34 protein-coding genes and 1 pseudogene (1 of these 35 running past the window's edge) are annotated in these 57,671 nt (G+C 42.7%); 22 read left to right on the top strand and 13 right to left on the bottom strand.

The window, feature by feature from the left end:
* Window positions 1-2,515, bottom strand: the 5' portion of a protein-coding gene (locus AC1DP6_RS15935; RefSeq protein ID WP_477055711.1) for a hybrid sensor histidine kinase/response regulator transcription factor. The gene continues 1,550 nt to the left of window position 1, outside the view; only the first 2,515 of its 4,065 coding nucleotides appear in the window; its start codon is at window positions 2,513-2,515; its stop codon lies off the left edge, out of view.
* Between the two features lie 192 nt (window positions 2,516-2,707).
* On the opposite strand from AC1DP6_RS15935, the gene AC1DP6_RS15930 reads away from it, so the two are divergent.
* From AC1DP6_RS15930 to AC1DP6_RS15895, 8 genes are all read left to right on the top strand, one after another.
* Window positions 2,708-5,860, top strand: a complete 3,153-nt coding sequence (locus AC1DP6_RS15930; RefSeq protein WP_477055710.1) for a SusC/RagA family TonB-linked outer membrane protein — start codon at window positions 2,708-2,710, stop codon at window positions 5,858-5,860.
* Window positions 5,861-5,870: 10 nt separating this feature from the next.
* Window positions 5,871-7,532, top strand: coding sequence for a RagB/SusD family nutrient uptake outer membrane protein (locus tag AC1DP6_RS15925; RefSeq protein ID WP_477055709.1), 1,662 nt, complete (start codon window positions 5,871-5,873; stop codon window positions 7,530-7,532).
* A 30-nt stretch (window positions 7,533-7,562) separates the two neighbouring features.
* Window positions 7,563-10,436 (top strand): SusC/RagA family TonB-linked outer membrane protein, encoded by a 2,874-nt coding sequence (locus AC1DP6_RS15920; RefSeq protein WP_477055708.1) that lies wholly within the window; start codon window positions 7,563-7,565, stop codon window positions 10,434-10,436.
* A 21-nt stretch (window positions 10,437-10,457) separates the two neighbouring features.
* Window positions 10,458-12,137, top strand: a complete 1,680-nt coding sequence (locus AC1DP6_RS15915) for a RagB/SusD family nutrient uptake outer membrane protein (RefSeq protein ID WP_477055707.1) — start codon at window positions 10,458-10,460, stop codon at window positions 12,135-12,137.
* A gap of 206 nt (window positions 12,138-12,343) precedes the next feature.
* On the top strand, window positions 12,344-12,478 hold the full coding sequence (locus AC1DP6_RS15910) for a hypothetical protein (RefSeq protein WP_477055706.1): 135 nt from the start codon (window positions 12,344-12,346) through the stop codon (window positions 12,476-12,478).
* Between the two features lie 101 nt (window positions 12,479-12,579).
* The gene (locus AC1DP6_RS15905) at window positions 12,580-14,583 is read left to right on the top strand and encodes a hypothetical protein (protein ID WP_477055705.1); all 2,004 of its coding nucleotides are present in this window, start codon (window positions 12,580-12,582) and stop codon (window positions 14,581-14,583) included.
* Between the two features lie 113 nt (window positions 14,584-14,696).
* Complete coding sequence (locus AC1DP6_RS15900; RefSeq protein ID WP_477055704.1) at window positions 14,697-15,749, top strand: hypothetical protein; 1,053 nt, start codon at window positions 14,697-14,699, stop codon at window positions 15,747-15,749.
* A 69-nt stretch (window positions 15,750-15,818) separates the two neighbouring features.
* Window positions 15,819-18,890 carry a glycoside hydrolase family 2 protein gene (locus AC1DP6_RS15895; protein WP_477055703.1) on the top strand — a complete coding sequence of 1,024 codons (3,072 nt, stop codon included), beginning with the start codon at window positions 15,819-15,821 and terminating at the stop codon, window positions 18,888-18,890.
* A 662-nt stretch (window positions 18,891-19,552) separates the two neighbouring features.
* Here AC1DP6_RS15895 and AC1DP6_RS15890 read toward each other — a convergent pair.
* The 4 genes from AC1DP6_RS15890 to AC1DP6_RS15875 all read right to left on the bottom strand — a co-directional run bounded on the left by AC1DP6_RS15890 (window position 19,553) and on the right by AC1DP6_RS15875 (window position 23,328).
* Window positions 19,553-20,800, bottom strand: coding sequence for an FAD-dependent oxidoreductase (locus AC1DP6_RS15890; RefSeq protein ID WP_477055702.1), 1,248 nt, complete (start codon window positions 20,798-20,800; stop codon window positions 19,553-19,555).
* Between the two features lie 3 nt (window positions 20,801-20,803).
* Window positions 20,804-21,235, bottom strand: a complete 432-nt coding sequence (locus AC1DP6_RS15885; protein WP_477055701.1) for a DUF2141 domain-containing protein — start codon at window positions 21,233-21,235, stop codon at window positions 20,804-20,806.
* 81 nt (window positions 21,236-21,316) lie between these two features.
* Window positions 21,317-22,231: a helix-turn-helix domain-containing protein gene (locus AC1DP6_RS15880; RefSeq protein WP_477055700.1), complete on the bottom strand. Its 915-nt coding sequence runs from the start codon at window positions 22,229-22,231 to the stop codon at window positions 21,317-21,319.
* Window positions 22,232-22,500: 269 nt separating this feature from the next.
* Complete coding sequence (locus AC1DP6_RS15875) at window positions 22,501-23,328, bottom strand: DUF6597 domain-containing transcriptional factor (protein WP_477055699.1); 828 nt, start codon at window positions 23,326-23,328, stop codon at window positions 22,501-22,503.
* Between the two features lie 88 nt (window positions 23,329-23,416).
* Between AC1DP6_RS15875 and AC1DP6_RS15870 the strand changes: the two genes are divergently transcribed.
* From AC1DP6_RS15870 to AC1DP6_RS15860, 3 genes are read left to right on the top strand one after another with little or no spacing between them, the layout of a single operon-like run.
* The gene (locus AC1DP6_RS15870) at window positions 23,417-24,022 is read left to right on the top strand and encodes a GNAT family N-acetyltransferase (RefSeq protein WP_477055698.1); all 606 of its coding nucleotides are present in this window, start codon (window positions 23,417-23,419) and stop codon (window positions 24,020-24,022) included.
* Window positions 24,023-24,034: 12 nt separating this feature from the next.
* Entirely contained in the window at window positions 24,035-24,622 is a 588-nt protein-coding gene (locus AC1DP6_RS15865; protein ID WP_477055697.1) for a dihydrofolate reductase family protein, read from the top strand.
* Between the two features lie 60 nt (window positions 24,623-24,682).
* Complete coding sequence (locus AC1DP6_RS15860; RefSeq protein WP_477055696.1) at window positions 24,683-25,675, top strand: hypothetical protein; 993 nt, start codon at window positions 24,683-24,685, stop codon at window positions 25,673-25,675.
* Window positions 25,676-26,121: 446 nt separating this feature from the next.
* Here AC1DP6_RS15860 and AC1DP6_RS15855 read toward each other — a convergent pair whose 3' ends face one another.
* The 3 genes from AC1DP6_RS15855 to AC1DP6_RS15845 form a co-directional block, all read right to left on the bottom strand.
* Window positions 26,122-28,440 (bottom strand): glycosyl hydrolase family 95 catalytic domain-containing protein, encoded by a 2,319-nt coding sequence (locus AC1DP6_RS15855; RefSeq protein WP_477055695.1) that lies wholly within the window; start codon window positions 28,438-28,440, stop codon window positions 26,122-26,124.
* 145 nt (window positions 28,441-28,585) lie between these two features.
* Window positions 28,586-30,139 carry a discoidin domain-containing protein gene (locus AC1DP6_RS15850; RefSeq protein WP_477055694.1) on the bottom strand — a complete coding sequence of 518 codons (1,554 nt, stop codon included), beginning with the start codon at window positions 30,137-30,139 and terminating at the stop codon, window positions 28,586-28,588.
* Window positions 30,140-30,723: 584 nt separating this feature from the next.
* The gene (locus AC1DP6_RS15845; RefSeq protein WP_477055693.1) at window positions 30,724-32,751 is read right to left on the bottom strand and encodes a glycosyl hydrolase family 95 catalytic domain-containing protein; all 2,028 of its coding nucleotides are present in this window, start codon (window positions 32,749-32,751) and stop codon (window positions 30,724-30,726) included.
* 1,474 nt (window positions 32,752-34,225) lie between these two features.
* Between AC1DP6_RS15845 and AC1DP6_RS15840 the strand changes: the two genes are divergently transcribed.
* Together AC1DP6_RS15840 and AC1DP6_RS15835 are read left to right on the top strand one after the other, a co-directional pair.
* Window positions 34,226-35,653, top strand: a complete 1,428-nt coding sequence (locus AC1DP6_RS15840) for a 3-keto-disaccharide hydrolase (protein WP_477055692.1) — start codon at window positions 34,226-34,228, stop codon at window positions 35,651-35,653.
* 10 nt (window positions 35,654-35,663) lie between these two features.
* A complete protein-coding gene (locus AC1DP6_RS15835) occupies window positions 35,664-37,709 on the top strand; it encodes a plastocyanin/azurin family copper-binding protein (RefSeq protein WP_477055691.1) in 2,046 nt (681 codons plus the stop codon).
* Window positions 37,710-37,835: 126 nt separating this feature from the next.
* Here AC1DP6_RS15835 and AC1DP6_RS15830 read toward each other — a convergent pair whose 3' ends face one another.
* The 5 genes from AC1DP6_RS15830 to AC1DP6_RS15810 form a co-directional block, all read right to left on the bottom strand.
* Window positions 37,836-38,423, bottom strand: coding sequence for a Crp/Fnr family transcriptional regulator (locus AC1DP6_RS15830; protein ID WP_477055690.1), 588 nt, complete (start codon window positions 38,421-38,423; stop codon window positions 37,836-37,838).
* Entirely contained in the window at window positions 38,424-39,452 is a 1,029-nt protein-coding gene (locus AC1DP6_RS15825; protein ID WP_477055689.1) for an SDR family oxidoreductase, read from the bottom strand. It lies immediately after the preceding gene.
* A gap of 10 nt (window positions 39,453-39,462) precedes the next feature.
* Window positions 39,463-39,918, bottom strand: coding sequence for a DUF2269 family protein (locus AC1DP6_RS15820; protein ID WP_477055688.1), 456 nt, complete (start codon window positions 39,916-39,918; stop codon window positions 39,463-39,465).
* A gap of 299 nt (window positions 39,919-40,217) precedes the next feature.
* The gene (locus AC1DP6_RS15815; protein ID WP_477055687.1) at window positions 40,218-41,003 is read right to left on the bottom strand and encodes a GLPGLI family protein; all 786 of its coding nucleotides are present in this window, start codon (window positions 41,001-41,003) and stop codon (window positions 40,218-40,220) included.
* Window positions 41,000-43,735, bottom strand: a complete 2,736-nt coding sequence (locus tag AC1DP6_RS15810) for an outer membrane beta-barrel protein (protein WP_477055686.1) — start codon at window positions 43,733-43,735, stop codon at window positions 41,000-41,002. The genes AC1DP6_RS15815 and AC1DP6_RS15810 overlap by 4 nt, the downstream gene beginning before the upstream one ends.
* Window positions 43,736-44,351: 616 nt before the next feature.
* Here AC1DP6_RS15810 and AC1DP6_RS15805 point away from each other — a divergent pair.
* From AC1DP6_RS15805 to AC1DP6_RS15765, 9 genes and pseudogenes are all read left to right on the top strand, one after another.
* Window positions 44,352-47,861 (top strand): carbohydrate-binding protein, encoded by a 3,510-nt coding sequence (locus tag AC1DP6_RS15805; protein ID WP_477055685.1) that lies wholly within the window; start codon window positions 44,352-44,354, stop codon window positions 47,859-47,861.
* Window positions 47,862-47,924: 63 nt separating this feature from the next.
* Window positions 47,925-48,917: a nucleoside hydrolase gene (locus tag AC1DP6_RS15800; protein ID WP_477055684.1), complete on the top strand. Its 993-nt coding sequence runs from the start codon at window positions 47,925-47,927 to the stop codon at window positions 48,915-48,917.
* A gap of 792 nt (window positions 48,918-49,709) precedes the next feature.
* Window positions 49,710-50,213 (top strand): shikimate kinase, encoded by a 504-nt coding sequence (locus AC1DP6_RS15795; RefSeq protein WP_477055683.1) that lies wholly within the window; start codon window positions 49,710-49,712, stop codon window positions 50,211-50,213.
* A 341-nt stretch (window positions 50,214-50,554) separates the two neighbouring features.
* On the top strand, window positions 50,555-53,680 hold the full coding sequence (locus AC1DP6_RS15790; RefSeq protein ID WP_477055682.1) for a metallophosphoesterase: 3,126 nt from the start codon (window positions 50,555-50,557) through the stop codon (window positions 53,678-53,680).
* A gap of 80 nt (window positions 53,681-53,760) precedes the next feature.
* Window positions 53,761-55,983, top strand: a complete 2,223-nt coding sequence (locus AC1DP6_RS15785; RefSeq protein ID WP_477055681.1) for a hypothetical protein — start codon at window positions 53,761-53,763, stop codon at window positions 55,981-55,983.
* Between the two features lie 67 nt (window positions 55,984-56,050).
* Window positions 56,051-56,213 (top strand): annotated as a pseudogene (locus AC1DP6_RS15780) (IS256 family transposase); the annotation flags it as partial.
* 11 nt (window positions 56,214-56,224) lie between these two features.
* Entirely contained in the window at window positions 56,225-56,551 is a 327-nt protein-coding gene (locus AC1DP6_RS15775; protein ID WP_477055680.1) for a hypothetical protein, read from the top strand.
* Window positions 56,552-56,784: 233 nt separating this feature from the next.
* On the top strand, window positions 56,785-57,093 hold the full coding sequence (locus AC1DP6_RS15770) for a DUF1493 family protein (RefSeq protein ID WP_477055679.1): 309 nt from the start codon (window positions 56,785-56,787) through the stop codon (window positions 57,091-57,093).
* A gap of 164 nt (window positions 57,094-57,257) precedes the next feature.
* On the top strand, window positions 57,258-57,554 hold the full coding sequence (locus AC1DP6_RS15765; RefSeq protein WP_477055678.1) for a hypothetical protein: 297 nt from the start codon (window positions 57,258-57,260) through the stop codon (window positions 57,552-57,554).
* Window positions 57,555-57,671 lie beyond the last annotated feature (117 nt).

Raw genomic sequence — 57,671 nt, 5'->3', positions numbered from 1 at the left:
TCAATATCAGGTGAGTGCGTATTTCGTGTGAGATGTTGGTAAAGAAATTCAGTTTTACCTGGTGTAACTGATCTTTCCTGCGTAGGAATGCCCGCATGTAAAAGTAGCGGACAATAAAAAAAGCGATGATGGCGAGCAGGATGATATAAAGGCACCAGGCCCATACCGTTTTCCAGAAGGGGGGAAGTACCCGTATCTGCAGTTGCGCGGGCTGACTCCATACACCATCGTTATTAGCACCTTTAACGGACAATGTATAGGTACCCGGTGGCAGATTGGTATACGTGACTGCGGGGACACTGCTTTCACGCCACGTTTTATCAAAACCTTCCAGTTTATAGGCATATTTATGTTTGCGGGGTTTGATAAAATTCAGCAGCGCAAATTCAATGGTAAACACATCCTGGTGGTGGGAAAAAATCAGTTGGGATGTGAGACTGATTGATTGTTGTAACAGGTGGTCCGGTCCGTTGACCAACACTGAATGATCAGACAGTTTAAGGTCCGTAAATATGATGTCAGAAGGATTGTTGTTGAAGCAGATTTGTTCCGGGAAGAAGCTGGTGAATCCATTCACCCCGCCAAAAAACATTTCCCCGTTGGAGGCTTTATAAAAGGCGCCTTCGTTAAAGGTATTATCAGGCAGTCCATCGCTGACGGTAAAGGTTCTGAATTTATGTTCCCTGGTGTCAAACCTAGCCAACCCATTGTTGGTGCTAATCCATAGATTATTCTGATTGTCTTCCAGTATGCCGGCAACATTGTTATTCGGTAATCCCTGTTGTTCGGTATATAGTGTTACTGCCTGTGTTACCGGATGATAAGCAGCTAACCCTGCATGATTAAGCCCCATCCATATAACACCGTCGGCGCTTTGCTGAATACAGTTGATGTCGGCATTTTCCAGCACTGTATTAGTTACGCCCGGAGCTGGCACAAAGGCCTGGCTGCCAGGAGAAAATAAGTAAAGGCCTTTCTGTGTTGCCGCCCATATCTGTTTGTTGAACGACTGGAAAAGGCGGACGGTAGATCCGGTGGAAATATTTCCAACCGGGATATTAATGGGGTTGGTCAGGGTGGTGCCATTTTTCCGGAATAACGTAAGCCCTTTCAGGGTGCTCCATACCCAAAGTCTTGCCTCCTCATCTTCCAGTACAGACGATACTTCTGCACGTAGAGAGGATGCCTCATTATTACGGGCACAGAGGTACTGCCTGAACTGCCTGCGTATAGGATCAAAAACATTCAATCCGCCGCCATGGGTACCTGTCCAGATAAGACCCTGTTTGTCAGTATAAACAGTTTTTACGAGATTGGAACCCAGGGTGCTGGTATCCGCAGGGTTGTTCTGGTAAATGCAGAAGTGCCTGGTATCGGGGTTGTAACAGTTTAGCCCTCCGCCATCAGTTCCTATCCATAGCTGATGCTGGTTATCCATTGTGAAAGTGCTGATAATATTACTGTTCAGGCCATTGGCATCGCCCTGCCAGCACCGGAAGTAGGGAAGGTGCTGATGTGCTATGTTGGCGGCGCCGTAATAAGTACCTACCCAGATACTGCCCCGCTTATCTTCAAAGATGCTGTAAACGGAATTCTGACTGAGGCTTTCTTTCTTGCCGGGATCATGCTGGCAGGCCAGGAACTGCCGGCTGCCGGGTGTCAGTATGTTCAGTCCATCCTGTGTACCGATCCACAATTTGCCATCCTTGTCAAAGTGCAGTTGCCGGATATTATTATGAAGCAGCCCTTCTCTACCGGTGTGGGTAAAGCTGGTAAACGTGGTGTTGGATGGATCAAAATGCAACAGCCCACCATTTTGCGTGCCGATCCAGATATGATGTTCTCTGTCCTCCGTGATAGCCGTAATATAAAGATGCTGGAGTTGGTGAATCCGTAGTTGTTTGTTTTTGTCGAGATACACCAGTCCTTTAGATGTGCCTATCCAGTATCCTCCGTTGTTGTCTGCGTACATACAGGTGACGTTATTGTTGCCTACGGCTGGCATCGTAAAGGCTTTCAATGTCTTTTCATGGGGTGGTAGCATGAAGAGGCCTCTCCCTGTTCCCACMCAGATGGTACCATCCCGGCCTTCATAAAGGGAATAGATAAATATGCGGCTACTATCGCCTGTAAGGCCAGCTAAAGGCACCCTTTCAAAGCAGTCTTTTTTGGGGATATACCGATTGAGCCGATTGCTGGTACCTACCCAAAGGTTTTTACGGGAATCACTGAGCAAGACGGTGATACGGTTGTCGGAGAGGCTGGTACTATCGGTGCTGTTGTAAGCATAGGATTTAATGTGGTAGCCATCATACCTGTTTAACTGGTTAATAGTACCCAGCCAGATGAATCCCTGGCTATCCTGGGTAATGGCCGTCACAGATATGTCTGACAGTCCACTCTCAACGCTAAGATGACTGAATGAAAATGCCTGGCTATTTCCTTCAAAATAAGCCAATAAACATAGTAAGAGGATAAACGAGGCTGTGGTTAGCCTGTTAAAAAATGTACTCATTGTTCACCGCGAAATTAGAGAAGACTATAATAGTCTAACCGAAAGTTAGGGAATTCTATTACATCGGGAGAATTTTTCTTATTGATAAATAATGAGTTATGACATCGTTTATGATATTCTCCCAAATCATTTAAGATTTTCCTCCTGGTTGCTTAGCCCGTAACTAATATTTACAGGAAAGTAATCCACAATATGATAAAACTATACAACCAAAATTTACATGTTGCTGTTTGGTGGCGACTGGGGCTTGCCAGTTGTCTGAAAAAAACATTTTTATTATTATCGACTATGGCCCTTTCATCCATTGTTGTTATAGCCCAACAGGATGTTATTATACGGGGAGAAGTGAAGGATGCGGGTACCCAGGCACCTATTCCGGGAGCTTCTGTTGCTGTAAAAGGAAAAGGTCAGGGAGTAGCAACTGATGCAAATGGTTTCTTTTCCCTCAAGGCACCATCTGGCAGCAGACTGGTTTTTACGTCTATCGGCTACGGCACCAAAGAAATGGTATGGTCAGCCGGTCGGGTGTCAGTATCTCTGACAGCGGTCAATGCTGAAATCGGGGAGGTGATTGTGATTGGTTACGGTCAGAAGAAAAAGGCTACCAACGTAGGGGCCTTGTCTACCGTTACGGCCAAAGAGCTGAAACAAAGCCCGGTAGCGAATATGAGCAACGCCCTTGCCGGACGGTTGCCGGGCCTGGTATCACAGCAACGCGGGGGAGAGCCGGGGCGTGATGATGCCACGCTGTTGATAAGAGGTATTACCACACTCAGCACCGCGAGTGCAGGCCCATTGGTGCTGGTAGATGGTGTGGAGAGACCTTTCAGCCAGATTGACTTTAACGAAGTAGAATCTGTTTCTATTCTGAAAGACGCATCGGCCACAGCTGTCTTCGGGGTGAGAGGCGCTAATGGCGTGATTCTGGTCACTACCCGGCGGGGAAAATCGGGTAAAGCCAGTATCTCTCTGTCGGCCAACTATGGCCTGCAAAAAGCTACGAGGTTGCCTAAGTTTCTGGGCTCTTACGACTATGCAATGCTAAGAAATGAAGCGGTGCTCAACGACAACCCCAACGCTGTAGTTCCTTTTTCTCAGCAACAGTTGGATGGGTTTAAAAATAAGAAGGACCCATACCTGTATCCGGATGTTGATTACGTAAAGGAATTTATCAAGGATTACACCCCGCAAAGTAATGTGAATGTGAATATCAGCGGTGGAGGCGAAGTGGCCCGCTATTTTGTGTCCGGCAGTTATATGGACCAGGAAGGAATATACAAGCATACCAAAGGAGATTTTTTTGACGCCAGCTCCCGTTTTCAACGATTTAATTTTCGTTCCAATATAGATATTAATGCTACACCCACTACAACGTTGTCCGTGAATATGGCGGCGCTTGGCAGTATTAAAAACAGCCCTTATGCTGGCGGCGGAGGTTCGGGCAGTGCAGGAGATATCTTCAGTGGTATCATGCGCACACCACCTACTGAAATGCCCCTGCTGAATCCTGATGGTACCTATGGTGCCAGCAACCGTCCGGCGAGGATACAGCGGAATATTCTGGCAGATTTACAGGAAAGAGGCGTGTCCCGGGAATATAACAATACGGTGGAAATGAGCCTCATCGCAGAACAAAAACTGGATTTCTTCCTGAAAGGATTAGTGGCGAAAGTCAATATGTCTTTCAACGGCTATTATACACAGTTTAATGACACGTATCGCGGTAACGGTGGCGATATTGCTTCCGCCTACCGGAGGTACAGTGTAGATGGCGTAGACAGTGCTGGTCACTATATCTATACCCAGCGTACTGGTGCTTATAGTCCACTTATCACTACTGCAAATTCCTATGCCAATGCGAGCAACCGGAACTTCTACCTGGAAGGTTCTCTTTTCTGGCAAGGCAAGAAAAATAAACATGATGTAACGGCCTTGTTGTTGTATAACCAGAGTCGTAAAACCAGCAATGTCAGCACACTCGACTGGCCTTTTTCGAGGATGGGCTTTGTAGGCCGTGTTACCTATTCCTACAACGATAAATACCTGGCAGAAATAAACGCCGGATACAACGGTTCTGAAAATTTCCAGAAAGGACAACGTTTTGGATTCTTCCCTTCTGTTTCTGCCGGATGGGTGATTTCTGAAGAAGCATTTCTGAAAGGAAACCAGGTGGTCTCTTACCTTAAGCTGCGGGCTTCTGCAGGCCAGGTGGGCAACGATGTTATCGATGGCCGCCGCTTCCTGTTTATGAATAATCCGTATAGTTCCGGTACCGGCTATTCCTTTGGCCTTTCACAAGGTACATCTATCAGTGGCCTCGTAGAAGGGGCACTGCCTACTGTGAATGCTACGTGGGAAAGAGAAACCAGTTACAATGGTGGACTTGAAATGAATCTGTTCGGAAAAAAACTGGGGCTGGTAGCGGATGTGTTTTATAAGAAGCGTAAAGATATCCTTACCCAACCAGCCACCACGCCGGTGGTTACCGGTGTCACCCTGCCGGTGATGAACCTGGGGGTAGTGGAAAACAGGGGTTTTGAAATAGAACTGAACACCACTCATAAAATAGGGAAAGCCACCGTATGGGCAAAAGGTAATTTCTCATTCGCGAGAAATAAAATATTGTTCCGGGATGAACCGGTACCACGCTACGAATGGATGGCCGCCACCGGCAGAAGCGTAGGACAAAACTGGGGATATCTTACCGATGGCTTTTTCAACAGCCAGGACGAAATAGACAAACGTACCGTGATCGCTAATTTCGGCGGTCGTTTGCAACCAGGCGATTTTAAATATAAAGACATCAATGGCGATGGCGTCATCAATACCTATGACCAGGTGCCGATTGGTAAACCGGTGTACCCGGAAATCATGTATGGCTTTAGCGCCGGTTTCAACATTGGACAGTTTGATGCCAGTATAATGTTTCAGGGAGCAGGTAACACATCGATGCTCGTTGGACAGGAAGCTGCCTTTGAGTTTTTTAACGCAGGCAAAGCGTTGGAGCAACATCTTGGCAGATGGACGCCACAAACAGCTGCCACCGCCACCTACCCAAGGCTTTCCAGTGATCCGACAGGTAACGACAACAACTATCAGAACTCCGATTTTTGGTTAAGGAATGCCAGTTATCTCCGGCTGAAAAATGCGGAGATAGGCTATAGCCTGCCCAACAGGTTACTCAAACGTTTACACCTCACCAATGGCCGATGGTACTTAAACGGTCAGAATCTCTTTACCTGGTGCAGGGGTATTACCTATCTCGATCCCGAGAACAGGCAAAGCCGCGGATGGTATTATCCTCAGGGCGTTGTGTACAATACCGGTTTCTCTGTTACCTTCTAAACTGATCATCATGAAAAACAAGATATTTCTATTCATCATCATCGGCGTGCTAATGGCAGGATGCACCAGGGATTTCCTGGCAGCGCCTCCCAATAATGTGAACGTTACCGATTCCACTGTGTTCAGTGATGAGATAAAAACGAGGCAGTTCCTGGCTAATACTTATTCAGGCCTTCCGGGCAACGGTACCAATAAAAACAACGGACAGTTGGCGGATGGCTGTTTTGAGTCGGAGCAGGGGATACAATGGTCGCCTTTCCAGGTGTATAATAAGGGTGGCTATAACCCGGGTGTTAACAACATAGACAATGCCTATGGTACCTATTATAGCATGATACGCAAAGCGAACCTGTTCATCCGCAATGAACGCTATATGACGTTCAATCCGCAGAGCGTGGCATATTTTAAAGGAGAGAACCGCTTCCTGCGCGCCTTCGCGTACTTTGAGCTGTTAAAGCGTTATGGTGGTGTGCCCCTGATAGACAATGTCAGCATTTTCAGCTCAACGGATATCGATCCCGCTTTCCGCGATAATCTGGAGCGCAATAGTTTTGCGGCGACTGTTCAGTTTATTGTCAACGATCTGGATTATGCAGCAAGCCGGCTTCCCTGGATATGGCCTAATGCCAACAATGATTTCGGACGTGCTACCAAATCGGTTTGCATGGCTATGAAATCCAGGTTACTGCTGTATGTGGCCAGCCCATTGTTTAATACAAACGTATCTTATTTGTCTGATGCCAACTGTCCCGATTCATTGGTAAGATATCCTAACTATGATGCAAGTCGATGGAAACTGGCGATGGATGCAGCTAAGGCCTTCCTGGATTCAAACCAGGCCAATACACTGAAGTATGCCTTGTATAATGGTGCTGCCGCCAATAGTTATGGCGACCTGTTCATCAACGTAAAAGGTAATACTGCCAACAAAGAAGTGATCTTTTCCCATCCGTCTGGCCTCAGCACTAATCTGTCTAATCCCACGCTCAGCCTGGTAGACATGTACGACATGACCAACGGAAAAGAAATCACGGACCCTGCTTCAGGATATGATCCGCAGGACCCTTACACCGGCCGTGATCCGCGCCTGAAACAAACGATCCTCACCAACGGAGCACCCTGGGACGGTACCCCGTTTGAAGTGTTTATAGGGGGGAAAGATTATAATGGCGATCGTACCATCACGTTTATGCTGCAGAAAAAATATATGGGCATCAACGGCCCTTCTCAAAATAATGCCCGCTGGATATTTTACCGGCTGGCAGAAATTTATCTCAACTATGCCGAAGCACAGAACGAATATGAGAATGGCCCCAGCGCAGCATCCTACAGCTATATCAATGAAATCCGCGCCCGTGCCGGTGTGAACATGCCGCCTTTGCCGCCGGGACTCAGCAAAGCTGATTTTGCTGCCCGCGTGAAAAAAGAACGGATGCYGGAACTGGCATTTGAAGAACACAACATCTTTGATGTGAGGCGCTGGATGATGGCAGAAACAAAAGAAAGCGGCAAGTTCGAAGGATTTAAGATCACGAAAACAGGTACGGCATTTAAATATGAACGTAGTGTTTTTGAAAACAGGACTTTTTCAAAACGTTTTTATCTTTTCCCACTGCCGGAAGCAGAAATATTTAAATCTCCCAAACTCAAACAAAACCCCGGCTGGTACTAATATTCTGACCTGTTAAAACGCATTAGAGATATGTATTTACTAAAAAAAGTAATGACGCTGATAAGTTGTAGCATGGTGTTACATGCTGCGGCACAGCAGCCGGACAGTACTATAACAGACAGTACTAGAATAAAAAATTGCTGTATCCAAACCAAAATCACAACTAAACCATGGCAAGGTGTCTCGACCTTACCCTGGTTGACACAGGACAAACTATTTACCACCRCAGCCGTTTCTACGGTAAGCGGAAGTCTTTTGGCTAAAAATCCTGAGACTAATTCCTCCAATGCATTGGGAGGTTTGCTGGCAGGATTGATATCCCGCCAAAACAGCAGTGAACCCGGCTCCGATGACGCCACGCTGAATATCAGGGGCTTCAGTTCTTATAATGCATTATCACCAAAAATTTACGTGGATGGTATAGAAAGAAACCTCGCCTCAATAGATCCGCTGGAGCTGGAAAGTGTGACGATCCTGAAAGACAATGCTGCCAACGGTACCTTCGGCATCAGGGGCTCCGGTCGTTCTGTGATGGCCACCACCCGCCGGGGAGTAGCCAATACTAACGAGATCACTTTTACTGCACAGCAGGGAATACAATACCGTGGCGCCGCACCGGAGATGCTTGGTGCGCAGCAATATATGCAACTGTATAATGAAGCGGCTGCCAATGATGGACTGCCTGCCAAGTACAGCCCTGCGCAGATCGCGGCTTACAACGATCCCCAGCGGAACCGGCTCCTATACCCTGATGTGAACTGGTATGATGAATTGGTGAAAAAAAGTACAACGCAGTCGCGGTACAATCTTTCTCTCAGCGGCGGCAATGCCAACTTTCGATATTTCGCTCTGCTGGGATATCTGCACCAGGGAGGTATTTTTAACTATGGAGATGTGAATCAGAAAGATTTTAATTTCCGTAATAACACCGATTTCAAAAGATATAATTTTCGCACTAATCTGGATCTGCAGGTTACCAAAAGGCTGACCGCCTCTCTGGATCTCTCCGGAAGAGCGGAAGACCGCAACTATCCCGGCACGGCTGTTCCAACGATCTTTAATAGTATCTCCACTTACCCGGCACAGGAGTTTCCTATGTTGTACCCGGATGGTAAGATAGGGGGCAATACACAGTTCCTCAGCAATCCTTACGGCCTGCTTACCGCCACCGGTTATAATACTGAGTTCAGAAGAACTTTCCTCGGGACCGCCCGGCTGAAACAAGAGCTGGACATGATTACACCCGGACTTTCCATCAGTGCCGCCTTCGCATTTGATAATTATTTTTTTGTCAACGGAGGACGGACTAAAACTTTTGCTGTATACGCACAAGAACCAGACAGCAGCTTCAGCGCCTTTGGCGTGGACGGACTGCTCAACGCACGTGGCAGGTCTAATGACCAGGACAGGCAAACTACTTTTTATACCAACCTGGCCTATGAAAGAACATTTGGAAAACATATGGTGAATGGTTTTATCAACTATAACCAGAGCTATGAAAATGCAGGCGGCTTTGATTTTCCTTATGCATCACAGGGCATCGCTTCCCGCCTGACGTATATCTTCAATAAAAAGTATGTAGCAGAATTTAACGGGTCATATAGTGGCTCGGAAAATCTGCCGCCGGGAAAACGCTTTGGATTTTTTCCCAGCTTTTCTGCCGCATGGATCGTTTCTGCAGAAAATTTCATGCAGGAACAACATGTAATTGATTTTCTGAAACTGCGTGCTTCCTATGGCTATACAGGCAATGCGGAAATCACCGGTAGTGGCACCCGCCGTTTTCTCTACCAGGATTATTTTGAAACGGGCAATAGTTACACGTTCGGCTCCGGAGCCAACACCCTTACGGGAAGGAGACAGAGCCGGCTGGCCAATCCAGATGTAACCTGGGAGACGCTGCGGACGCTCAATGCAGGACTAGACCTGTATTTCCTGCGGGAACATTTTAATGTGTCAGTAGATGTTTTCAAAGAAAAAAGAACAAACATTCTCACTGACCCAAATTTGTCTTCCACCATTGGTATTACGCTGGCCCCGGTGAATGCAGGTATTATAGAAAACAAAGGAATCGACTGGGAACTGGGATATAAGCTGGAGAAAAGCAAGTGGGGCTTCCAGGTGTCCTTCCTGGGATCTTACAACGAAAACAAGCTGATTTATAATAACGAAGTATACCGCGCTTATGATTACCAGAAACGGACCGGCCGAATGACAGGAGCAATATTCGGTCTGCAACAGGAAGGGTTTTATACCGCAAAGGAAGTCGGCATAATAAATAGTGAAATGGGTAGCGCACCTGCACAGAAGTCTATTCCGCAGCCAACGTTCGGGGCAGTGAAAGCCGGTGATATGAAATATAAAGATCAAAACGGCGATAACCTGATAGATACTTATGATGACGTATACCTGGGCACGGGGTTACCTAAACTCTACTATGGCATCAGGGCAGGCATTCATTACGGTGCATTTGACATGACGCTGCTTTTCCAGGGTGCCGGCGGTAATATCATAGATCTGCGCAACGTAACAACCACTGGTTTCCAGGGTGGTAGCCGCCCGTCTACGTATGTGCTTGACCGTTGGACACCGGCAACAGCCGAAACAGCAGGTTACCCACGTTTGTCTGTAGTCAGCAATGCACTGAACTATCGGAGTGCGGATTTCTGGATTGCCAAAGGTGACTATATCAAATTGAAGAATGCGGAAATAGGTTTTACTACGCCAGTACGGTACCAGGGACGGCTAATTATAAAGAAGATGCGGGTATTTGCAAATGCCTCCAACTTGTTTACCTGGAGCAAGCTGCCGGTGAAATGGATGGACCCTGAAATGAGCGCGGCTGGTATCGGTAGTTACCCGAGGATGAAAATGGTAAATACCGGTGTGCAATTTACTTTTTAATCACTTTAAGACAACTGTGAAATGAAACATACATGGATTATTTTGGCTGGCATCGCATTATTGGGTAATTCCTGCAGAAAGAATATCCTGGAGGCGCCACCGGATATTGTTGTATCTGAAGACCTGATCTTCAAAGAAATCACTTATACCACGGAGTTCGTAACAGATATTTATGGGAGCGGAGTAATGCCTTACGGATTTAATACTACCTCGAGCAGTACTTTCATCGAGTGCGCTTCGGATGATGCAAAACATGTGAGCCTGTCGGCAGACATTCAGCGGTTTGGTACCGGCGCGTGGACGCCGGACCAAAACCCTGATGATGTGTGGACAAAATATTATGGAGGTATCGGCAAGTGCAACAAGTTCTTCGAAAAGATAGAGGACGTGCCGGTCACAGATCATGGTGCAAAAATCATTATCAATAGCATCACGGCAGAAGAACAGAAGCAGCGGCTGAAAGGAGAGGTGTATTTTCTGCGCGCCTGGTTTTATGCAGAACTGATCAAACGTTATGGCGGTGTGCCATTACAGCGTAAAAGTTATCGTATTGGCGATGCGGCCAATGTAGCCCGTTCATCCTATACCGACTGTATCAAATTTATACTGACGGATTGTGATAGTGCGCTTAACAGGCTGCCGGCAGACTACAGCGCCAGCCAGGTACAGAATTATTTTGGCCGCGCCACCAAATGGGCTGCACAGGCATTAAAGGTACGGGTGCTGTTGTATGCGGCCAGTACACTGAATAATCCGGGTAATGAAGCTAAAAAATGGCAGGATGCTATGGAGGCGGCTACCCCTTTTGTAGATGGTACGGCGCCTTTCACGTTAACGGATATACGGGGAGATATGGCCAATTACGAAGCCAACTTCAGAGGTAATGCCTTTAGCAATAAAGAAATGATATGGGTAGGAGTGGAAACCAGTTCCAACCAGTTGGAGTTTAAAAATTACCCGGTAGGTTTCGATAAAGGCAATGGTGGCGTATCGCCTTCTCAAAACCTGGTAGATGCCTATGAAATGAAGACCAGCGGCAAACCTATTACAGACGCTGGTTCCGGTTATGATCCCACTCAGCCTTATAATGACCGTGATCCGCGACTGGATGCTACCGTACTGCGCCATGGCGTAACATATAAGGGGCGGGCGCTGGAAATGAATGTTGGTGGAAAAGATGGTCCTGATAAAACAAATGGCACAGTAACCGGTTATTATCTTAAGAAGTTCCTGGATCCGGCGCTGGACCTCAATACCGGCAATACCGCCCGCCACTTCTGGATATTTTTCAGGCTGCCGGAAATGTTGCTTTCCTATGCGGAAGCGAGAAATGAGTTGCTGGGCCCTGATGACAAAGTATACAACGCTGTGAATATGATCCGTAAACGTGTAGGCATGCCCGAAACACCTGCCGGCTTATCCAAAGACCAGATGAGGGAACGTATCCGCAACGAGAGACGTGTGGAGCTGGCATTTGAAGGACACCGCTGGTGGGATGTGAGAAGGTGGAAGATAGGAGAAGCAACGCTGGGCAGTCCTTTGCGGGGTGTGCAGGTGCAGTCGGGTACTCCTGTGAAGTATACTTTTTTTACTGTAGAGAACCGGGTATTTCAACCGAAAATGTATCTGTACCCTATTCCTCAGTATGAGATCAATGTCAATACTGCCATCGGCCGGCAAGGACAGAACCCGGGTTGGTGAGTGTTAAGAAGATGAAGGCATTTGTGGATTGGAAAGGATAAGCGCAATAATTGATATTACTATGGATGTATTAAGAAGATGGAGAATAGCCGGACCCTGTGCGTATTGAGTTTGCCAGGAGGAAAATAATGGAATGGTACCAGGGCTATGGTTAGTATAGTGATGGTCCTTCATTGAGTATTGACTATTACAATGCCAGTCTATATATGGCAACTCTTGGATTTCTGGCGCTGGGGCTGCCGGCAGATAATAAGTTCTGGCAGGATCCTGCAGTTGACTGGACTTCCAAAAAAGCGTGGAGCGGTCAGTCTTTCAAAAAAGATTATCATGTCGCTTATTGAGCATTTGAAATGTAGCAGAAAAGCAGATGCCCGTGTTAATGCCGTATCGTGTCTGATTTTAAACTGAAATCAAATGATTAATAACAAACTACACAAATAAAATGTACTTCAAAGAAAAAGTATTTATAATAACTTGTTCGTTTCTGTCAGCAACTATTACATTGCTGGCTCAAAATTCTACATCCTACATCATCAAGGATAGCATAATAGTAAAAACGCCCGTAAGCCCTCTTTTGTATAGTAATTTCATTGAACTTGGATTTGGCAGAAGCGAGAACGCAAGGGCTGAATTACTTTATAACAGGAGTTTTGAAGAGGATCATCCTGTTACCTGTGATTGGGTAGAATTTACACGACCGAAACCGGAAATGGAAGACTGGTGGCATTCTGGATATGAATCGCAGACCTGGTACATACACACGGCTACAGGGGATACGACATCGAACTTAGTTAAGAACCGAAGCTATTGGCCGGCATGCCATTCAAAAACAAATTTATTTTTAACAAACAAATCAAAGACGGCCCCTGTTTATCTTGCACAGAATGGAGTTTTTCACAGAAAGAATGTAGGTTACCATTTTTCAGGATATTTCAACGATGGTACCGGATTTAGCGGCGACAGGATCAGCAAAAAGCCCATTGAAATTACAATAGGTTTGTATGCCGAAAATGATTTTTCAAAACCGATTTCAGAGAAAACATTAATAGTAAATACGATACAATTTAATAAATACGAACTTGACTTGCCGTCTGCTGATTTTGAAGGACCTGCCACCTTTGCAATAAAGGTTCCATCAGGTAAAAAGATTGGTATTGACTTGCTTTCGCTGATACCTGATGATAACATGAAGGGATGGCGTAGAGATGTTGTTGAAATGATGAAAACGGCGGTACCGGCACCTGTAATCCGTTTTCCCGGAGGCTGCTACGCTTCCTTTTATAATTGGCGCGATGGAATTGGCGATCCCCTTTACCGCCCGGTGGAATTCAACTCTCCCTGGTCAAGCTTCGTTATGAATGACATTGGCACTATTGAATTTGTTGAATTATGCCGCGAGATTAGATCAGAGCCACAGTTTTGTGTTCCCCTGATGTTTAAATCTGTTGAGAATGCTGTTGATTGGGTTACCTTTTGTAATGCCCCCCATAATGCTTTAAGGGAAAAATACGGGCACCCGGAGCCTTTGGATGTAAAATACTGGGAAATGGAAAATGAAATGTACCGTACGTTAGATGCTATCACCTATGCTAATAAATGTGTTGAGTACTCAAAGGCGATGAAAGGAGTTGATCCGGGTATTAAAGTTATTATGGGAGATTATTTTGTATTTAATCCCAAACTGACTGAAATGCTTGAAATAGCAGGGCCATACATCGATTTTATTAATAATCGTGGTGGGGAAATGCGCGAAATGACTGCTGATATCGCCATAGTAAATGCATATAATCTGAAGCATCACCGGGATATTAAATTGTGCCATTCTGAATTTCGGGCACCATTAGAAAGAAATTCAGGCGGTGTTGATGGCTTAAATAAAGTGGAGATCAAAAAGGGAGAATCGCGACAAAATATGTCTGTGCGATGGTCTTATGGAATGAGCGTGATAGATCAAATGATCCAATATCAAAACTTTGGTGGTATGTTCTCTTTTGCAGAATTTACAAATTACAATGACACATGGGGAGAAAACCTGATTAATACCACTAAAGAAGGCATTTTCTTATCCTCTGCAGGTAGGGCTATGGAATTTTTGAATAAGTTACATATTGCTTACCCGTTAGCTATTGATAATAAAACCAGCGATCCGGATATTGTTTTGCAAGCCGCATGGGATGCAGAAAAGAAGCACCTCACATTGATAGTTTTAAATTTTTCCGGGAGCGAAAAAAATAAACTGTTTGATATGACTGAATTGCACACCAAATTCGCCAATGAACAAAATCACTTTTCCGTTTATGCTGAAAAGCTGACTGATTTTAATAGTCCAATCGATAAGAACAAGATAAAAATCGAAGACAATTCGGTAAAAGGAATGAAATCGCGTTTTAATATGAAGCTAAAGCCCTATTCAGCCAGTGCCTGGGTTTTCAGCGTGAAGGAGTAATTGGTTTAAGATGCATCCGTAGACGGTTAGCTGTTGATGAAAATTAAGAAAGAAAAATTGTTTTGAATATAAGTATAACCATATCAAAAATGCTTAATAAAAAACATATCATTATGAAGAAACTATCTGTACTTGTGCTTATTGTTGCACTTTTTAGCTGTAAGAAAGACACATCGAAGGATCCCGCTGTTACTCCTGTTACCACTGTTGAATATTCATTTGACAGCGATGCAAATTCCGGGCTTATGTTTAAAGATGGAGAGRCCATGAACATTATGACTTCCGAATCGCGGCGTTATGAAATAGGGAAAGTGTTGCGGGTAAAAGCGATTGATTCCGTAACCATAGAAGTGGCCAACTTTGCCCCGGTGGATATACAGGATGCCACTATCCTGTTAACAATAGAGGGACAAGCCAAGCCTGTAAAGCTTTTTAAGATTAATAAAATCAGGGCGCACGGCGTAAAGGAGATCAAGTATCCGTTTACCGGAGGCACCACAAAATTTCTTGATACCGATAATAAGGAAGTGGACCTTTCYCTCTATAAAACATCAGGTATTGCCACCAGCAAAGTGTCTTTTGATTTTACGGGAGAAACAGACCTTATCAAAAAGCTGAAGTCACTGGCCAGGTTAAAATGGACCATCAAATACCAGGATTATGACCCTACTCATGACCCGACAAACAACTGGAAAGATAATATGGATGCAAAGGACGTAAGACGATTTTCTGGCTTAATCATTAACATGGCTTATTTGTTCCAGGCGGATACTACCAGGCGTGCATTTATAAATGAACCTATTGTTGATAATGATAAGGTGGTGATGACTACGGAACAGAAAACCGCTGCGTTTCAACAACTGATAGATCTCCCTAAGTTTAATTGCGGCGTGGTAGTCAATGTTTCCGGATTAGGCGGAGGCGGTGGGGTCTTCGGCGTGGCCAATCATGTTTTGAATGATTACCTGACCAAGGATGTTTGCTTTATTGTAGTACATGAAATGGGGCATATGATAGGGTACTCCCATAGCTCCAGCATGACCTATCCCACCCAACCGGATAACAGAGGAGCAGTGATAGCCACGGGCAAAGTATACACACTAATGCTGGCCCAGGATGCCTTCCCGATAAAGAAAACTAATTATTATAAGACAACTGATTTGTAGATCAAAGGCCGGCCTTTGATCCAGATATCTGTCGAGAGCAACGAAATTGAAGAACAGTAATAAACTATAATGAATTCATTCAACGGATACCGTCTTTTCAAAGCAACAAGCTTAGGCATTTTACTATGTATTAGTTTAACGCTTACATTAAATGCGCAAAGAAAAGTAAAAACATACCAACTGGCTACCAATGGTATTAGGCCAAGTAATGGAAAGAATAACATCTTGACATCGGCGCCTATTTTGCCCGATACTTCCGGGATTGTTTTCAGATCTTTTGAATTCAGAGGCATTAGCGACAATACCGCCGCAAATGGGGAAACGGACTTTAAAGGAGAAACAGAAACGATGTCTACAGAAGAGCGGGTAAAATTTCTCGATGCCTATACGAATTATAGCTCCCGATGGTTTCGCGACCCTACATTAAGTGCGCTGGCGGTTACAACAAAAGAAATAACGACTCATTTGGGAAACATAAAACCTGCACCGCTACCCTCGTTCCGCAAGGTGATCAGGCTTAATGAAGGCTGGAAACAAAATGCGGTGCAGGCTGTTCCAAAGGAAAAAGACCGGCCCTGGCGGTCAAATAAAAATGCTGAATGGAAAGAAGGGGAGTTACTTTTTCATCCAGGTGAAAATGCGATCATAGATCTGTCAAAAAGCGCTGGTTGGCGATATGAATTGAGGTGGGAGGCAGCCCGGAAAAAAAATGGCGCCGTTGTAAAATGGAAGTTTGGAACACTTGATGCTCCTGCCTCTTCATGGCTGAATGAAGACGGAAAACACTTTTTTCGTTTCAAAGCAGATCTGTTGGAAAAAATGGCCTATATATGGAAAGACGAAAAATGTGTAGCCAAATTTCCCTTTGATCAGGCTGCGAATAAGGAAGTATTTTTCAAGATGCTGAACAGCGCTGACGTAAGCTTATATAGTTTAGTATTTATTGATTGCAAATACAGATTGGATAAGGAAGGTAAACAAGACGAAGTGGTTTTACCCGGAGGTATGCCGCGAAAGCTATATCGCGATGGCCAGGTATTTGAACCCGTTTGCCTGGCGGACGACGATTTCAGATCGGCGCCCGATATGACAGGCTGGACCACTGGCAATTATGATGACCGACTGTGGCAGGGAGCAAATTTACCTTGTGTGCATGGAGGGTTTAGAGAAATAGGAGAAGACCTCTATTTAAGAAAAACGCTGATGATTCCTTCAGCAAAAAGGGCCTTATTGGAAGTGGAAGCACTCGACCCTTCCGGCGAAATATATGTAAACGGCCAGCTTGTTGCAAAGATCCCGGATCGCTTACCCATTAAACTTGATATCACTTCTTTCATTAAGAAAGGCGAAAATGTGATTGCTTATAAAATCAATTATAACTGGATAGATGACCTGGTAGGGCACGCCATGCTGGATCGGTCTTGCGGATGGTTTGCCGGCCGCACCACCTTACACCTGTTTTCTGATGCAGTGGGTATTAAAGATGTTCTTATCAATACCAAAAGCATTCAGGAAGGAAGTACCGCCTCTCAGCATAACCAGGTTACTATTGAAAATACAGGTAACAATTCATTTGAAGGAAACCTGGAAATAACATACAGCCCCTGGTTTCCCAAAGAAGGAAATATAGTGGCTTCAAAAGTTGAACCCATTAGTATAGGAGCTAATAAAGCAGAGGATTTAAGCATTACCCTGGATATTAACGACACCAAATTGTGGACGCCGGAATCACCTCAGCTATATTCCGTCAGGGTTGTGTTAAAGAATAAAAAAGGAGATATAGTTGATGATTTTGTTACCACAACGGGCATCAGGACGATCGCTCAAAAAGAAGGGAAACTATATTTAAATGGAAAGCCCGCACTTTTGATAGGTGCACAAAATATGGGTATACGTCCCTTTCCTAACCTGGAAAATGCATCTAAGTATAACCGGTGTGCTACTGATGAAATGATCATGTCTGAAATCCTTGCCATAAAAAAGATGGGTGGCAATCTTCTGCGGCTGCATGTGCACATGGCATTTAACAAAACCGGTGGTATCAACGATCCGCGCTTTGCCGAAATGTCAGATCAGCTTGGTATGGCACTTATATGGTGTAATCCATCCTGGGTAAGAGAAGGTGATGAAAGAACCATTGATACTAAAAATGTGGGTCACTATATTCAACAAATATATAACCATCCCAGTATCATGATCTGGGAATTAGGGAACCATCCCAATGCCTTTGGCAGGAACGATTCCTCGAATGCTTCACGCACAGATGATTTTGTGCGAAACACTGTAAGATCCGTTTTGGCTGCAGACTCATCCCGTTTAATTTCCCCGACTACTTTTTGGGGCCACACACATTACGGTAATGACCTCGGTACCATTGACTGGCAAAAAAAGTCGATAAAGGCAGTACCTGAATACACGCATCCGTTGGTCACCAGAGGCTCTCAGGATGCCATTACCGGGTATGGTGCATCATGGTCGGATCTGAGAAAATGGCCTTCTGGGAGGGCGGAAGATTGTCTGAATAATAAAATAAGGGCGTGGTTTAATTTTGAACACGAAGAATCTACTGGTCAGCCTAATTGGGAGCTATCCGAGGGAATGCCCTGGCACCATATACGGTCTTACGAAAAACCTTATGATCAGGGCAGTATTGGCCGAACGCTTGAATTAAACGAATGGCGCGCAAGCCAGGGCTGGCAGGCATTTAGTGCATACGAATCCATGAAAAAACAAATATGGAATGGGGTGGTCGGTTTTTCCTGGTGTACCATAGAAGGCGGGGCTAATTCGGGCACCTACGAAAAGCCATTGCTCGATCCTATGGGCCACGCAAAGCTTTGCTGGTACATTCACCAGTTTTTTGGATCCAAAATAATTGCCGGCAGCGAAAATGTGGATGTAGTGTACGGACCTGATGATGAAATTGTGCCCTGTATTTTCAATGTGGGTGAAACGACTAAAGTTGATCTCAGGATAATGATCAGAACGGTGGATGATAAAATAATTAAAGCCTATACCATTTCAGATATTCTGTTAGCAGGAGGATGCAAATTAACAAAGCTTCACCCTATAAAGCCCGACTTGCCTAAGTCTAAATATTGCGTGGTAAGTTATGAGGTTTTAAAAAGGGTTAAAGAATAATCATCTGATATAGAAAATATTAAAGCAATTACCAGATTATGAAGTAAACGAAACAGTCTTCACCATTGCACCCGGTCAACATTTGAATGAATCGCATCTACATATGTCAACTTACGTGTCCATCTATCCCTTAACCTTATTGGATATAAACAGAGACTGTGATAAAGCGACCATTGAAAATTAAGCGTATCGAAGGGGAAGGGACCGGGGCATGGTGTGGATATTCATTCAGTTGGATGGCAACTTTTAATTTGCGCAAGGCGTAAATAAAGGGAGAATAAAATATGCAAAAGAGACAGCATAGTATTTTTGAAAATGTTGTTAAATAATTAAAGATAGAAAGATAACTGGCTTGTCTGAATTGGATAAATTGAGTTAAAAACAGGCATTCGTACATTCATTGTCAGATGCCTCCATCTTGAATATCTTAAGCATAGAGAAGGTCACATTGTCATATTATTTAAAGCGTTTTAATAGACATAGGTGATTACATGAGATATAGATTTCGCCGTTCCCGGCGAAATATTTTAAAAATATGCAGGAATAGTGGATACCGGGTAAAGGCGCACGGCGTAAAAGAGATCAGGTATCCGTTTGTCGGTCACTTGAAGACCCGCACCAAGTGCGGATCTTCTTTAAAAGTGAGGAGCGGATACAAAACATTACTTCCAATTGTTTCCAAAGGTCATTCTTTTTATTGCAGGTATTTTACTGCATAGCCTGAACCAATTTCTACTCATGAAGCGGGCAAACCTGTTTTCAGATATTGCTTGGTTTGTATATTTCATCGAAATGGCAACAGCCTCAAAACCTTTTTTAAGCATGATCTTTTCATATTCACTAATAGCTTCTTTAGCTGGCCTGCCCTGGTTAATGATCCCGCTAATCTTTGTTGCCAATGTAGCGGCATCAAAGAGGGCCATATTCGCGCCCATTCCCTGCAGGGGTGTCATATTGTGAATAGCATCTCCCATCAAAGTTACGTTTGTAGTGGCCCAGGGCTTCACAGGGCACATGGTCTTGATGCGCAACAGCAATAAACTACCATCTTCTGCTTCTGATACCAGTTTTTGGTACAATGGATCCCATTTTCTGATTTTCCGGAGCACCTCTTTTTTCAAATCTGTATTTTGGTCGATACCCTCAAAGTCATTCTTGTGTCCAATAAAAGACCACAAAACATAATTATCCTGATGGGGTGTTGCAACTGGTTCTTTTTTGATCCGGTCGTAAATTGCATTGAAGAAAAAATATTTGTCAGCAGGCATGACCACATTCATTCGTGTCGCAATACGGGAAGGTATCCACTGCCGGCTTTCATGAGTAAGTAAGGTTTTGCCTCCGATGGCCACGGCATTTGTTTCAACACGCGTGGAGCAAGGAAGGAGCTGCCCCCTGATTTTCGAATTAGGCCCGTCAGCACCAATCAGCAGATCGCATTCGTCTCGTGTACCATCCTCAAAAAGAACCGATACCCTTCCATTAGATAGTTGCTCATATTTTGTAAAACTTTTCCCAAAGGAAATCTGCTGATCAAGACCATTCAGCAAGATTTGTCTTAAGTCTTTTCTGGTTACGGCATACTGATAATATTGGGCCGGGACATTTTTTCCTACCATCAGTTCTTCTTCAATATGAACCAATTCTTCGAGATGCTCGGTAAGAAACCCAAAGCCATCTGCATTGTCGCCCGAAATGCTGAGGAAAGATTTCCACAATTCATCAGGCAAACAATCATACAGCGCCTTGCTACCAACGGGTCTTATATGAATCCTGTAGCCATCAAGCCAATCTCCGGCTTTGGTATTCCGTTCATAAAGGCGAAAAACTACTCCGTTCTTTTTTAGTCCCTGGGCAAGGCAAAGCCCACCTATGCCTCCTCCAACGATGACGATGTCCAGATTTCTCATATTTTAATTGATCATTTTAAGGTGCAGAACAGCAGCGCTATTCAATTCAAACTTTGCTTTATTAAATGAAGGGGCGCTCATAAAACCGCTAACGTTGTTAGAAACACAATACCCTTCCTTCGGGATACCGAAAATATTTGTATCCATTTTTCCATTGTTATTCTCATCATGCATGATAGCAATAGCATAAACCCCTTGTGGAATATTTGTAAAAACAGCTTCGGCTGTTAAGTTTTTGGGCTCCACTCTTATTGATTGAAATGATTTAAGCCGATCGTGCGGAAATCCTTCCGGTGAAGAATAAATATTTATAAGGAGGGTCCCCCTGTTATTTTTTATCCCATTTACCTTAACGGTAACCGGATAGCCAGCATAGGACTGACTGCCTGCTCCTGCGTGTAAAAGTGCCAGGCAAGCAAATAAAATGGTGTTCATCTCAATTGTATTTTATTAATGCAAAAATACAATGAGGGTGAAGTAGCAGGGTAGGATAAATAATGCCAAATACAGGATAAACTATTCCAGGTTGCGGAAAGCAAGCGGGGTACGCCCCGTCAGATGTTTGAAAAACCTTGTAAAATGGGAGGGATCATCAAAACTAAGGTGAAAGGCTATCTCGGAAACATTTTTATTAGTTTGTTTCAAAAGTACCTTGGCCTCGAGTAATAACATGTCATCGATAAGCTCCAAAGCAGTCTTTCCAGTTGTTGCTTTAATCGTTTTATTGAGATGATTAGGTGTTACAAAAAGCAGTTCGGCATAATCCAGGACTTTTTGTTTGTGAAGATAGTGCTGCTCCACCAGCCTTTTAAATTTTTCGGTCAAGACATCGGCTGCCGCCTGACGGGTGTTTTTAACCTTACCAGATTCTTCCACATACATTGCCTGCAGTTCCTGCAACAACACATTTAGATAAGCAGCGGTAATGGTATGCTTGTTTTTTTGATTCCCATTCCACTTCGAATGGATCAATCCAAACAATCGATCAAGTTCAAGGGCCTGCGCATGCGAAAGCGACATGCAGGGATTACTGCCGGATTTAAAAAAGGGAAACTCAGCAATGGGGAAAGCGCTTTGGCCATTCAGCACAAGAAATTCATTGTCGATAAGACAAAAAAAACCGGTGGTGTCAGTTCCTGAAATATCACCTGAAGATATCTGGTGAGCAGACTTGAAGAAAATCTGATCAGAGCAAATTTCATATTTCATGAGGCCACTATGCCTTGTGGTAGAAGCACCAGCTGTAACAAAAAGTATTTCAAAATAGGGAGAACGGTGGTGGGGTAATGGAAATTTTATGTAAGGCAAAACATCTTCGATCCGATAAATTTTAAATGATGGGGTTCCGCTAAATACAGCATCACGTTCTTCCAAAAATGATTTTCGGAATTGGACATGATCGTAGGATTTTATTTCCTTCAAAGGTTTCATTATACTACTTAACTGTCTTGCAAACTGGAAATTAATGGGTCGAAGATAGCATATTTACTTGTTAGTAAGATGGATCAGATCATTTGGGATAAAATTGGAATAATTGCTCCTGTTTTTAGAATGGTTTATCCTAACCTGGTACTTTCTCCCGTGCTATTTTTGCAATACAAACTTTTAAACCTTAACAAAAAAATGAAAATTGAAACGAGAAATGCAATCATCAGTTGATGGTTTCCGGGTGGGCCAAATAGGGAATAATGGTGCAACACTTAAAAAATAATATGTCGCCGTGTCTGCAAAGGGTGCTCAGGAAACCGGTCTTCCGGGAACAGCACTGTTTCATTGATGACTTCTTTAGGAGTGTGCCCGGTGAAGAATTTAAAATCACGGATAAAATGCGACTGGTCCGCATATCCGAAAGTATAAGCGATGTCGGATAGTTTGCAGTACCTGTTCTGCTGGAGGGATTGCAGGGCCGTCTGGAATTTGATGACCCGTATATAAGTATTTAAGGGGATGCCGGCCCTTTCTTTAAACCGTCGCTGGAACTGTCGTTTGGAGATATTATAGTCTTTATAGAGTGCTGAGGTGCTGATCTGGTGTATGTTTTGCTTAATCTGCCGGAGGCTGTCGGTGATCAGTTCATCGGGTTTCCCATAGGAATTTAGTTTCTTCCAGATAAAATCAAACAGGTGCTCGCAGATATGTGCTGGTTTTTGCAGGTGGAGTAATATTTCGTTGATGTTATATCCGGCCAGATCATCCAGGTCTACAAATCCATCCGTCAGCTGATCAGCATCTATTTTAAAGATTTCCTTCAGGGCATGTGGTTTAAAGAAAATGCCCAATGTGAATGCCTCCCCATGTATGTAGTTGATAAAAGGAGCAGAGCTTTGCCCATAAACGAAGCCTGTAGGTAACAGGTGGCCGTTTTCTTCGCTGATCGCAGTACGGCCGTTGCAATGCTGGATGACCAGTCCATGCATCCCGTCCGGTACCAGCCTGACCTGCCGGGAGAGGCTACCTTTTTCAGTAGTCATGTACCAGCCGTATGCAATATAGCTGCTTAAGTGCTTCGGAGGAGGAATGATCATCATCAGCGCTAAAATAACAAAAAACGGACATTAAATAAAGATGTCGTTTTCATTCTATTTTTTACATATCTGTCGTCTTAACTTTGCCCACATGGACTTAGAGATAAAACGACTTACCCCCATGAATATTACACCAGCAGCCATGATTGTTGCACAGGCGATGCTGCATAATCCGTTGCATCTGGCCATTTTTGGTGCAGCGGATGGGGAAGCTGAACTTATACAGACAAAGATGTTCGTTGAGGTTTTACAATTGCCTCAGTGCAATCTCTTCGGGGCCTGGAAAGACGGTAGGATGGTGGGGGTGATGAACTACTATGAACCGGGTTGCTGTCAGATAAAGCCTCTGAAAACACTTGGAATGCTACCCGGAATGTTTGGCATTTTAGGGAATAGACTCCCCAGGGTATTGAAATGGAAAGCTAACTGGGGTAAACATGATCCGAAGGAACGGCACCTTCATTTTGGTCCCCTGGCAGTATTACCATCCATGCAGGGGAACGGGATCGGTGCCTCATTGCTCGCCCGATTCTGTGTGATCGCAGATTCAAAGAAAGCAGCTGCATACCTGGAAACAGATAAAATAGAGAATGTTGCGTTGTACGAAAGGTATGGTTTCATGGTCATAGCAGAGGATACACTGTTTGGTGTAAAGAACTGGTTTATGTGGAGAGATGTTTTAGGAATCACAAAATAAAATAAAATAAGTATGAGAAAAACAAAACTGCAGGTGCAAATGTCAGTGAACGGATGCATCGCCGGGAAAAATGATGAAATGGATTGGATGATTGCGGATTGGGATGATGCGCTGAAGGCGTACATAGACAAATTAACGGCTACTGTTGACACCATTCTTCTGGGGCGGAACATGACGGATGGGTTTATGTCCTACTGGTCTTCTGTGTCTGTCCAGCCCGACCATCCGGAGTATGCATTTGCCAAAAAGTTGATGGACACCCCAAAAATTGTTTTCAGCAGAACATTGGAGGAATCAAAGTGGGAGAATACGGTGCTGGCAAAGGGTGATTTTGTGGAAGTGATACAGGCGCTGAAAAAGAAAGCGGGGAAGGATATTATTGTTTATGGAGGTGCCACTTTTGATGCCTCCCTGATACAAAAGGGATTGATCGATGAATATTACCTGTTCGTTAACCCGGCGGTGATCGGGGAGGGTAAGTCGATTTTCAGTATGATGGATCACCAGATGAAGCTGAAACTGGTGGAGTCTGTTTCATTTGAATGCGGGGTGGTATTGTTACGTTATGAGGCGCAGCAGGAGAGAGGGGAATCAGTTTAAGTATAAACTGATTTCCCGGTACTGTCTGTTGCAATTTGAAGAATAGCTCAATAAAAATACATGATATTAAAGTTAAGATATCGCAAAGCGTTAGCTGCTGTTGCAATATTGATATTAGTGATATTTATAGGAGGGGCCTGCAGCAAACAGTTGCTCGTTTCCAATAACAATATTGTATTTCAGTCAAAACTTTCTGACTATAACATCTTTAAAGGGAATATTTCTCATCTTGATCCTACAGATAGTTTTCACATTTACCGGCTGTCATCCCAATTATTTACGGATTATGCGGAAAAGCAGCGATTGGTTAAATTGCCGGCCGGTACTAAATTAAGTGCTGTTGATGACAAGCTTTTAGCGTTTCCTGATGGCACTATGCTTGTAAAAACTTTTTTTTATTACGCTGATAAAAGAGACACCACCAAAGGGAAAAGAGTAATTGAAACGAGGATATTAATTAAACATCATTCCAGGTGGAATGTAGCTACATATGTCTGGGATGAAAGCCAAACTGATGCCTATCTACAAACGGAAGGATCAGATATGCCTGTTAGCTGGATTGATCATTCAGGAAGTATACAGTATATCAACTATCACATTCCTTCCAATAATGAATGTGCTACCTGCCATAATCAAAACAAAAATGTTATTCCAATAGGCCCGAAAGTAAGGAATCTGAACCTGGATATAATAGAAAATGGGATCCATCAAAATCAGCTGAGCTATTTTGTTCACCTTGGAATTTTGAACCCGGTTAACCCGGCTTCATTTAGTAAGCTGCCTGATTACAATGATGAATCAAACGGGCTTGAAAAAAGGGCAAGGGCCTATTTTGAAATTAACTGTTCACACTGTCATAAGCAAGGTGGGTATAACGGCAACAGGCCATTGTATCTGGCTTATGAAAACAGTTTTGAAGACGCTAACCTGGGAAGATACCAGGACCTGATTGTACTTAGAATGAGTCAGCGGCGAATGCCCAAATTGGGTACAACCACCTTACACAAAGAAGGGTTTGCATTGATCAGGGCCTATGTTGATAGTATTCCGTAGTTTATTGGCCGAAAGAGCTGCCCTATGTTTCAGTAATAAAGGATTTGATGGGGTAATGATCCTTTCACTGCTGAATATGAAGATGTTAGTAAAAAGGCGACTTTTGCTTAAAAACGAAACCCGCTGTTAGAGCGGGTTTCAAAAATCTGTCGCCTTTCTGGGTGATCTGAGATTATTGGCAGCTTTAGTGCTTCCAAAGGCGCAAGCTGCCCACTGACAGCATTTCTTGCTATCAATTGCTTTGGGTCTTTTATTTTAAGCTTTTTTACGATCTGAAGGCATGCGACCTTTATGGTTTGATCATTACTAGTCGAAGCGCCATTGTATGCCTCCGCCACAATGCTTTTATCATGATGCGTTATGGCAAAGACGGAACATTTCGCTCCCAGTTGAACTGAAACTTAGCAAGCCAGTGAATACCGGTTTTATCTCCTTCAAAAACAATTTTAAAGTTCAGCTATCAGTTTCTCACCTTTGCTAAGATAAACTTCATAAACACCATCGGTTTTATTCACATTTTTGATATTCCACTTTGGCGTTTTTCCCATAAAATTATCTTTTATGCGAAGCTTCCCACTTTTACCGGCAGTAATGCTAAACATGATTGTGCTATTGTTTTTTCTGATGGCCGAAACCATATAGCCACCTTCGGCCCTTAGATTTGAAAAAGAAACATCTGCCCATTTTTGAGGCACCGCCGGAAAAATTCTGATCACACCGGTATGAGGCTCACCTGGTGTTGAACTCCAGCTTTGCAGCAACATTTCATGTACGGCCTGTGAAGCCAGAAAATTACCTTCCAAAGTAAATGGACGATATGTAAAACCCGAATAACCGCTTTTGGTCTGATCTCCGTTTGCATGAAACCCATTCCGCAACACAAATGCTTTAACAAAAATATCGAGGTTTTTAACTGCAGCTTCTGCATCTCCCGCTCTTGCCCTGAGGCAGCTCATCCAGGAGAAGCTATAGCCCACCCAGGCACGCGTACCCAGCTTATCCCAGCTTTTTATAGTGGACGCTATTATCTGCTGATCTTTTATACCATTTTCGACATTGATCAGATTGAATGGATAGATCCCGATAATATTGGATAAATGTCTGTGGCTGGTGCTGAGTTCATAGTTGGTATCCAAAAGTAAGGTGCCGTCGGCTTTGGTATGAAAATCGCCCAGGGCTAATGCTGCTTCTGCCCATTTCTGACTTTCTGTAGCTTTACCGCACTCCGTTGCCATTTCCTTTAAAGAAAAAAAGAGCATCTTTAAACTCATCAGATCGTAATTGCTATTCGGTGTTAACCAGGCTTTTGGGCTATTGTCAAAAATTTCCGGAGAGGAAGACAGCGGTAATTTCAATAAGCCAGTACTATCTTTTTTGAGTAAGCCCAACATGCACTCTCCAACTTCAGCGCTCCATGGATAAGCTTTCTCTTTGAGAAACTTATCATCGGCTGTATAAAGCCAATGCAGATAGAATAAGTGCGCACTCCAGGCACTCATAGGTGGAGACATGCTATACTGTCCCCATCCACCTAAAGGCTGTCCGGAATAAGACATCACGCCCGGACAAGCCAAGCCGCCGGTGCCATAAAAATCTCTGGCAAAGGCCCTGAAGAAATCACGTCTATCCCAAAGGAAATTCAGATAGGAAGTACCTTCATCATATCGTCCCGATTCCTGGTACGCCATATAGGTCATCTGCGTATTCAGGTCATTGTGGTAATCGCCTTTCCAGGGTGGCAAAGCGCCATTATCTGCAGTCCAAACACCTTGCAAAGGCATTGGTGGGGCATTTAAACGCGAAGCGGCGCCATAAAAATATTGTACCAGGTTGTATTGCTTTTGAATAGCCGTATCAGGAACAGTCACACTTGATTTCTCCCAAAATGTTGCCCACCATCTTACATGGGCTTTACGTATGGCCTGATATCCTTTGTTTAATGCCCTGGTGCAACGTTCGCGTGCCAGGGCTAAAAGATCCTTTGCATCCTGTGTAGAAGTGATGGTAAAGGCAAGTAAAGTTTCGTTACCGGTTTTTCTTGTCTCTACATATACACAATACCGAAGCCCTTCGGATGCATCCTGAATATACCATTGTGCATGATCACTTTTTCCCTTTAACGCTTCAGGATATCCAAGTTTATTTACAGAGCCACCACTGCTTGGCCCAGCCTGTCCTTTTTTGTTGTTATTGTACACATCCATCGGACTCAAAAGATCAATAGTCTCCGGAACAGCTCCTTTGAGCGAAAGAATAGCAACAGGATCATTCGCACTATACAGCGCGTTTATTACTGCACCCGAATTGAAACGGGCGACTCCCTCCGCAGTTGCCTCTAATAATTCAAATTCTTTAATTTCCTCCTGATCAGAAAATTTAAGCTCAATCCTGCCAGCAGGGAGCTTGGTAGGGCTTACACCCCGATAGGCGCCATCCCACCAGGATGTAATTGCACTGAAATTCTTTTCGGCAATCATTGCTGCGCCTTTCTGATAATTGTATTTTTTCCACCATTCACTTTCCCCGTGGGTACGTTCATCCCATAAATCACCTCTATCTAAAGATAGTCTGATGGTATTTTTCTCACCCCACAGCAATCCACCCATTAAGCCATTGCCTAAAGGAAGTGCTTCGTCCCAGGTACTTACAGGTGCTTTAAGCATCAGATTGTAGCTGGCATCAGGTAGCATTGTTTTTTGGGCACTTACCTGTAGCCCTGTACACAGGCTTAAAAACAGCAAATTGGTTGTAAAAAATTTCGTCATATTGTATTTTATCAAGGTCTGGACTATTTAAGTATGGGTCATTACACTATATTCGGGGAGTCTTAAATAGCTGTAGCTATGATTGGTCTATTACAGTAAAACCCATCATTTGTCAATTTGGCTTTAGCCATTTGTACCCTTCTGGTTAATTTTTATATAAGCCTATCTCTGCAATGCATGATTTATCCGGTTCTGCAGCGTCGTAGTTAGACTTGACAATAACCTTAAAATACCTGAATGTTTTTGATGAACCAAATGGAAGTTTGGACGCTGTTTTAACGTTTGGCACTACAAAGTTTCCGGTCGACTCCCAATTTACGTTATCAGTGCTCACCAGTACTTCCACGTCTTTTACCATCCGCCATAAATCCTGCCGCTGAACAATAGTAATACCATCTGCCGTCAATGTTTTTCCTGCATCAATTGTTAAGTGATGAGGTAAAGGTGCTGCATTGGTGGACCATCGGGCAAACCAGAAAGTATTCACATCATTATCAAGCACTTTATTGCCTGCCTGGGCAGCCGATTCTTCTGAACTCACATCCATCACGTTCCAGTCACTCTTTTCAAAAGGATCGGGAGCAATATTGATATCCGGAATACCATTTGAAATATTAAAATTGTAAGTTGTATTGGTGATATTTCCATTTTCATGGATCAGTTTAACTTTCAACTCGGCAGGATTATTTTTTAAGTTGCTGGCCAATTCGCTCAATGGTAATTCCACATAAAAACTATCTGTACCTATTACATTGGAGCGCCAGGTAACTGCATTATAATCTCTATTTACCCCAACGCCTTCATTATTATAATTAGGATCCAGGTAATAAGTAATATTAGTGACCGGAACAGTACTGTTAAACCTGCCCGAAGCAATAATGGCACCTTTTGCTGCTGAATAAGAAGCGTACATTTTTTTGATATTTGCAGTTACAGCCCCATAATAAGTAATAGATGATTGTTTCTGAAAAACCTGATTGGCATTTAATATTGCACAATCCGCTTCTGTTAAAAAGGTAGGGCTTTTACCTAATGTATAATTTCCACTTCCCATTAATGCGGTACCTAAAGTTGCTACAACACTTTCCCTGGCATGATTATGCGGAAGGTTAAGGCCATGACCTAATTCATGCATCATGCCGCCGTAATATTTAGTAAAATTAAAAGTATCGGTCCCCAGGTATTTGATATCAAAATCTGCATAATCTTTGGCAAGACAGTTTTTACCCACCCCAAAAAATGGATTATCGATGCCGTTATCAGGACAAATAATAAGCGTATGCTGTCCGGTTGACTCAGTGGGATTGGCCGCAAAGTAGGCGTTTACTTCAGTGATAATATTACCATAGGTAGCAGAAGTATAATTATCTTTCGTTAGTTTACCCTTGATGGTAATGATTTTTATTCGTTTTTTTGCGCTATTCTTTAGTAAACCAAAGGTTTTATCACCATATCCGTTACGCTGCATCTCATCACCATACAACTTTTGCCCAGCCAATAAAATTTCACTCAGGCGGCGTTCATAATCTGGTAGTGCAGGATTATCAGTTGGTACAAAGTATACCACATTTAAATTATATAAGTGATCACTTGTATACCCTGTGTCTACGACGGGGGGGTGTTCAACGACTACTACAGGCATTTTCGTGCAGGCGGCAAAACAAAGTGGCAGGCATAACAATAGGAATGCTTTTTTCATATTAAACTGGATTTTGGTTAGTGGAATATCTTGAACCAATGTCTTGGTCGGGGTCAGATTGTAAAGTTGAGCAATCGAATCAAGACTATATGGGGAAAATCTTAAACAAATAGTATGAAAATCTTAAAATTTTAAGGTCTTTCAATACTTTATGGATTTTTTGTAAACATCGGAGTTTAAAATATCCATAGGTAAATGCCTTATTAGTTGTCTCCACGCATTTTAGTACTGAAGACAGACTTATCCATAACAGCATGCTCTCTAATAGCTCAGGATAGCCAGAGATTTATGTGGTTTGGTACCGAAAATGAACTAAGCAGGTTTGATGGCCATAAGGTGGCGTAGTTTTAAGAGTATCCCTGGAAGTAAAGACAAACCCTCGTCTCCTGTTTTGATCCGTTCTTTATTCCAGGACGCACAGAGCAGGTTATGGGTGGGAAGCATATTTCGGTTGATCGTCTTTGATCCCGTTACAGAAAAGTTTAAACAAAAGATGTTGTTGTTTAATATCGATAAAATGGTACACATATCACATGCGTACCATTTTATCGGCCTTCTTTCTTTGTGATGTTGTTCTTTGGCTGTTAAGATATGGGGGTTAGCTGGATAAGTTCATTTTTTCCTGTTTTAAAAGTTATCCGCCCTCCAACTATTGTTTCAGCTAATTTTCCGTTTCTTATTATCCGTACTTTATTACCTGGCCATGGATTGATGATGGTACAAAGCTTACCTTTTTCACTCAGCACTTTAACATCAGCAACGGTTCCAGCTTTTAACTCAGCGGATACCAGAAATGCTCCCCATGCTCTGATATTTTTAAAACCTGCATTTTCATTCCCGGGGAACCCGTTGAATAAGCGTATTACATTACCTGCACTCATGCAGAGCATTTCATCGAGTGCATTGGCAACCGTGCAGCTATTTTCGATGCCATGAGGATTGTTTAATTGAAAGCCATTGGGGTAAGTATGCAAAGCATATTTATGTAACTCATTCATTATAACGGATGGATGGTAGCCCACTCTAATGGCAGCCATGAAAAAGCTACTGCTGGTGTTCATATCCTGCCAACGTTTCATTTCGTCTATGGTGTTGCGTGCTTCCTGCAGTAATTCTTCTCTGCTATCTAAGGTAATGGCATTAGCAGGATAAATATGTTGAATGCCCAGGCCATTATCGTTCCACCAGTCAATACCTTTTTCCGTATAACGAAAAACTTTTGCTCCATTTCTTGTTTGAACGGGAAAGTCGCTAAGCTTGGATAAAATGTCTTTCCATTTTTCCTGCCTGCTTTCATCTACTTTTAATGTGGTGCTTAAATCAATGATCAGGTCGAAAGCATTTCGAACGAGACCAAGAGATAAGATCGGATTTATGTCCTTCCCGGAACCTTCTTGAATGGCATCTCCATAGATAACATATCTGCCATTTTCAAACTTTAAGTAATCTTCCCAGAAATTGGCAATGGCCAACGCATAAGGATATATTTTTTTACCATAGGTGGTATCGTACGTGCAACGCCAGCACTGAGCCATATTAATAAGCCCGTAAGCCGCATTGGAACGCTGTCCGTAAAATAGTCCCCCCTGCTCAATGTCTCCTTCCTTTTGATAACCGCCCACTGCAAAGTTCCTCGTTACCTCAATACCCATTGGACCAATTCCTACCGGATAGAAAATGCCGCGTGTATTTGTTACATTTTTGGCATACCATTCACCTCTCGTCATGAAATCAATAAGTGGAGCATCGTGTGGCGTTCCTTGCTGTACGCGATTGGCGGCATATAGTCCATAAAATGGGGCCTGAAAGTTATAATTCAAATGATAATCTCCATTCCATGCCGGACTATCAGTTGTTATCCAACCAAATATTGCAGGCGGAAATTTTTTATCGCGACTGCAAGCCGCCATTGTATATAGTCCCTGATAATAGGCTTTCATTAAAACAGTATCCGCAACCGTCACGGAAGATTTATCCCAATATGCTTTCCACCATTCATTATGCTGTTGACGCAGCTTTTCAACGGAATTCTTATGGAGGTGTTTTAGTCGATCCAATAGATATGTCAATGGTGCTGTCTTTTTGAACTTGCTTTCTATAGCAAGAGCAATGAGCAGCTTTTTACCTGGTTGTATTAAAAAAGTATCGCCTGTATAATTGAAGGTCCTTAAAGCTACGGCAACTTCGGTAGGGATATCCACACTGTCTGTAAAAGCGCGGGTCAACCAATGAATATCGCCTGTTGTACCGGTATTCAGGCTCGCATATTTGTGTTCCGGTGCAGTTAAATGAATAGAAACTTTTGAAGCTTTATCTATCGCCGTCACTTCAAAAAAGATCAGGTTATCTGTTGCCGATACCCATGATTTTATGGCTATTTGCTGATTGTTTTTTTTCAGGACACAAGTGGTCTGGCCATTGCTGATAAGCTGTTCCGCTGCAAAACCGGCATCCTTGAAACCTTCAATTCTTATCCCAAGAAGACCAACTACTCTGGGCCCTGATAAACCATCGGCTTGTGACCGTAGCCGCCAAAAGTCATTTTTAGACAGGTAATATTGCAAACAATCTCCCTGGTAACCGACACTCATGGTTACATCGCCATTGCCCATCAGTGGAGCATCAATTGAAGTATTAGCGGGAATATGGGCAGGCGGCCTTGTCCAGTTGTTCTTATAGGCACCAGGTTGTGCAATGGCAGATAAAACAAGCGATTGAAATATCAGGACTATGAAGTATTTCCCCATCTTTTTTCTTATTATTTTTTTAGTTTAAATGCCGGATATGATGTTGTCAGTTCGGGCGCTCCGCCATCACGAAGGTGAAATGCACTTTTTTTACTGAGGTTCGAACCCAGGTAATATTGTTCACTACTATCAAATATAGATTCTATAAGGTATTACGAAGATGTCCTGGCCAGGTATATTTCGAGCATGAGGTACATCCTTTGGCCGCCTGGTGAAGAAGCGGATGTCGAAACATGGACCCCAAAGTTTCTTTTGCCCCTGTTCCACTTGTTATTTCTCATTGTTGCTTTAATCCTCCGATATATTCGTTTAAATTATTTTTTGGTTTAATTCCAGGTATTTCTTCTCCGCTGCAATAAAACAAAATTCCTCCAAATGAAAGTAGTTTTTTTGTTCATCGGTCTAATGGTTCGTCTGAATGATTGTTATTAAAGTTTTCTAATTGTTTAACATTGTTTTTTTCCTTTTTTTCCAGTGATTGAATCAGTTAAGCTTTACAAGGTTTTATAAGAATGCTAAAAACATCAGAAGTGTGAATGACTGTTTTTCCTTTAACGGGTTCTGGCCGGATGTTGCCCAGATATATACTGCATATTTCCCTTAACTGGTTTTGTACCCGGTAGATATCCATTGTCTTGTTTTTTTGTCATGGTCTGCCCGGATGTGGCCCAACTGGAAAATAGCTGTGTTGGCTGAACAATAAAGAAGCCGCATAAACCCTATGATTTATGCGGCTTCTCTGCTTTTATAATGTTAAGGTAAACTATATCAAATCCTTTATCTGGCCCCGGAGGTACCTATGTGGCTTATTAATGACATTACTGTTAAAGGATAAGATTTGTTTTTGGGCTTATCTGCTTTACCAGAGGAGGTTATTGATGAGCTATAGTTGCTATATCTCAAAAGAGGTAAGTAGACGAAGTACGAAAGTTCATGATCATGCAAAAAAAGCATATGGACTTGCAAATTTTGATGCACCTTTTTTTGCTTAGGGTATCTACTTTGCGGCTAATAAGGAAGATGGGCGTAACAGCCGGAGGAAAGTGATAATTGCGTGCTGGACGAAAGCCGGAAAATGAAGTTTCAATATATTTTTTTAGATGTGAATAAGCAAAATTTTATTATTTAAGATGCTGTTGCCAATTGGATTGAATGCTCTGGCGCAGTTGTGGCATCATGCAAGTTACCTGTTCCATGCCTGGATTGTTCAATTTTCCTGTACCAACCGGGGGGATGCACTACTATAGAATCATTTGTTTTGTATCTTGTCTTGCATATCCTGTTTATTAAATGTCTTAATGACACATAATTATCTATCATTCACATTTTAACAATAACTATGAGCAGTTTTAGAAAATGGCCTGTTTGTATACTGGCTGCTATTGCCTGGTCATCGGACAGCAACGCCCAAACGGTCAACAATAATTGGGTGGCTGTTCCTTTAAACAACTGGGAATCTTTCAGGGCCCCCGGCGACAACTGGCATATCGCCGGCGATGCCATTGCAAACCTGACCAAACCGGGCGAAATGAAGCCGGCTTCCGGAGAAGGCGTGGCCGTGAACATTACAGGCAAGAACAGCAACAGCCAGTTGATAACAAAGGAAGAATGGGGGGACATTGAACTGGAGCTTGACTTCATGATGGCAAAAGATGCCAATTCAGGTGTATACCTGGAAGGAAGATATGAAGTGCAGTTGTTTGACAGTTGGACAAAGACAACGCCTTCCTTTGCAGATTGTGGCGGTATTTACCAACGCTTTAATGAGGCGCAGCAGAAGGGACATGAGGGCATTGCCCCGTTAACGAATGCGTCCAGAGCTCCGGGACTATGGCAACACCTGTCTGTGAAATTCCGTGCGCCCAGGTTCAACCAGGCGGGCGAAAAAACCGTCAATGCACGATTTGAAGAGGTATACCTGAACGGCTCCCTGGTACAACAACAGGCTACCGTGACCGGGCCTACGCGTTCGGCTATGTTTGAAGATGAGAAAACAACCGGGCCTTTAATGTTGCAGGGTGACCATGGCAACATTGCCTTCCGTAATATCCGTTATCGCCCGTTGAATGCGCCGGTAGCCGGCACAGAACAACAGCGCCGTTTCGATAACCCGATCATCATCACCCCTCAGAATCGCCCATATCTCCTCAGGAGCTTCTTTAACTACGAAGGGAAAAAACGCAYGCACGTCATTTCGGTGGGGTATCCTTCGCAGCTAAACTATGCGTATGACCTGAAACAGGGAGCCCTTTTGGAAATGTGGAGAGGGAATTTCGTGGATGTAACGGAAATGTGGCACGACAGAGGTGAACCGCAACTCGCTGTTCCCATAGGAAGTGTGACGAAGTTATCAGGTGCTCCTTCGCTGGCCGTGTTACCTGATATAAATACCCCCTGGCCTGCTGCTGTATCTTTTGATGACCTGCAAAACAAAGGCTACGTGCTGGATGAAGGCCGTAATCCTACGTTCAATTATTTGATAAATGGCATCTCCGTAGCAGACAAGGTAGCGGCTAATCCAGACGGCACCTCGCTGGTAAGGGATATTACCGTTATCAGTGCGCCGGCAGGTCTTTACTGCAGGGTGGCTGTGGCGCCACATATTGATGCCCTGGAAGATGGACTGTATGCTATTGACGGAAAATCTTATTACATCCGTATAGAGAAACATTTTAAACCACTCATCAGGCAATCGGGCAATCAACAGGAAATACTTGTCCCCGTTTCAGGGTCTAAAGATCCCATTACTTATTCCATCATCTGGTAATTTTTTTTACATGAACATTTTTTTTCAGAAAAATATATCACTCCAGCTAAAATACTGGATATGCTGCACCATTGGTATGTCGGGGATAATGATAGCAACGGCACAGCAACAAAAGGATGTGGTGAAATCGCAGAAAGAGGAGGACTTCTATACGATCAATACAGTACCCATACCTCAAAACATTGCCCTGGAAGTGGGCGGTATGGCATTGCTTCCCAACGACGCATTAGCGGTATCTACCCGTCAGGGCGAAGTATGGATCATCACCAACCCTTACGGGAAAAACGGTCAGCCACCACATTACCGTTTGTATGCACAGGGATTGCATGAAGCGCTGGGCCTGAACTATATCAAAGGAGACCTTTATCTCACGCAACGCAGTGAACTGACACGCCTGCATGATGAAGACGGTGATGGAGAAGCAGACGTATATGAAACCGTGTATAGCTGGCCGTTAGAGGGCAACTATCATGAGTATTCTTATGGGCCTGTGCTTGATAAAGACGGTAATATGATGGTAAACCTGAACCTTGCCTGGGTGGGAGATCATGGGGAAAGTCTTTCCAAATGGCATGGTTGGATGGTGCAGATATCCGATGACGGGAAGCTGACACCTTTTGCTGCAGGAATGCGGTCACCGGCAGGCTTTGCGCTGAACAACAAAGGCGATATGTTTTATGCGGAAAACCAAGGCGACTGGGTAGGCTCTGGCAGTATCACCCATGTAGAGAAAGGCGACTTCCTGGGTAATCCCGCCAGTCTGGTATGGTCCGGGTTACCAGGATCTACAGTTTCCCTGCGTAAAGAAGATATACCAGATACCAATGAGCCAAAATACGAGGTGGCGAAACGGGTACCTCATCTTAAAACGCCTTCCGTATGGTTTCCACACTCCATCCTCGGTGTTTCCACTTCTGGTATACTGAGTGATGAAAATGATACTAACATGGGGCCGTTCAACGGACAACTGTTTGTTGGCGACCAGGGGCAGAGTAAGATCATGCGCGTGTATCTCGAAAAAGTAAAGGGCACTTACCAGGGGATTGTATTTCCTTTCAGAGAGGGTTTTTCTTCCGGGATACTCCGGATGTGCTGGGGGACAGACGGCAGTATGTTTGTAGGAATGACCGCCCGCGGTTGGAGTGCTACCGGCGGCGGATTGTTTGGCTTGCAACGCCTGGTATGGAATAAGAAGATTCCTTTTGAAATGAAAACAGTCACCGCACAACCAGATGGATTTGAAATTACTTTCACCCAACCAGTTGATGAAAAAATTGCCAGGGATGCTGCTTCCTACAAAGTAAGCACGTTCACCTACCAATATCACCACAACTATGGCAGCCCGGTTATTAACCAAGGCAATTGTCCTTTGAAAGCTATTGAAGTATCGCCGGATCATATGCGTGTAAGACTGGTATTGGATAGCCTTAGAGCGGGATATATCCATGAAATAAGGGCGGAAGGCGTTGTGTCGGAAGACAACAATAGCTTATTGCACAACTATGGTTACTATACGCTTAATCAGATACCGGATGGTCAGCGCCTGGAGATCACTGCCGCCAATAAAGTGAGCCAGGAAATGAACCACATGCATATGCATATGGCGGGTGCCAGCGCTGTTGCTCCTGTTGCTGTCAGTAGTGTGAAACACCTGACCAAACAGCCGGCAAGCTGGAAGGGCGCTGTTGTGACGGCCATCAACCTTACTACCAAACCAGGTTTACAATTTAATATTACCGCATTGAGCGTGAAAGCCGGCGCCAGGATAAAGCTCACATTTCAGAACAGTGATGACATGCTGCATAATTTTGTACTCACTGCTCCGGGAGCTGGTAATGAAGTAGGAGTGCTGGCCTCTAAAATGGGATTGAATGGGCAACAGGCCAGTTATATTCCTGCCAGTTCAAAAGTGCTTTTCCACACGTTATTATTGCAGCCAAAAACAACGGATGTGATCTACTTTACCGCCCCGGAAAAACCGGGGGATTATCCATACATCTGTACCTATCCGGGTCATTTTATGGTAATGAAAGGTGTATTGAAGGTGACGCCGTAAAGGGGTGCTAAAAACACGTAAACGAAAGAAGGCTGTCTCATTTTGAATTGCCCCAAAGTGTTTAACTTTTGGAGGCACTTCAAAATGAGAGCGCCTCTTTATTGCAAATCAGCGGGCCAGCCGTTACTATTTTTCGGGTTTACCTTTTGCAAGTTCTTTCCTTATTCTGCTTAACGATTGTGGCGTGATTTTCAGATAAGATGCGATATACTGTTGCGGCACATGCTGCGCCAAATTAGGATAGCGTTTTACAAATTCAAGATATTTTGTTTTACTATCCCCAAAATTCAAAAAATCGTTGTCTTTGATTTTGCTCATCAAAGTGGCTTCGGTGACGGTTTTGATAAAAATGTACAGGTTGGGTATTTCGCTGCTAAGTTTTTCAATCACCGACTTGTGTATGGTATAAAGCTCCGAATCAACCACTGCCTGAAGAGCGTCTGTTGCAGGTTTTGCAGTGTAATAGCTTTCCAGATCCACGAAGAACTGGTTTTCCCGTATGAAATATTTGGTTACTTCATTTCCGCTGGGATCCGCTGCATACACCCTGAATATACCGCTTTCCACGAAGGCAATTTCTTTAACAATTTCGTGAAACTGCTGAAAGTGTTCATTTGCCTTTAGCTTTTTATTTCTAAATTGATCAGCAACATGCGCAATGTCATCCCTGGAAAGAATGCCGCCAAAACCCAATACCGATTTCAATTTTTCCATTTATTTGACTATTCCGTTTTCAAAAACACTTGTTGCACATGCTATTACTGCTTCCTGTGCTGGCAAGGGCTGCCATTGCAATTCTTTTCGTGCTTTGCTAATATCGGTTTTTCTTTTTACTCCCAACTCAATCAGGATAGGTTTTAATGAAGCATCAAAATTTGAAAACAATCTTACCGCGAAGTTAGGAAGTTCCGAAGTAGGTATCTTTCTGTCCGGGTAATGTTGTTTTAAAATAAGTGCTACTTCCTTAAAAGTCAGGTAACCCGAAGATGCGATATATCTTTTTCCTGCGGCTTGTGGCATTTCCATTGCCCTGATTAACAGGTCGGCAACGGAACGAACATCCACGATATCAAACCCGATTTTTGGTAATGCGGGTGAACTGCCGTCTAAAATTTTGATGACTATATTGGCAGATGTACCAAAGTCTTTTTCTAAAACAGTTCCTAGCATCGCTCCAGGCAAAACAGTAGTTAATTCCAAACCGGAATTGTTTTGTTTCATGAATGCCCACGCAGCCTTTTCGGCAATCGCTTTGCTTTTGAAATAGGGTGTTGTATCTTTTTTGCTGGTTTCGTCTGTCCAATCGTTTTCGTTGAAAACTTTGTTCAGTTCGTTTTTGGTCTTCCCGTAAACAACGGCCGCTAAGGAAGATACCATCACCACCCGCTTTACGTTGTTGGCAGCCGCCGCTTTCAGTATGTTTAATGTTCCTTCCTTAGCAGGAAGGATAAGGTCGTCTTCGTGTTTGGGCAACGCTCTTGGAAAAGGTGAAGCAATATGCTGCACGTAATCTATGTTTTTAGTGAGTTGCAGCCAGATATTAGTGTCGTTGAGGTCGGCTTCTGCGAAAGTCAGGTTGTTGATGTTTGCGGTGTGTTTTCCTATAATGTCCCGAATGGAATCTATTCTGTCACTGCTACGCAATGTTCCCACCACTTCATAACCTTTGTTCAAAAGCTGAATAGCGGTATGCGACCCCAAAAAACCTGTTATGCCGGTCAGTAATACTTTTTTATTGTTCATAATTTTAGTTTTAATGTGGTATTCTAATTGTTGTCAGAGTAAATGCCAGTATGGAAGTCAATAAAGCTGCCCAGCCCCAGAAATTCCACGAAGCATAAGCCTTTTTGTAATCATCAGGGAGTGTTGGTGATGTACCAGAAACGATGTGATGTATCTTTTTTTGCAAAGGGGCCACTTTAACTGTATAAACGATGCCCGAAACGATGTATGACATCAATGCAAAGAGTAGCCAGTGATTTTCTGCCATAGAAAGATGGTTGTACACGAAGCTTCCGGTTACTGTAATGAGCAATACGCAGGGGAGTGTGAAGATTTTATCACCTTTTATTATCCCCGTAATGGCAAAGCGGATTATTTCTTTGTTTTTTGTTTTTGATGCCTGATGTAACCAGCGGATTTCAGTAATGATGTTGCCTAAGAAAACAATCACGGCAAGCAAATGTAATAGCAGGAGTATATTGTTCATTGTCTGTAATTTTATACAAAGGACAAGAAGAACGGGCGTACCGCAATTAACATTTGGTAAGAAAATGAACAGTGAAGTGGGTTAGCTATCTTTTGAGGGCCTGAAGCCCGATAAATCGATAGAAAGGATGATTTTACGGCGTATGCTATCCAGGATGAATGTATGTGGCAACGCTATCTATTCCGGTGGGAGGATTTAGGTGGTACCTGGTTAAGCTTGTACAATGGTCCTCAGATTTTCTCATCAAAAGGGGAACTTATGCCTCCCAAACGGGAGGCATAATCAAATTTGTAGTTTTCCTACAGATCCATGAAAAACTGCACCCATGGAGAAGTTAAATTAAATTGCTTCAGCATTTTTGCCGTCTTGTTATTGAAGTCCTTGTTATTGATAGGGGTATTTTTTTCAGATGCGGGAATTTTCCATTTCTCCGGCCCTGTATCCATACTGGTAACGCTTTGAGCAAAAATAGTAATATGCTGATGCGGTATAGCGATGCCTAAAATCATCCCGGGTAATCCATTGAAAGACTCCGGACCTCCGCGGGCGGGAATTTCATCGGTATAAAATGCAACGATATAGATAGAATCAAACAACACGGCATTTGCACGATGGCATTCATAACCGGCAATTTCCCGGGTTTCTTCTGTCAACTTCCATTTAAGGCTTTTAACCGCATCTTTAATAAAAAACACCTGCTCAAAAGCCTGCTTTTCCGTAAGAGCCATACCAGTGGAAAAATTGCTATACACCTTATTCTTATAAGCTACCGGTATCTGGAAGGTTTGGGAATAGTTGATATCGGGATTAACCGGCTGATAAAAACTCTGCTCTCCGTTAAAATATAACTCAAAGCTATCGGTCCAGAACTGGGGCGCAGTATTCCTGTATTGCTGCATAAAGGTAGTCAACTGATCACCCGGCATGGTCCCGGTTTCTTTTAGAAAAATTGGCATCGCTGCAAACGTATTGACTTTCCGCTCAAACTTTATTTTCCCGCTATTGGTAAACACCGCCAGCTGGGCGGTAGCAGGGAAGTAGCTTGTCATCAGGATGATTCCAAGAATATGAATGATCTTTCTCACTGTTTAATACTATTAAATTTTGTGAAATTCCAGGTAGCACCCATCATAAAGTAACGCTGAATGGTGGTGTAGCGGTTTTCTGAAAAAAACATGTTGGTAGCAGTGCGGGCATAGCCGTTATTTTCGTTCAGGATATCATTGCAGGAAATTTTCAGTGTTAGCTGGTCCTTGCTGAAAAAGTTGCGCCCTATCCAGGCATTCCAGATCGTGCGCCTGAAATTATCGTTGAATGCCTGTGTTTTCTGCTGCCAGAGATAGTTGGCATCTGTATGGAGCTGGAATTTCTTCAGAAAATAAATGTCAAGAGAAGGGTTCAGTGTATAGAAGAAATAGCTGTTTTTAGAGGTTGGTTGAAGCGAAGAGGTATTGTTGGTGTGTCCTCCACTTGCCGTCAGATAGAAGGTATATTTCTGGAGCTTCGATTTATACGCCTGCAGTGTCAAAGTATACGTATTATAGTTCAGCTGGTTGATAACGCCGTTGATTGGGCTAAAGGATTTTCCGCCATTTAGTCCCAGTGCGGCAGCGGCCTGCATATCAATCAGGGTGATCTTCTTCGAGTAGTAGGTATTTACATAATAATTACGATTGGCATAGCCCTCCATATTCACGTTTTGGTACGTATATGCACCTGCGGGATCTACACTGATCGATTGGGTAATTGGATTTGACACCAGCGTATAACCAGCCGATCCCCCATAATACACCTGGGAAGCTACTTTTGCAGCATTGTACCTGGCGGTGAAATCATTGGTAAAACTATTCTTCAACGCTGTATTGGGCAGCAGGGTAGTGAGCTGACCGTTATCAAAATTAAAAGGAAGCATCTGCGAACGCCCCGGGTTATTGCTGTTCCCGTTGTAACTAAAACTCAATGCTTCAAAATTGCTGAACTTATAGTTGAAATTAAGATTGGGATTCAGGTTTACAAACTGTTTATTTAGCTTCACGGCACTATAGACACTTTCCATATTCATCTGAACAAACTTAACGTTGTTGCCTACTTTCAGCACCACCTTTTTGGTAGCATAATTTAATGATAATCCACCCTGATTTCCCCAGGTAGTCGAATTCATTTTAGTACTAAAAGCCGTGTCAATCATTTTTATATCCTGGTTATTGCCAAGATTGTACGAACGTTTATCATCATGCGCTGATTCGTTATACAGGTCATAGTTGACAATCATCGACAACTTTTTAGTAAGCGGCTCCGTATAAATAGCATTGAGGTTCAATGTACGCCAGTCATCATTCATTTTTCTGCGCAAATGCAGTAATGCGGTGCTATCTGCATGACTCGCTGCGTCATAAAAAGTGCTGTTAGAAATGTTTTCGCCATTAGTGGCATCATTTGAAAAGTTATTGTTCAAATACACAGCAATGGTGCGCCCCTTCTTCCTCAGTTGTTTTTCCCAGGACAGGTTGAGATTATAGCTGTTGAAGTCATAATTATTGGTGCTGGATTTGTCATTATTATATATCAGACTGGAATCGCCCCGCCTGTTTTGTGTAAAGCTATTATTGGAGCTTTTATTATTATAGCGTGTGCCGTCTGTATAAATCGTAAAGGTAGCTGAGGAGTCGAGCTTGTAACTATATCTCGCATTTAATTTGTTGTCAGTGCTATTATTTTTAAAGTTGTTATTGGAATTACTTAAAATAATGCCGGAAGGCAGGTTATTCTGTGAGGTAGTAGATTCCGACCCTACGACCTGCTGCCCGTTGAATTTATAATTACCATTGAAAGAGGTTTTATCAGTATTCCATTTTTTATCATAGTGAAAGCCACCCGAGGTAATGGTTGGCAATCCTTTACCGGAATAGTTTCCGCTGCCTTCTTCATCAGCCCCCATTTTTTCTTTATCTGCCGTTCCCAGACCGGACCTTCCTATGTTACCGGTGGTAGCGTAGGCAGACATTCTTCTTTTACCTTTAAAAGCGTTAATCATTCCCTGAGCATTGTACCGTTCATCTGTACCGACGCCGGCCTCTACTTTTCCAAATACCCCATGGTTTTTATCTTCTTTAATTTTCAAGTTGATGGTTTTGTCTTTTACCCCATCTTCTATACCGGTAAAAGCTGCGGCGTCCGACTTCTTATCGTATACCTGTACTTTGTCGATCATGTCTGCCCGCAGGTTGCGCGTTACCAGTGTGGGGTCATCGCTGAAAAATTCTTCTCCGTCTACCAATACCTTTTTCACTTTTTGTCCCTGTGCGGTGATGTTACCAAATTGGTCTACCTGCAACCCGGGTAGCTGTCTTAGCAACTCTTCCACTGATGCATTGGGTTGCACTTTAAAACTACCCGCATTATACTCGGTGGTGTCACCATTGATCCTGATGGCGGCTACCTGCGATTTTACGATTACTTCACGTAGTAGTCTGCTTTTGGGGATGAGATAAATATTGTTCATCTCTGCTATCTTATTACCAGCATTTTTCATATTTAACCGGTAGGAATAACTGGCATACTTCGGATAGGAAAAGTATAAAACATAGGTGGCAGTATCTGCGAGTTGTTGAAAGCTGAACTCCCCATCTTTCCCCACCCTTGTACTGGCGATGATAAATGAATCCTTTGCCTGCAACAATACCACTACGGCATTCCGCAGAGGGGCTTTCAGGCTGCTGTCTGTCACGGTTCCCCGGATCGAGCTATTTTGTGCGTTGGCTTTGTAATGAAATAAGATAATCAGCAGGAGTACTAATCTTGGGATATTTTTCATCATTGAACAGCGTAATTTGAATGTAGGCTAAGAAACATATGGTCTTTGACAACCTGTTTTTTGATTGTTATAAAATGTTTTCTTTTTTTTATTATGTGCATAGGGCCGGCCGCATGATTTATCATTTGCATTGCTCACTCGATAATTTTGCTTCTCCGGTACACCGGAAAATACAATCATTTTTTAATTTTATGTGCTTTTTTTGTTTTTCGGATCGTCCGGCAACATACAAAGCGACTCAGATGGAAAGTTGATTTGAAGTAAAATAGCCCGATTTCTGTTTCCCGCACTCATACGGTAGCCGCTGCGGGTATAAAAAAAGTTTTTCTTCCTATAGGTCCTAAATGAACACTTGCGCGTCTGTTGAAAAAATGAGCATCTCACGAAAACTGTATTTCACGTTTGAATAACATCATAGCATCGCCTGATTTAGAACTATCAAAACGATCTCAAATTGGCAACCCAGGAACCCCGGTGCAGATGTACCGGTGATGCCTGATTTATGACCTATAGACGAACAAAGCTCCTATTCTTTTTCTTTCGTTAAATCACCTGATACCAAACATGCAACCAGTGCAGCAATCGGTTGCACTGGGCAATTCCACCCAAATAAAATGTTATGAAAGCAAGCAAACCAAAATCAAATGTTCGCGAAGGACTTTCTTTGCAAGGTGCCGTCCTGCGGCTACCTATCAGGTGCCACCTGATGAAAAAATTCCTGCTACTATTGTTGCCGCTATTTCTGCTGCTGTGCGGCAAGCTCCATGCGCAATTCCTGCTGCTGGACGACATGGAAGGCCACGGCCCCTGCTCCGGCAAATGGACCTATTTTGCGGGCAATACCACCACCGGCAAAGTGGAATTTGGTGTGCCCAATCCCAATCCCTCCGGCCTGAATATTAGTCCGCTGGTGGCCAAATTTACCAAAGACACCAGCTGCTTCGAATACATGAGCGCCACCTGTCAGCTGAGGGATTCCTTTAACCTTTCCGTGAGCAGTACCTTTAAAATGCTCGTATACAGCAGCACACTGGACGAGATCATGTTTAAACTGCAGCCCGGCACCAATTACAGCAAGGCCGTTTTCTTCACCTTCAAGCCCTCCCGTGTGAACCACTGGGAGGAGGCCACCTACAACTTCGCCAGCGTTAAGAACAGAACGGATTTCAACACGATTTCCATACAGTTCATTGATGGAAAGAAGGCCAACGGCATCCTGTATTTTGACCTGCTACAAGCGCCCAATCCCACTGCCCTTGTTTTAAAGGATACGAGCATCCTGATGGGCCATGAAAATGGGGCAGTGCTCACTGCACAAGTGAAAGGAGGCGTATTCAGTCCCACGCTGACAACCTCCAACTGGGTGGCGCCCAACCTGCCCGCCGGCGTTGCTATCAGCCAGGTACAGCGGATAAATGACAGCACTGCCACCATTACGCTCAGCGGTAATTCCCCGGCCAACTATTCCAGGACTACCCTGAAACTTACCGTGGCTGGCCAGGAGGTAGCCACGGCTAACGTTACCACCTACACGGCAAAAGGAAATGTGCTGTTTGAAGGTAATCCCAGTTGGACGTTGATGTTTGCGGACGAGTTCAACACAGATGGACAACCTGATCGCAGCAAGTKGAYAGTAGACCCGCGTCCCAAAGGCTGGATCAACGGCGAGCAACAGGTATACACAGATACTACCCATGACAATGCCCGCGTGAGAAATGGTCGCTTGGTGATCACCGGAAAGAAAGATTTCCCTACAGGAAACAGCGCAGAACCCTGGTCATCTGCCCGGCTTATCACGCAGGGCAAATTTGATTTCCTTTACGGCAAAGTGGAGGTAAGGGCAAAGCTACCCCGTGCACATGGCTCCTGGCCCGCCATCTGGCTTATGCCTACCAGTAGCGTATATGGTGGATGGCCCAAAAGCGGAGAGCTGGACGTGATGGAACATGTGGGCAACAACTTTGGTACGGTATTGTCGACTGTTCATACACAGAACCACAACTGGACCAATGGCGGAGGGGTATCCAACAGCAAAAAGCTGATGGATGCCGACACCGTGTATCACGTGTACGCCATGGAATGGGCGCCGGATACTATCCGGTTCATATACGACAGCACGCAGATCCTGTCTTACGCCAATCCACATACAGACTGGAAAGACTGGCCCTTTGATCAGAAGTTCCACCTCATTCTGAACCTGGCCATTGGCGGGGGAATGGGTGGTTCCATTGTGGATGCGGACTGGCCCGATAGTATGTCGGTAGACTACGCGCGTATCTACCAGAAAGGCGTGGGCACCCCTGTGCTGGACACCATTATGGTTACACCGGCTGACTTGTCCTTCCTGCCCGGAAAACAGCAGCAATATACCGCCAAGGCCTTTGATCAGAACGGATACGCCATGGCTATTACACCCCTGTGGAATATCACAGGCGCCGGCAACAGCATTACAGCCGGCGGTCTGGCCACCCTGAACAATTCAGGGAAGGTAACCGCCACGGCTACTGTAGATACCACTACCAGGACAGGCGTTGCCTTTGTAACCTATCGAACAGGCAATTACAAGGACATACCGGCAAAAATACAGGCAGAGGCCTTTGATAACGGTAACGCATGCTGCACAGAACCCACTTCAGATGCAGGTGGCGGGGTAGATGTGAGCTATATAGGCGCCAGCACCTGGTTTGAATACGACATCAATGTACCCCGTTGCGATACCTACCGGATACAGTTCCGCGTGGCAGTAAGCGGCGCTTCCAGTCTGAAAATACAACGGGACAGCACCACCCTGCAGACAGTAAACCTGCCAGCAAGCGGCGGATGGCAGAAATGGATCACCGTCACGTCAGCGCCTATACGATTGGAGCAAGGTCAGCAAACCATCCGGATTGCTGCCAATAAGGATGGCTGGAATTTCAACTGGCTGAGCATTATTCGAGCAGACTCCGTCCAGCTATCGCGCATGATCATAAAACCTGATAGCGCGACCATCACCATAGGGCAGGTGCAGCAGTTTTCTGCCACGGGTTATGCCCAGGACAGCAGCCTGTTACCTGTATCACCGGTCTGGTCTGTATCCACTGGCGGCAGCATCAATGCCAGCGGCCTGTTTACGGGCAATGTTGCAGGCGATTACCTGGTGACAGCAACATTAGGAACCAAGGCAGATACGTCTATCGTGCATGTAGTGACTCCGCCCGTGCTGACCCGCATTGCGATTACGCCGGATTCGGCAACAGTGCCTTTGAACGCATCGCAACAATTCACCGCCAAAGGCTATGACCAGCGTAACACGCCCTTTACCTTTAAGCCCACCTGGAGTGTTACCGGCGCAGGAAATGCCATCGATACCAACGGCATTTTCACGGCAGGTGGAACGCCCGGCACATTTACCCTAACGGCAAGCGGAAACACTATATCTGGTACTACTCCGGTAACAGTGGATTTTACCTGTAGCGTTAATAACAAATACGAAGCAGAAAGCGCTTCCACTCAGGCCCCCGGCCTGGTGCTGGAACCCTGCACCGATACCGGCGGCGGACAGGACTTCACTAACCTGAAAGCCAGCAACTGGTTTACTTACAACAACCTGAATGTTCCAGTTGCCGGCAGGTATAATATCAGCTTCCGGGTGCTGACCAATGCGCCAGCTAAAATATGGATAGGCCATAGCACCTTTAAATTTGATACCATCAGCATTCCGTCCACCGGAGGGGTATGGATGACGATTACTGATACCATCAGGCTGCCCGCCCTCAATTTTACAGGCGTGCATATACTGTCCGGCACATTGAAGTTTAACTGGTTCAGTATTGATAACTGTGCAGTAAACCCATCGCCCGCCCGTATGGCGTACAGTAAGCCAGAGTATCCGGTGGCAGCAACGGATGCCAAAGCGCCCGTTATTTATCCCAATCCCACCAGTGGGCAGCTGACCATTGACCTGCGCGGTATGACCTACAAACGACTCACCTTATTGGATATACGCGGTAACGTACTGCGACAATGGAATATACAGAAAGGAGATAGACAGGTCAGCAAAGACATCAGCTCATTAGCAGCGGGTACCTATTGGTTGAAGCTGGAAGGAGAAAGTGAGGCAAAGACATTCCAGGTTATTAAAATCTAAAGAGAGAGAAGCCGTCCCGTAATTAATTGGGACGGCTTTTTCGTTGTTAAACAAATAAAACAAATGAAACATTTCGGATTGTTGATCATCAGCCTGTTGCTATGTCATCTAACTTTAGCGCAACGCGTAAAAATTATTTTCGATACGGATATGGATTCCGACGTGGATGACGTAGGTGCCCTGGCGATGCTCCATGGTTTCGCCCATCTCGGGGAAGCGGAAATACTGGCGGTTACGGTATCCAGTCTCAATCCATGGTCGCCCGGAGTAGTGGATGTGATCAACACTTATTTCGGCCGGCCGGATATTCCTATTGGCGCCGTACAGCGATTTGGCGTGTACAATAAATCCAAATATGCACGCAGGATTTGCGAGGAATTTAAACCCGACGTCAAACCAGGAGAGGACATGCCGGAAGCAACGATGCTGTACCGGAAGATATTATCATCGCAACCCGATAGCAGCGTGGTGGTGGTGACGGTAGGTGACCTAACCAATCTTTCTAAACTGCTGGACACCCAAGCAGATCAGTTCAGCGAATTGAAAGGTATTGACCTGGTGAAAAAGAAAGTAAAGCACCTCGTATGCATGGGAGGCAGATACCCGGCAGACCTGGATCCAACGCCCTGGGGGAATTTCAAGACGGATCCGGCCTCCACCCAACATGTGGCTGCAGCATGGCCCACCCACATTTATTTCACCGGAGGTGGCCCATTCGCGGACAGTGTGCCTACAGGAAAGATTTTTTTCAATGAAAAGTATAAGCACACCCCGATGGCGCATGCGTACAAATTGTACCTTGATGGCTGGCATAGGAACTGGCACCACAGCGCCGACATCATTGCTGTTTATGTGGCTGTTAGAGGGTGGCAACCCTATTTCAAACTGGAGGGACGAGGATATAACCATATTTTTGAAGACGGGACGAATTTGTGGCGTTTAGCACCGGATGATGAGCGGCATTATTTGGTTAGTGAGTTCGCGGAGGGGATTGATCCGAGAGTGATTGCTGAGAAGTTTGACTCAATTATGGTGGGTGCGGTAGAGGCGAAGTAAGGAATGGATATATTATGCTCAATTGGCTTTTAGCTAGAATAGTCACGACTTAATCCTTGCTATGAGATTATGTCGTGGCTATTTGCAGCTTAGACTTTCTTATCCTCATTGTTCTTGTATATCATAGATGTAACAGGTCAATAATGAGTTTAGCAAAAAAAAGGTTCATAACCATCAGACACTGACTCTACAAGCTATTAGGAAGATACGTTCTACTAGCAAGGGGATCACTGGAATATTTGGAGGCCTGCGCATTGCGCAGGCCTCCTTTTTTTGCTCTAACTCTATAAAGATCGCGTTTGGCGATTGGGTACATGTGGTTTGACAAAGAGCGAACTATTTTCACGAATCTACATCTTTCGGCATCGAAAACAGGAATCAAAATAATTATTATTACATAAAAGCCTTCGTCTAATAGTATCATTGATCCTTTAGTTGTGTACTTTATAGAATAGAGGTCTTATATTAAGGATAGTTCCGTCAATTGGTATATACCGTCGAAGACGACTTTAGTAATATGTACTATTTGATTTAATTTTTCATTTAGCTTTTTAGTAGCAATATGTCTATGATGGAGGAGGTATTAAATATTTGAAATAGCAGTAATGTTAGTCACTGATATCTTCAGTGGTCATTGAAAAACCAGGTGTTAAGACTTGGAATGATATTGAAATATAATAATAAATTCATGTGTGTATCGATTTTAAATTTGTAGAATTTCATTTTCGGCAAATCCTAAAATAATCTTTTGTTGAACTATAGAGATTTAGATGATATTAAACAAAAAAAAGCATGGCTATTTTTCTTTTAATAGGCCCTAGTGGTGTAGGTAAAACCACTGCTTGTGGCATTGTCGCACAGAAAAGTAACATCAATGTCATTGACCTTGATGAATTTTTAAAAGCAAAAATCGGCGTCAAATCCCTTTCTGGTTACCTCACGCAAATAGGCGATGAGCAATTCTTTCAATTATCAAAAGTAAGTATCGAAGAAATTGAAAGCGATGCTCCTTCTAATTCAATAATTGTAGTTGGCGCAGGGTCCATTAATCTACCTCTTAGTCACGGTTGGTATCAGACTAAGAATCTTCTAGCATTAGTAGGAGATTCCAAAATAATTTATGATAGAGGAAATAGACAAAAATATCATCAAGAAATAGAGGGGTTTATCAATACTGAGTACAATGAAGCTAGGAGAAGTCTGTACAAAAATGCCGGCGCAGTGATTGATGTTACTGATAAATCCCCCGAGGAGGTCGCCGATGCAATAATCAGCATAATAAACATATGGCAGTGATAGTATGTCATCAGCCATGGGTTTAGTCAGTAGTTTCTTTTTCTGCCATCAAGAATTTTCTGCACTTCATAATACGAGACTTTAGATGTAATAGCCAGATGTTTCCCTGCACAATATTTTTATTTTATTCGGCTATATACTGCTATATACTGCGACAGTACTTATCGGAGTTGTAATTTATTTGGCTTTGATTTCGGTTAATCTTTATATTCAGTGTTTATGGTTTTTACTCAAGTTTAAGGCTGCAGTTCCATTTAAGTATTAGCGAAGAACTTGAAGTGTTACTTTATCATCACAACTATTTTATCATCGACATTCTCACCTTAAAATACTCATAATTTATGGAAATTTCGTTTATCCATTTAAGCGATATTCATTTCGCAGCTAACAAGAATGTTGTTTCAAATAGGAATAAAAAGATCTTCGATTCCATTAAAAACGAATTGAAATCAAAAGATGCTTTGTTTATAGTGACAAGCGGCGATATTGCCTATTCAGGTAAAGAAAGTGAGTACAAAGTAGCTAAACAATTTTATAACGATTTATACACGTCCATCAAGGATTATACTTCCCTACTCACATATTTAATATTTGTTCCAGGGAATCATGATTGTGATTTTGATGAAAATAAAGAGAAAATTAGAGGGGTTTTATTAAAAGAGTTTTCTCAAAATGGGTTTGAGGAACTTACGAATGAAGCAATTGACTTATGTTGTGAGCCCCAAAAGCATTATTTTGAATTCATTAAGGGGAAGAAAAAAAATGGAGATATTGTCTTTGATAACAAGTTATTAACAATTAAAACATTTGATGTAGGAGGAAAAATAATAAAATTCAATTGCTATAATTCGTCCTGGCATTCGAGATTAAGAGAAACAATTGGAACAATGGGATTTCCTATAGAACATTTATATGATAAAATTCCTGTAGTTCAAAATGACTTAAGTATCTCAATTGTCCATCATCCATTCAACTGGCAAACTCTTGAAAGTTCGAAGCAATTCCGAGATGCACTGGCTAGAACTTCAGATATAATAATCTCCGGACATGAGCATAGCGACAGAACTTCAACGTTTTCTGATTTAGCAAATGAATATGAAACTATACATATTGAATCGGGAGCCTTGCAAGAGACATACAGACCACAAGTGAGCGCGTTTAATCTAATTAATATCGACTTGAATAGTTTAAAGTTGGAGATAAAGAATTATTCTTACAACGGTATTAATTATGAGTTGAAAAAAGAAGAAACGGCTATCATTCATAAAGAGAAGAAGTTAAAGTCAAAAGCATTTCAGATAAAAAAAGAGTTTTACGGTGACATTCAAAATCCTGGAGCTTCATACATTCATAGCAGTGTCGATGAAATTAAGCTAGGGGACTTATACATTCCGCCTTTTTTCAACGATGTAACAATTACTAGTGAGAAAAAGACAAAATTCATGAAGTTCGTTAATGCTTCGGATGCCCTTTTGATTAAAGATGGTCAAAAAGAAATGTATAAAGTCATTTTTGGTGCTGAAGGGTCAGGGAAAACAGCACTATTAAAATATTATTTTTTAAAATATTATAATCAGGGGCTTTATCCTATTTACATTTCAGGATTAAGTATAAATGAAGTTGCAATTGATAAGTTGAGCTTAATTATTCTAAAACAATTTTCTGCTCAATATGATGAACTTGATTCAAAGTATGAGGAATTGGACTTTAGTAAGGTAGTCTTAATGGTGGATGACTTACATAGGTTTAAGTATAAAACAGGAAAGCCTGTATTAATTAGCAATTTCGTCAAATTGTTTAATTTTATCATATTTGTTGGAGACGAGCTAATGCAAATAGAATCTTTCACAGATAAGAAAAATGAAATAGTTGAACCGTTTGATTCTTTTGATAGATATATAATATGTGAGTTTGGGCCTACTCTCAGAAACGAAATCATTGTTAAATGGTACAGATTAGGGAAAGATTATTTAGATAATGGAGAGAGAAATGATTTCTTTAAGATGGTTGATAATGCAGAAGATAACATTTCGACAATCATTGGAAAGAATTTAATACCCGCATATCCAATTTATATTTTGTCTATACTACAAGCAATGGAAAGCGGGCAGCAGGAATCAAGTCAAAATAGCTTGCATGCTTATTATTATGAAATGCTCATAAAGAGTTATTTAAGAAAGTCACTTGATGATAAGGAGGATCTCGGATTTTACCTTGGTCTTTGCAAAGAATATTTCTTTTTTCTTTTCGAGAGTAAAATTCGATTTTCTCCAATTGCCTTTGAAAGTTTTAGGAAATTTTTGAAGTCTCATGAAGATAAGTATAATCTTGAATCCCTTAATATAACTGCAATTTTAGAGGTACTTAAGAAAGGAAGAATTCTAAATGTTTCTATAGATAATAACATCTCTGTTACGTATAAATATATATACTATTTTTTTGTCGCAAAATATCTTTCCGATAATATCGAAAATGCGAACATAAAGGATAGTATCAATAAAATGGCTGAAAGAGTGTATCGAGATGAGTATTCTAACATAATACTTTTTTTAACCCATTTGTCGAAGAATTCGTACATAATAGATAAACTTATAGAGAAATCAAAAGAGATATTTTCAACCTCCGATTTTGCTCGCTTAGAAAGTGATGTTGATTTTATAAATAACCTTCAATCGTCTTTGCCAGAGCTAGTTTATAACGACCTAGATGTAGACGATGCAAGACAAGAAGATTTACAAGAAAAAGAAGCCTTAGAAGCTGCTGAAAGAGAATTTGAGATAAATAAAAAAGAAGATAATGATTATGACCTTAACGAAGATTTAAACTCGATTGATGTCCTTGCATATTTAACGAAAGCAATGCGGACCATCTCTATTTTAGGATTGATAACAAAAAAGAATTGGGGAGAATTAATTGGAAGTGAAAAATTACAGCTGGCTGAGGAAACTTTTCTTTTAGGCTTGAGAACATTGACTTTCCATTTTTCAATGTTGAAGGGAAGTGAAAAGGAGCTAGTTGAACATGTAAAGAGTATAATTCACAAGAGATTTATAAAAAAGAACTTGAATAAGATTGAAGTTCAGAATATAACAAAGAATTATGTATTTATGCTATGTTCTTCATCAACCTTTGGCGTTTTGAAGAATATTATTAATTCGATTGGAAGCGATAAACTATCAAAAACGTTCGATGATATTGAGAATAAGTATCCTTTTAATTCAATTAAAATAATTAAAGCAGGAATAGAACTTGCCCATTATAATGGTTTTCCTACTTTGACAATTGAAGCATTAAAAAGTGAAAATGAAAAGAATCCTCTAGGGTTTTCAACCCTTCAAAACTTGGTAATGGATTATTTACATATGTATGATGTTACATTCGATAAAAAACAAAAGATTTGCAGCTTATTGAATATTAAAATGCAAGAGCAAAGAGTAATAGAATCAACATCCAAAGTGAAAAAGTGATTTCATTTATTACATGAAGTATATTACAATGATTAAAGAAAGAGTAACTGAAGCAATATCGATTATTCTTCAAGTATTCAATGAGGAGGAAATTTAAAGATAAAATGCAGCTTCACCAAGTATCTTATCTAGGTAATAAATTGGCATTGGTAATTAATTTGAACACCATTGCATATGGTTATGCATGTAGCAATATGGAAATAACAAGAGAAGTATTGAAACCCTTGATAGTCGAAGTTCAGGGTAGTTTGACTGGTTTGGGCRTCAATGATTTGGAGCTGGCTAGCAAGATTTACGGTCCGTTCGATACTGCTTCTATTAATTGGTTGGATGTCACCAAGAGTATAACAGGGCGTATCAAAAATATCCTGCAAGTATCACTTAGCTCACCTTCAGGGGTGCTAAACCGATGGGATCTTACGGCTGAATATGTGTATGAGGCAATTCTTGATGGCTACAACAATGATATTTATATCAGTATAACCCAGACTTGGGCTATCTGTGTTGACCATATAGGGTGTCAGCTACCTGAGCAGGGTATACGAACGGCCATTATGTTGGCGAAAGATTATATCCTCATCAACGGCACAGATGATGAGGGGAAGAAACTGATAGAACGTCATAGTAACTACTTTGATAGAGGACAGGCCGCAAAGAGACTAGTAACGCGTGGCTGTGTTATTTCCTTGGAAGGTGAGCAAATGGAAATTAAGGAAGGTTTAGATCAGGTGGTGGCATATATAGAAGAATTGATTGCTAATGTGGGTGGTGTTACAGTTATGAGCTACATATTTAGAAGTCTTTATCAACTAGAAAATTATCGGATAAATCAGCTGGATAGATACGTTTTTCTGCATCCATTTACTGGTCCTCCGTACCAGACTCGCTTGGTTGTTCCGCATGGTTATATCCTGAATCTGGCGGCCAAATATCCCTATGTTGTAGAGAAGGCACTAGATCCAGCTTTTGTCAGCGATAATTTGGAGCAAATTATCGATATAGCTGCGGATTTGTTAATTATCCAAGGTGGGCAACGGAGTAGTGTGTGGGAGGTTCCTTTTCTCAGGCTTTCTGCTATGATAGGTTTTATTACACACATGGCTGTATTTGATATTTCTTTTGGCTTTGTGCAAAGCCAGATACGCAGAGAGTTGAATTTGGTAAGAGCATTGCTTTCATGGCCGGAAATAAAAATGCTACCTTCTTATTACGGGTTTAGCCTACTTGAGTATTTGCAAGTGGCGGACATYATAGAAAGAATGGTGGCAAGTAGTCATGGCCCTGTTGAACTGAAACGTGCAGATGTTGTCCATCGGTCTGCCGGAGCCAAGGTATCTGTTGAAGTTACAAACAGGATTTTAAAGGAACTTTCCCATGATCCGTCGCAGGTTAATTTGGGATTTGTAAGGCTTCATGATCAGCAAAAAGTAAATGTATATTTAAAGCCTTTGATAGAAATTTCTCCGGAAACATATCTTATGTACGACAGAAACTGGAGCGCCCCCGGTTTTTTTGAGGTGATGTACGGCTTGATAAAAAGGATTGTTACTGGTGCAGATCGACAGATAGGCATACATTTGGAAAAACATGTAAGACATCTCTTGGTTCAAAAAGGGATGAAGGTGCATCATGGGAATTTTAAGAACAATAAGCAGGTGGAAGGTGATTGTGACGCACTGGTAGAAGCTACAGATACCATCATATTAATAGAGGTGAAGAAAAGCCCGTTGACTAGAAAAGCACAAAGTGGACTGGATCATCATGTGATCACCGACTTAGCTGAAACCCTAATAAAGGCTCAGGAACAGCTAGGTAAAATTGAGGTACGATTGCGTAGTTATGGCTTTATTGACCTGGAGCAATCTGACGGAACTATAAAACGAATACTGTGGGAAGGGCGAAAAATAGAGAAAATAGCTTTGAGCCATCAAGATTTCTATAGTTTCCAGGATCAGGTTTTTGTGGATAGGTTTTTGTCTTTGTTGATCGATGTCACCTTTACACCGAAAGCTGAACTGCAGCTCTCTGCCGGTGTGCGTAATAAGTTTTTCAACCTTAATAAAAGTTGCCAGCATATCACGGAACATTTTCTAACGATAGGTCTCGATGACCCCAGGGTTGGTAGGCCATTTATTGATACCTGGTTTTTAAGCCTTCCAATGCTGGAGCTGTTATTGGATGGTGTTAATAGTGCAACTGCGTTTTTAACGAATTTGCAAACCACTAAGCATATGACTTTTGGTAGCGGAAGCTTTTACTACGAATATTTCATAATGAAACAGGCAAGAAAAGCTGCTTCCTGACAAAACGGAGACTATTACATAAAGTGTGTCAGTTTAAAGTTTTTTAACTTTAAACTGATAGCACAATATGGAAAAACAAAACTTTGATTTCGAAGCCTTCAAGAAGCAAGCGGCTAGCCGTTTGAAGAATGGAGAAACGCTTTTAGGTAAGGATGGCGTGCTAACGCCATCCTTACCTAAAAGCGTTTCTTGAGGGCGCCCTGGATGGCGAGCTGGAAGCGCATATCCAATACATTATAACATGAGCCCTTATGCTTACGTGCTAAATAATCCAGTCAATTTTGTTGATCCCTTTGGTTTTGATACAAGTAAACCTGTTCAATTGAAACCAGTTACAGTAACAGGTACAGCGCCTGCTACTAATAATACGAGCAATGGGTTTAATTTTTGGTGGATACGTGGACTTGTATATGGTACAGGGCTGATGAGTTTACCAGTGCCTAAGAATTGGTTTGGGCCTGTATTACCTAACTCATCAAAGTATACAACAACTCTTTCTGGACTATTAGGTAAATGGAAGACTCCCATTAATTTTTTAGGTAAGAAAAGATTATACTCATACCGTTAATGGGTCCAGAAGATATGCTAGTACTTATGGCAGATTCTTGGGGAGATGGGGGTCTAGAATTATGGGAAGGGCTTCTGCTATTATGTTTTATATAGATGTTAGTAGAACTGTTTATCAGTTTTATGATGAAAAATTTACTAAGATGCCAGTAGAAGCTCAATTTAGATTTGTTAATACGCAGATGATGTCGGGATCAAGTTCTACTGGTATTTTAAACAGATAAAAAATGAAATATGAAAGAAGAAATATTTAATGATTTAGTGGCTTTTATACATAGTCAATCAAGGGGTTTGGACATTCCGATTACGATGGAAACTTCAATGGAAAATGATCTTGGTATAACAGGAGATGATGGCGAAGATTTTATAGTAGAATTTAGCAAAAAGTATAGTGTAGATATTAGTAACTTTTATTTTACGAAATACTTCTATCCGGAGCCGTCTATGATACCTATGCCTAAAGAAATTAAGATACTAACAGTAGGTCACCTTATGAAAGCAATAGAGGAAAGACGATTAGATGATAATGTAATTAATGGATAAATCAAAAGTGGCTGGCGATTCGCCAGCCACTTTTGATTTATCGTGAATATGCTTTTTGGGTTTTTATAGTGGCTGTATGGAAAAAAAGAGGCCAGTGGCATTACAACTGTCTGCCAGAAGGTTATGAGCGCCGTTATCCTTTTAAGGGTTTTAAAATAAGAGTTATGATTAAATTTTTAGCGATTCTACTTTTTCTTTTATCTGTAGTGACCCGGATAAATGCCCAACGGACGTTTGAAAAACAATTTTTGAAAAGCAGAAGTAAAGCGTTCGTAAAATCTGAGGACGATGCGATAAATTCTGTAGTCACTGCCGTGCAAGAAAAACTAGATGATCTCGATAAATCTTTAAACAAGGATGCTGAACTTGATGCCAACAACCGTGGCCAAATAAAACATGGAATTCCGCCGAAGTATCATACGCAAAATCTGCCTGTGTACGATGGAACTATTTTAAGATAATCAGAAATTATATGATGAAAAAAGAAAGCATTTACATATTCATTTTAGCAACTATTATCTACGGATGTAGAACAGGCAAAACTACCATTACGCCAGACGCCCGAAGTTACATAAGAG

Source organism: Chitinophaga sp. 01L420 (assembly GCF_056399985.1).
Note: the sequence above shows the minus strand (reverse complement) of the source record. Positions and strands in the feature narration are given on the sequence as shown.

What these genes read in the sequence shown, in the direction of transcription:
- AC1DP6_RS15855 (WP_477055695.1), bottom strand. Translation starts at nt 28,440, where the DNA reads ATGACGAAATTTTTTACAACCAATTTGCTGTTTTTAAGCCTGTGTACA.
- AC1DP6_RS15845 (WP_477055693.1), bottom strand. Translation starts at nt 32,751, where the DNA reads ATGGGCAATGGCGATGTAACCATGAGTGTCGGTTACCAGGGAGATTGT.
- AC1DP6_RS15820 (WP_477055688.1), bottom strand. Translation starts at nt 39,918, where the DNA reads ATGAACAATATACTCCTGCTATTACATTTGCTTGCCGTGATTGTTTTC.
- AC1DP6_RS15880 (WP_477055700.1), bottom strand. Translation starts at nt 22,231, where the DNA reads ATGAAACCTTTGAAGGAAATAAAATCCTACGATCATGTCCAATTCCGA.
- AC1DP6_RS15795 (WP_477055683.1), top strand. Translation starts at nt 49,710, where the DNA reads ATGGCTATTTTTCTTTTAATAGGCCCTAGTGGTGTAGGTAAAACCACT.
- AC1DP6_RS15790 (WP_477055682.1), top strand. Translation starts at nt 50,555, where the DNA reads ATGGAAATTTCGTTTATCCATTTAAGCGATATTCATTTCGCAGCTAAC.
- AC1DP6_RS15860 (WP_477055696.1), top strand. Translation starts at nt 24,683, where the DNA reads ATGATATTAAAGTTAAGATATCGCAAAGCGTTAGCTGCTGTTGCAATA.
- AC1DP6_RS15810 (WP_477055686.1), bottom strand. Translation starts at nt 43,735, where the DNA reads ATGATGAAAAATATCCCAAGATTAGTACTCCTGCTGATTATCTTATTT.
- AC1DP6_RS15890 (WP_477055702.1), bottom strand. Translation starts at nt 20,800, where the DNA reads ATGAGAAATCTGGACATCGTCATCGTTGGAGGAGGCATAGGTGGGCTT.
- AC1DP6_RS15835 (WP_477055691.1), top strand. Translation starts at nt 35,664, where the DNA reads ATGAACATTTTTTTTCAGAAAAATATATCACTCCAGCTAAAATACTGG.
- AC1DP6_RS15910 (WP_477055706.1), top strand. Translation starts at nt 12,344, where the DNA reads ATGGCAACTCTTGGATTTCTGGCGCTGGGGCTGCCGGCAGATAATAAG.
- AC1DP6_RS15865 (WP_477055697.1), top strand. Translation starts at nt 24,035, where the DNA reads ATGAGAAAAACAAAACTGCAGGTGCAAATGTCAGTGAACGGATGCATC.
- AC1DP6_RS15765 (WP_477055678.1), top strand. Translation starts at nt 57,258, where the DNA reads ATGATTAAATTTTTAGCGATTCTACTTTTTCTTTTATCTGTAGTGACC.
- AC1DP6_RS15850 (WP_477055694.1), bottom strand. Translation starts at nt 30,139, where the DNA reads ATGAAAAAAGCATTCCTATTGTTATGCCTGCCACTTTGTTTTGCCGCC.
- AC1DP6_RS15800 (WP_477055684.1), top strand. Translation starts at nt 47,925, where the DNA reads ATGAAACATTTCGGATTGTTGATCATCAGCCTGTTGCTATGTCATCTA.
- AC1DP6_RS15930 (WP_477055710.1), top strand. Translation starts at nt 2,708, where the DNA reads ATGATAAAACTATACAACCAAAATTTACATGTTGCTGTTTGGTGGCGA.
- AC1DP6_RS15770 (WP_477055679.1), top strand. Translation starts at nt 56,785, where the DNA reads ATGAAAGAAGAAATATTTAATGATTTAGTGGCTTTTATACATAGTCAA.
- AC1DP6_RS15875 (WP_477055699.1), bottom strand. Translation starts at nt 23,328, where the DNA reads ATGATGATCATTCCTCCTCCGAAGCACTTAAGCAGCTATATTGCATAC.
- AC1DP6_RS15915 (WP_477055707.1), top strand. Translation starts at nt 10,458, where the DNA reads ATGAAACATACATGGATTATTTTGGCTGGCATCGCATTATTGGGTAAT.
- AC1DP6_RS15895 (WP_477055703.1), top strand. Translation starts at nt 15,819, where the DNA reads ATGAATTCATTCAACGGATACCGTCTTTTCAAAGCAACAAGCTTAGGC.
- AC1DP6_RS15870 (WP_477055698.1), top strand. Translation starts at nt 23,417, where the DNA reads ATGGACTTAGAGATAAAACGACTTACCCCCATGAATATTACACCAGCA.
- AC1DP6_RS15905 (WP_477055705.1), top strand. Translation starts at nt 12,580, where the DNA reads ATGTACTTCAAAGAAAAAGTATTTATAATAACTTGTTCGTTTCTGTCA.
- AC1DP6_RS15830 (WP_477055690.1), bottom strand. Translation starts at nt 38,423, where the DNA reads ATGGAAAAATTGAAATCGGTATTGGGTTTTGGCGGCATTCTTTCCAGG.
- AC1DP6_RS15775 (WP_477055680.1), top strand. Translation starts at nt 56,225, where the DNA reads ATGAGCCCTTATGCTTACGTGCTAAATAATCCAGTCAATTTTGTTGAT.
- AC1DP6_RS15825 (WP_477055689.1), bottom strand. Translation starts at nt 39,452, where the DNA reads ATGAACAATAAAAAAGTATTACTGACCGGCATAACAGGTTTTTTGGGG.
- AC1DP6_RS15885 (WP_477055701.1), bottom strand. Translation starts at nt 21,235, where the DNA reads ATGAACACCATTTTATTTGCTTGCCTGGCACTTTTACACGCAGGAGCA.